Annotated in this window: 49 protein-coding genes, 1 pseudogene and 1 riboswitch (2 of these 51 cut by a window edge); of the genes and pseudogenes, 8 read left to right on the forward strand and 42 right to left on the reverse strand. The window is 42.3% G+C overall.

All coding sequences use genetic code 11. From position 1 onward, the window contains the following. The 6 genes from MNQ98_RS26120 to MNQ98_RS26145 form a co-directional block, all read right to left on the reverse strand. Positions 1-300, reverse strand: partial view of a TetR/AcrR family transcriptional regulator gene (locus MNQ98_RS26120; RefSeq protein WP_241930816.1) — the 5' portion only. It extends 270 nt beyond the left edge of the window; the window shows 300 of its 570 coding nt (coding positions 1-300); it begins with the start codon at positions 298-300; the stop codon falls past the left edge of the window. Positions 301-676: 376 nt separating this feature from the next. After that, a complete protein-coding gene (locus MNQ98_RS26125) occupies positions 677-1369 on the reverse strand; it encodes an S-layer homology domain-containing protein (protein WP_241930817.1) in 693 nt (230 codons plus the stop codon). A 74-nt stretch (positions 1370-1443) separates the two neighbouring features. Beyond that, complete coding sequence (locus MNQ98_RS26130) at positions 1444-2283, reverse strand: hypothetical protein (RefSeq protein WP_241930818.1); 840 nt, start codon at positions 2281-2283, stop codon at positions 1444-1446. Further along, complete coding sequence (locus tag MNQ98_RS26135; RefSeq protein WP_241930819.1) at positions 2220-5849, reverse strand: carbohydrate binding domain-containing protein; 3630 nt, start codon at positions 5847-5849, stop codon at positions 2220-2222. Before MNQ98_RS26135 ends, MNQ98_RS26130 begins: the two co-directional genes overlap by 64 nt. A 336-nt stretch (positions 5850-6185) precedes the next feature. Continuing rightward, complete coding sequence (locus tag MNQ98_RS26140; RefSeq protein ID WP_241930820.1) at positions 6186-7400, reverse strand: Zn-dependent hydrolase; 1215 nt, start codon at positions 7398-7400, stop codon at positions 6186-6188. Further along, a complete protein-coding gene (locus tag MNQ98_RS26145) occupies positions 7393-8103 on the reverse strand; it encodes an L-2-amino-thiazoline-4-carboxylic acid hydrolase (RefSeq protein ID WP_241930821.1) in 711 nt (236 codons plus the stop codon). The genes MNQ98_RS26140 and MNQ98_RS26145 overlap by 8 nt, the downstream gene beginning before the upstream one ends. 224 nt (positions 8104-8327) lie before the next feature. On the opposite strand from MNQ98_RS26145, the gene MNQ98_RS26150 reads away from it, so the two are divergent. Beyond that, a complete protein-coding gene (locus MNQ98_RS26150) occupies positions 8328-9800 on the forward strand; it encodes a sodium/proline symporter (RefSeq protein ID WP_241930822.1) in 1473 nt (490 codons plus the stop codon). A 102-nt stretch (positions 9801-9902) separates the two neighbouring features. Here MNQ98_RS26150 and MNQ98_RS26155 read toward each other — a convergent pair whose 3' ends face one another. The 14 genes from MNQ98_RS26155 to MNQ98_RS26220 all read right to left on the reverse strand — a co-directional run bounded on the left by MNQ98_RS26155 (position 9903) and on the right by MNQ98_RS26220 (position 25949). Then, positions 9903-10379 carry a DinB family protein gene (locus tag MNQ98_RS26155; protein WP_241930823.1) on the reverse strand — a complete coding sequence of 159 codons (477 nt, stop codon included), beginning with the start codon at positions 10377-10379 and terminating at the stop codon, positions 9903-9905. A gap of 183 nt (positions 10380-10562) precedes the next feature. Continuing rightward, complete coding sequence (locus MNQ98_RS26160) at positions 10563-12257, reverse strand: M3 family oligoendopeptidase (protein WP_241930824.1); 1695 nt, start codon at positions 12255-12257, stop codon at positions 10563-10565. A 102-nt stretch (positions 12258-12359) separates the two neighbouring features. Continuing rightward, positions 12360-13133 (reverse strand): sporulation protein, encoded by a 774-nt coding sequence (locus MNQ98_RS26165; RefSeq protein ID WP_241930825.1) that lies wholly within the window; start codon positions 13131-13133, stop codon positions 12360-12362. A 143-nt stretch (positions 13134-13276) separates the two neighbouring features. Beyond that, on the reverse strand, positions 13277-17086 hold the full coding sequence (locus tag MNQ98_RS26170) for a glycosyl hydrolase family 18 protein (protein WP_241930826.1): 3810 nt from the start codon (positions 17084-17086) through the stop codon (positions 13277-13279). A 422-nt stretch (positions 17087-17508) separates the two neighbouring features. Then, on the reverse strand, positions 17509-18075 hold the full coding sequence (locus MNQ98_RS26175; RefSeq protein WP_241930827.1) for an NADPH-dependent FMN reductase: 567 nt from the start codon (positions 18073-18075) through the stop codon (positions 17509-17511). Positions 18076-18088: 13 nt separating this feature from the next. Then, on the reverse strand, positions 18089-19147 hold the full coding sequence (locus MNQ98_RS26180) for an LLM class flavin-dependent oxidoreductase (protein ID WP_241930828.1): 1059 nt from the start codon (positions 19145-19147) through the stop codon (positions 18089-18091). A 17-nt stretch (positions 19148-19164) separates the two neighbouring features. After that, a complete protein-coding gene (locus MNQ98_RS26185; protein ID WP_241930829.1) occupies positions 19165-20106 on the reverse strand; it encodes a ring-cleaving dioxygenase in 942 nt (313 codons plus the stop codon). 50 nt (positions 20107-20156) lie between these two features. Further along, the gene (locus MNQ98_RS26190) at positions 20157-20600 is read right to left on the reverse strand and encodes a MarR family winged helix-turn-helix transcriptional regulator (RefSeq protein ID WP_241930830.1); all 444 of its coding nucleotides are present in this window, start codon (positions 20598-20600) and stop codon (positions 20157-20159) included. Positions 20601-20810: 210 nt separating this feature from the next. Then, entirely contained in the window at positions 20811-21704 is an 894-nt protein-coding gene (locus tag MNQ98_RS26195) for a DUF2268 domain-containing putative Zn-dependent protease (RefSeq protein ID WP_241930831.1), read from the reverse strand. Positions 21705-21816: 112 nt separating this feature from the next. Continuing rightward, a complete protein-coding gene (locus MNQ98_RS26200; protein WP_241930832.1) occupies positions 21817-22692 on the reverse strand; it encodes an SDR family oxidoreductase in 876 nt (291 codons plus the stop codon). Further along, entirely contained in the window at positions 22689-23174 is a 486-nt protein-coding gene (locus MNQ98_RS26205; RefSeq protein WP_241930833.1) for a hypothetical protein, read from the reverse strand. The genes MNQ98_RS26200 and MNQ98_RS26205 overlap by 4 nt, the downstream gene beginning before the upstream one ends. Positions 23175-23278: 104 nt before the next feature. After that, entirely contained in the window at positions 23279-23839 is a 561-nt protein-coding gene (locus MNQ98_RS26210; protein WP_241930834.1) for a MarR family winged helix-turn-helix transcriptional regulator, read from the reverse strand. A gap of 274 nt (positions 23840-24113) precedes the next feature. Beyond that, positions 24114-24773 carry a type A chloramphenicol O-acetyltransferase gene (gene catA / locus MNQ98_RS26215; RefSeq protein ID WP_241930835.1) on the reverse strand — a complete coding sequence of 220 codons (660 nt, stop codon included), beginning with the start codon at positions 24771-24773 and terminating at the stop codon, positions 24114-24116. Between the two features lie 258 nt (positions 24774-25031). Continuing rightward, positions 25032-25949: a DMT family transporter gene (locus MNQ98_RS26220; protein WP_241930836.1), complete on the reverse strand. Its 918-nt coding sequence runs from the start codon at positions 25947-25949 to the stop codon at positions 25032-25034. A 118-nt stretch (positions 25950-26067) separates the two neighbouring features. On the opposite strand from MNQ98_RS26220, the gene MNQ98_RS26225 reads away from it, so the two are divergent. Next, entirely contained in the window at positions 26068-27408 is a 1341-nt protein-coding gene (locus MNQ98_RS26225) for an aminotransferase-like domain-containing protein (RefSeq protein WP_241930837.1), read from the forward strand. Here MNQ98_RS26225 and MNQ98_RS26230 read toward each other — a convergent pair. Together MNQ98_RS26230 and MNQ98_RS26235 are read right to left on the reverse strand one after the other, a co-directional pair. Then, positions 27401-28813: a sensor histidine kinase gene (locus tag MNQ98_RS26230; RefSeq protein ID WP_241930838.1), complete on the reverse strand. Its 1413-nt coding sequence runs from the start codon at positions 28811-28813 to the stop codon at positions 27401-27403. The genes MNQ98_RS26225 and MNQ98_RS26230 overlap by 8 nt on opposite strands. Beyond that, a complete protein-coding gene (locus tag MNQ98_RS26235) occupies positions 28803-29525 on the reverse strand; it encodes a response regulator transcription factor (RefSeq protein WP_241930839.1) in 723 nt (240 codons plus the stop codon). Before MNQ98_RS26235 ends, MNQ98_RS26230 begins: the two co-directional genes overlap by 11 nt. 166 nt (positions 29526-29691) lie before the next feature. Between MNQ98_RS26235 and MNQ98_RS26240 the strand changes: the two genes are divergently transcribed. Next, a complete protein-coding gene (locus tag MNQ98_RS26240) occupies positions 29692-31971 on the forward strand; it encodes a Yip1 family protein (RefSeq protein ID WP_241930840.1) in 2280 nt (759 codons plus the stop codon). A 65-nt stretch (positions 31972-32036) separates the two neighbouring features. On the opposite strand, the gene MNQ98_RS26245 is transcribed toward MNQ98_RS26240, so the two are convergent. Next, positions 32037-32552, reverse strand: a complete 516-nt coding sequence (locus tag MNQ98_RS26245) for a DinB family protein (RefSeq protein WP_241930841.1) — start codon at positions 32550-32552, stop codon at positions 32037-32039. A 54-nt stretch (positions 32553-32606) separates the two neighbouring features. Then, a complete protein-coding gene (locus tag MNQ98_RS26250; RefSeq protein ID WP_241930842.1) occupies positions 32607-33023 on the reverse strand; it encodes an NUDIX hydrolase in 417 nt (138 codons plus the stop codon). A 462-nt stretch (positions 33024-33485) separates the two neighbouring features. Here MNQ98_RS26250 and MNQ98_RS26255 point away from each other — a divergent pair, with 462 nt between their 5' ends. Next, positions 33486-34982 carry an ATP-binding cassette domain-containing protein gene (locus MNQ98_RS26255; RefSeq protein ID WP_241930843.1) on the forward strand — a complete coding sequence of 499 codons (1497 nt, stop codon included), beginning with the start codon at positions 33486-33488 and terminating at the stop codon, positions 34980-34982. Positions 34983-35124: 142 nt separating this feature from the next. Here the strand turns inward: MNQ98_RS26255 and MNQ98_RS26260 are convergent, their stop codons facing one another. Next, positions 35125-35679, reverse strand: a complete 555-nt coding sequence (locus MNQ98_RS26260; RefSeq protein WP_241930844.1) for a helix-turn-helix domain-containing protein — start codon at positions 35677-35679, stop codon at positions 35125-35127. A gap of 114 nt (positions 35680-35793) precedes the next feature. Here MNQ98_RS26260 and MNQ98_RS26265 point away from each other — a divergent pair, with 114 nt between their 5' ends. Continuing rightward, on the forward strand, positions 35794-36378 hold the full coding sequence (locus tag MNQ98_RS26265; RefSeq protein ID WP_241930845.1) for a LysE family transporter: 585 nt from the start codon (positions 35794-35796) through the stop codon (positions 36376-36378). Between the two features lie 84 nt (positions 36379-36462). Here MNQ98_RS26265 and MNQ98_RS26270 read toward each other — a convergent pair. From MNQ98_RS26270 to MNQ98_RS26280, 3 genes and pseudogenes are all read right to left on the reverse strand, one after another. After that, positions 36463-37401, reverse strand: a pseudogene (locus MNQ98_RS26270) (alpha/beta hydrolase). A gap of 46 nt (positions 37402-37447) precedes the next feature. Beyond that, positions 37448-38527: an LLM class flavin-dependent oxidoreductase gene (locus tag MNQ98_RS26275; RefSeq protein WP_241930846.1), complete on the reverse strand. Its 1080-nt coding sequence runs from the start codon at positions 38525-38527 to the stop codon at positions 37448-37450. A 49-nt stretch (positions 38528-38576) separates the two neighbouring features. Beyond that, positions 38577-39746 (reverse strand): MFS transporter, encoded by a 1170-nt coding sequence (locus MNQ98_RS26280; RefSeq protein WP_241934047.1) that lies wholly within the window; start codon positions 39744-39746, stop codon positions 38577-38579. A 406-nt stretch (positions 39747-40152) separates the two neighbouring features. Between MNQ98_RS26280 and MNQ98_RS26285 the strand changes: the two genes are divergently transcribed. Then, the gene (locus MNQ98_RS26285) at positions 40153-40734 is read left to right on the forward strand and encodes a TetR/AcrR family transcriptional regulator (RefSeq protein ID WP_241930847.1); all 582 of its coding nucleotides are present in this window, start codon (positions 40153-40155) and stop codon (positions 40732-40734) included. Between the two features lie 392 nt (positions 40735-41126). On the opposite strand, the gene MNQ98_RS26290 is transcribed toward MNQ98_RS26285, so the two are convergent. From MNQ98_RS26290 to MNQ98_RS26345, 12 genes are all read right to left on the reverse strand, one after another. After that, complete coding sequence (locus tag MNQ98_RS26290; RefSeq protein ID WP_241930848.1) at positions 41127-41960, reverse strand: trypsin-like serine peptidase; 834 nt, start codon at positions 41958-41960, stop codon at positions 41127-41129. A 443-nt stretch (positions 41961-42403) separates the two neighbouring features. Next, positions 42404-43819 carry a sensor histidine kinase gene (locus tag MNQ98_RS26295; RefSeq protein WP_241930849.1) on the reverse strand — a complete coding sequence of 472 codons (1416 nt, stop codon included), beginning with the start codon at positions 43817-43819 and terminating at the stop codon, positions 42404-42406. Positions 43820-44192: 373 nt separating this feature from the next. After that, positions 44193-44555: a hypothetical protein gene (locus MNQ98_RS26300; protein WP_241930850.1), complete on the reverse strand. Its 363-nt coding sequence runs from the start codon at positions 44553-44555 to the stop codon at positions 44193-44195. 151 nt (positions 44556-44706) lie between these two features. Further along, positions 44707-44795: riboswitch (cyclic di-GMP riboswitch) on the reverse strand. A 12-nt stretch (positions 44796-44807) separates the two neighbouring features. Then, on the reverse strand, positions 44808-45566 hold the full coding sequence (locus tag MNQ98_RS26305; RefSeq protein WP_241930851.1) for an ABC transporter ATP-binding protein: 759 nt from the start codon (positions 45564-45566) through the stop codon (positions 44808-44810). A 4-nt stretch (positions 45567-45570) separates the two neighbouring features. Next, positions 45571-47889, reverse strand: coding sequence for an ABC transporter permease (locus MNQ98_RS26310; protein ID WP_241930852.1), 2319 nt, complete (start codon positions 47887-47889; stop codon positions 45571-45573). Beyond that, a complete protein-coding gene (locus tag MNQ98_RS26315; RefSeq protein ID WP_241930853.1) occupies positions 47874-49172 on the reverse strand; it encodes an MFS transporter in 1299 nt (432 codons plus the stop codon). The genes MNQ98_RS26310 and MNQ98_RS26315 overlap by 16 nt, the downstream gene beginning before the upstream one ends. After that, positions 49165-49812: a TetR/AcrR family transcriptional regulator gene (locus MNQ98_RS26320; protein WP_241930854.1), complete on the reverse strand. Its 648-nt coding sequence runs from the start codon at positions 49810-49812 to the stop codon at positions 49165-49167. The genes MNQ98_RS26315 and MNQ98_RS26320 overlap by 8 nt, the downstream gene beginning before the upstream one ends. A gap of 376 nt (positions 49813-50188) precedes the next feature. Then, complete coding sequence (locus tag MNQ98_RS26325) at positions 50189-50944, reverse strand: SDR family NAD(P)-dependent oxidoreductase (RefSeq protein ID WP_241930855.1); 756 nt, start codon at positions 50942-50944, stop codon at positions 50189-50191. Positions 50945-51002: 58 nt separating this feature from the next. Continuing rightward, complete coding sequence (locus MNQ98_RS26330; protein WP_241930856.1) at positions 51003-51788, reverse strand: MerR family transcriptional regulator; 786 nt, start codon at positions 51786-51788, stop codon at positions 51003-51005. Positions 51789-51862: 74 nt separating this feature from the next. After that, entirely contained in the window at positions 51863-52165 is a 303-nt protein-coding gene (locus MNQ98_RS26335) for a YfzA family protein (protein WP_241930857.1), read from the reverse strand. A 44-nt stretch (positions 52166-52209) separates the two neighbouring features. Next, positions 52210-52998, reverse strand: coding sequence for a helix-turn-helix domain-containing protein (locus MNQ98_RS26340; protein WP_241930858.1), 789 nt, complete (start codon positions 52996-52998; stop codon positions 52210-52212). 508 nt (positions 52999-53506) lie between these two features. Further along, positions 53507-54133, reverse strand: coding sequence for a nitroreductase family protein (locus MNQ98_RS26345; RefSeq protein WP_241930859.1), 627 nt, complete (start codon positions 54131-54133; stop codon positions 53507-53509). A 123-nt stretch (positions 54134-54256) separates the two neighbouring features. Here MNQ98_RS26345 and MNQ98_RS26350 point away from each other — a divergent pair, with 123 nt between their 5' ends. Together MNQ98_RS26350 and MNQ98_RS26355 are read left to right on the forward strand one after the other, a co-directional pair. Continuing rightward, positions 54257-54607 (forward strand): winged helix-turn-helix transcriptional regulator, encoded by a 351-nt coding sequence (locus MNQ98_RS26350; protein ID WP_241930860.1) that lies wholly within the window; start codon positions 54257-54259, stop codon positions 54605-54607. 23 nt (positions 54608-54630) lie between these two features. Then, positions 54631-54717: an IS3 family transposase gene (locus MNQ98_RS26355; protein ID WP_481856796.1), complete on the forward strand. Its 87-nt coding sequence runs from the start codon at positions 54631-54633 to the stop codon at positions 54715-54717. Between the two features lie 138 nt (positions 54718-54855). Here MNQ98_RS26355 and glmS read toward each other — a convergent pair whose 3' ends face one another. Together glmS and glmM are read right to left on the reverse strand one after the other, a co-directional pair. Further along, positions 54856-56688, reverse strand: coding sequence for a glutamine--fructose-6-phosphate transaminase (isomerizing) (gene glmS / locus MNQ98_RS26360; RefSeq protein WP_241930861.1), 1833 nt, complete (start codon positions 56686-56688; stop codon positions 54856-54858). A 662-nt stretch (positions 56689-57350) separates the two neighbouring features. Continuing rightward, a protein-coding gene (glmM, locus tag MNQ98_RS26365; protein WP_241930862.1) for a phosphoglucosamine mutase crosses the window boundary here: on the reverse strand, positions 57351-57671 show its 3' end. Its footprint extends 1020 nt past the window's final position; the window shows 321 of its 1341 coding nt (coding positions 1021-1341); the start codon falls outside the window, past its right edge; its stop codon occupies positions 57351-57353.

The following is a 57671-nucleotide window of genomic DNA, read 5'->3' on the forward strand; positions in this document are numbered from 1 at the left end:
CATAAACGACAAATTGTCATTTGACAGATAACGCTTTTTATAATCTATAAGAAAGGTTACCAAGATCTCATTCAGCGGTTTGGTCGACTTCTCCCTAAAGTAACGTTTCAGGAATTCAATTTCTTCTTCTATAGCTTCCTCATTCATCTTAAGGACCAGTTCATCCTTGTTCTTAAAATAGTGATATAGAGATTGCTTCTTGATGCCAGCCTCTTCCGCGATTTTGGCCAGCTTAGTGCCTTCATATCCATATAAAATGAAATGTTTCATCGCAATCCCTTTGATCACTTCATCATTCACAGCTCTCACCACCTCTATTTCAAAAATAAATCAACATCAAAAACTAATTCATTACAGCTTAACAGGGCATCGTTCATTTTGCAATTTTTTTGTTTAACTACGGTCAGACTAAACGATAAACATCCCATAAATATAAGATTATTCACGATATAATATAGACTGACTATAGTCAGGTAATTCATAACATGCACCTATAAATAAAACATCTATCGACGTACTTCAAAGAAGACAGACCACACTTAGCGGTTATTTTCTTGCGAGATAAGAATGCACTTTACTCGATGTTTATACTTTCTTAACTCTTTAAAAAAACTGAGCAGAATCAGGGTTTTCCCTGCTTCCGCTCAGTTATTACGCACCATTTACCGTTATTATGTTACAAGGATCCCATCGTGGCTTCGAGCATCAGCCACACGACCTTTGCCACCTGCTCGCGCGTTGCCATTCCTTGAGGATTAAATCGGTCTCCTTCCAATCCAGTAATCATAGCTGCCTTGTGAAGACGTTCTACTGCTTGTTTCGCATAAGGCCGAATATCCGCGCCGTCACTGAAGTGTATATCATCTTGCTCCGCCTTTATCTGAAGCTCAATACCGGCAGCGTCTGCGATCCGACTTGCCATCACAGCCATCTCTTCTCTCGTAATCTTCTGATGAGGTTCAAACCTGTTTCCACCAACGCCAGAGGCAATACCAAGATTTTGAGCGCTTGCTACAGCTATGTAATACCAGGCGCCCTCCTTCACATCAACAAAGTCAGCTTTTGATTGTCCCTGAATAAGATCAAAAGCTTCCATCATCAGCTTCAAGTACTCAGCACGGGTCACATGTTCACCGGGCGCAAACTGGTTCTTTGTTCTCCCTTCGAGAATTCCTCTCGCGGCCAGTTGATGAATGTACTTTTGGGACCAACGGTTTTCTTCAACATCATTAAAATTGACCTGTGCCTGTTTAATAATATATCGACCGGGCTGATGACTAGCCATATAAACTCTTTTCTTCACAGCATCGTATCTTGAAGACTTCACAGGCTTGAGCTTACCGTCCGGATCAAGTAAGTACATAATCATTATGTCCGGGGCTTCACCAGCTGCAAGTTCGAAAGGAATAACAATCTCAAGTGCCCTCTTATGTGTGAAATCAGTTATTTTTTATTGTTCTGATAAATATTAAACTCGTATATCGGCACACCCTTAAGATGTGAAAGATTGCTGTCCTCCCCTTGTATACGGCTCATCTCTAGCTGCAACACGGAGCCTGCGACTTTATTGATCGCATCCAATTTCACCGCCATATCGGCAATCTCGGAGGTCAATCTGACCTTTGCCACCTTGTTGTTCTTCGCCGTTTCCACAGCCGAGACTGGAAGCTGAATGTTCCACCTATTCAGTCCTTGAACCGCAGGCAGCTGGATAACAAGCTCATGAATGCCAGCAGCCGCTGCCTGCTCAGCAGCTTTCTTATATACATCATCCTTTATTTCCAGTGCAGCTATCCCATTTTGCAGTTTAACAATAGCCGCATTCACTTGAATTCGGCCTTGTTTCACATCCTGCACAGATGTCTCACTGCCTTTTGACGGTGTTTCTGGTTGTGCAGGAGGATTTCCAGGACCAGATGATCCCGGACCTCCACCATCGCCTCCGCTGCCCGTGCCTGTAATTGTCAGCTGGATTGAGTTCGACTCCACTACCGTACCGTTTAATCTTATGGCAGCCTGAATTGTGACAATCCCCGGTTTCAGTGCCTTTATCATTCCTTGTTTGATAGACACCGCTGCCTGATCGCTAATGGTATACGAAATCTCGGCCCCTGACAGCTCCTTGGTGCTGCGCCCTTTTTCCAACAATGCTCTTATGGATAACTGAGACTCCTCACCAACCTTGATGGAACTATCCGAAGCTGAAAGCTCAGCGCCTGTCATTTTAAGAATGAGTTCAGGAATGGAATATTTATAAAGAATCGTTCCATCTGCTGTATACATATAAAAATGCCCAAAGGTCGTCCTGTGCGAACCTTCTGGACTTCGGTGGCCAACACGGTCATTTCTTTTGTATCAGCATTCACTTTGAAGAAGTTCCCTCCAACAGTCGCATACACATTCCCGTCACTACCTGTTTCCATCGATCCGTCAATCCAGCGTCCAGCTGCGGCCGGAAATTCATCCTTACTGTAAATCACCTTTCGCTGCTCCGGATCAAATACGAACAACGCCCCGTTGGATAGTCCCCAAATGTTCCCGTCGGATCCAACATGAAGCGCGGTAATGGATTTTTTGCCGGGGACAGGAACCACTTCAAATACCTTCTCCTTTTTCTGCACATCCCACATAAACAGAACGGCTTCCGAAGCTGCAGATGTCCCTCCCTGCCCGCCATAAACGGAGCTTCCTCCGTACACAATCCCGTCTTTATATACGAGTGAGATAATACTTTGATCCGGTACGAGATTCCAATACACTTCCGGTGCCTTCCGCTCCGTAAGATCATATACCGCCAGCACCCCGCCAAGAAGGCTGTTCTTTGGAACGGTACCAACAAACAGCTTATTCAATTCCTCTGAACCAGCCATTCCAAACGGCCGATCCTGTAAGGTGTAGCCCGGAATTTGTTCGTTTTTCGACAGAGTGAACAAAAGGTTCGGATTCAGTTTATCGGAATTGTCACGATTCCATGACTTGCTCAGATCATATTCGTAAATTTTGGCATCGGGGTAAATACCAAAATACATTTTGTTATGAATGACAGTGGTCCCTTCACTCTGACTCAAACCATTAAGATACATGCTGTCTCCGGTTGTCGGCGTATAGACTCCCACGTTGCCGGCAAGATATCCAGTTGTATAGATTTTGCCGTCAGGACCTCTCTCAATATCGTGAATCTTCACAGGCTCCGCTGGCAGCAAGACATCCGTCAACTTCACTTTTCCGGTCTCCAGATTGTATTTGAACATTTTACCGCCGTTGCCGGACAATCCGACCAGACTGTAACCAGGGAAGCCTTCCTCTTCAAGTTCCACATAGCCGTATCCGATTGCAGCCCCCTCGATACTAGCGTCAAGAGAACGGTACGTGTCTGTACTCAGGTCGTACTCATACAGCATCCCGTTCAGTCCCGCATAATATAATTTGTTCGCTATCGGAGACTTCGGGGATACCCCGCGTGAATAGTTGATCAGCTCGAAGCCCTTCTCTCCAGTATCTCCATTCGTAATTTGAATCTGTTCTCCACTCTCAGCATCCAGCACAAACGTTTCAAAGCTGTTGTTCGCTTCCTTCCGTGCAAATAACTTTCCACCGACCAGATTGAGGTCATAGACCGAAATAATGTCCTTATATTTCTCCGGTAAAAGATCCCGCTTCACTCCAGTTGCAATGTCGTACTCCACAAGCCGCGCCTCATTGCCGACACCCGCGTAAATCTTATGATGCTCCGGATCATATACCGTGACACGCGTCCAACGTTCGCCCTGCGTCTTGAACGCCATTGTGCCGTAATCGGTGAACTTGTTCGTGGCAGGATCATACTCATAAACGCTGCCGGACGGGTAGTTTCCTCCATACATTTTTCCATCCTTTCCGCTATCCATCGGGTACAGAACGGCATCCTTGGTCGGCAGCGGATGACCCAGATTGATCATCTCGTCTGTATCCGGCAGATAACGGTATAACAGTCCCTTATTATAGGCTCCGAGATACACCGTTCCATCTGTTGATACTTTCACAGACCAGGCTCCCTCTGTGTTCTCCAGCGGCATGCTTTTGAGCACTTTCTCTGTTTTAATATCGATCACCGTAAATACGGATGGCGCCCCTTGTACGACCGTGTAAATCACATCGCGTCCATCGGCGTATTTTCCAATATCACCTCTCATGATGGTTGCCTTGCGGATTTGAACCCCCAGATTCTGTCCGACTTTAGAAATGGAGTTATCCGGACTTGGAACTTCCTTCTCTATATGATTGCCCTTAATGAATTTCACATCATCCACGTAATACGTATACGATTTTTTCGCGCTGCCAGCGAACATAACAGCCGCAAAGCTGGCTTCTGTCGGAACAATCGCCTCCACCTCATTCGTAAACCAAATTGAGATAGGCTCTGACTTAATACTGTAATGCTGTTTGCCCAGATACTTACCGCTGGAATCAAAGTAACGGACATACATATCAGCCGAGCCGTATTCGATAAAATTCCGGGCTTTCGCCGTATACGTAACCCCCGGTTCCACCGGAATCAGATCACTGATCACATTCAGATACGCATCCGGTGTGTTCTGAATTTTTAAGCTTTTATTCCCGGATGATGATTTCTCATCGGTTACGCTGTAAGACCCGCTATCTGTAGCTTCGTTGAATTTTTTCCAACCGGGCACGATGCCATTGGTTACGTCTTCTTCAAAACCTCCGTTCTGAACCGATTTCAGCAAGCTGACATCATCGATATAAACCTGAAAGCTTTTCTTGGAACCTGTGATGACCGATATCCTTGCTGTCTTCCCGCCAGGCTGCACTTTGAACGTGCCTTCAGCCAATCCCCATTTGCCGTCTGCCAACACGGGCAGCGCATTCACATACAGATGGAAGTTCGAGCCTGTAGGACCGGGAACAAGCTTTCCGCTCGCATCGTAAACATAGACGTAGAAGCCTTCCAGTTGACCGGCCTGCAAAAAAACGCTCGATGTCAATGTATAACTCTCTCCCTCTTTCACATTCATCAAATCACTCTCCACATAAACAGCAGGACCGACATTCGTCTGATTCTCTATGTACAAGCTGTTCTGTCCCTCAAAAGCAAGAGATTGACTTAGAAGGGCGTGCCCCCCTTTTACTGTCCAACCGGGAATGGTTGACTCAGCGCCTGACTGTTCAAACCCTCCATTTTTTAAAAAGAGCCCGGGGGCCGGCTGCTCTCCCGGATTCGGCTCCGGATCAGGATTTGGGGTTACTGCCCCTTCTTTTTCCACGCTAATATCGTCCCAGTAGCTGGTACCCGATGCATTTTTGCCCGATACCAGAACAACGGACGCAGACACCGCCTCAGCCGGTGCAGCCGCCTTAACCGTCAACTGCTGCCACTGTCCAACTGGCGTGCTTGTAAAGTTAGGATCGTGAACGGCGATTCCTCCTTCAGCAGCTGGTATAAGAGAACCATCCTGTTTATAAAACCGCATTTGCAGCTGAACGGAGCCGCTTTCTATATGAACGTAGGCTCCTGTTGTATATTCGGTCAGCGGAGTGACGTCTATTTTCTCGCTCTCTACACCAAAATTGGCCTTATCGTTATCCGTAATTTTTATGCTATATGAGCCTGAGTTGTAGACGGCATCGGTTACCGAAATCCCACCGTTCATACCTACGCCCAGCGTCTGTGTCCATCCAGGTACAACTCCGTCTGTGAGCGGCAATTCAAATCCTGGATTCTCCAGTGTTAAGGCACTTTCCGATATATCTTTGGCTGCTTCTGCAGGCTTTACTAAACCCAAGGATGATAAAAGCATACAAAAGCTAAGCATCAGAATGAACGCCTTTGCTCTTAATGACTTGTTCAATATTAATATCCTCCTCTACCGTTACAATCTCTAATCGGGGCCATGCTCGGAAGCAATTTGGACCTCAGAAAGCTTATATCATCCCTACCTCACCTTCTTTCCTTTCCAACTCTTTGTGTAAGCACTTACAATGAAGTACGAATAATATAGCATGTTTTCTAATTCAAATACAGGACTTATACATGTATTTATACAGATAAAACTAGCAATGATTGCCATGTTTTTAAGATTAGTGAATAACCTTAACCCATTCCTCCGTGCAGCGTTCTGACGTTCCGACCACAACAAAAATCTCCCCAAAGCTCATAGCTCAGGGAGACCAAATTAACAATATGATTATCGATCCAGTTTTACAATCGTTTTGTATAGAACCTTTGCTGCTTTTTCAATATCTTCTTCTGATGTAAATTCTTTAGGATTATGACTGATTCCATCTTTAGATCGGACAAAAATCATGCCAACAGGGAAGTTTGGCTTAAATTGCATGGCGTCATGGCCGGCCCCACTTGGCAATGATATAACCGTCTCACCTAATGCTTGAATACTTTCTTTAATCGCATTTTGAATATTTTCATCACACTGAACTGGCTCTACACGCTGTAACTCGTTCACATGCAGATGCAATTGACGTTCCTTGGCGATGGTTTCAGCATACTGTTTAATGTCATTTTCCAGTAGATTGCGCTTGTCTTCGTCTATATCTCTAATATCAACAGTCCATTCAACTTCACCAGGAATTACATTTACGCCATTGGGTTTAACGATTAATTTGCCAACAGTCGCCACCGAAGAATGATATTGCTTCGCCATTTTCTCAACTTCAGCAATGACTAAACTTGCTCCCACTAAAGCATCTTGGCGTTGGTTCATTGGGGTCGCGCCTGCATGTTCAGCCAGCCCTATTAACTGAAATTTCAGCCATAAAGGTCCTGCGATTCCCGTTACATTTCCAACTGCCGTATCACTGCGCTCCAGCACTTTTCCTTGTTCGATATGAATTTCTACATAACATTTAACATTGTCTAATTTAGCGCTGGAAAGAGGTCTTCTCTCTAAACCATAGTTGGCGATGGCTTGCTCAATCGTTACTCCGTCTTCATCCATTCTCAGCAAATCGGTTGTTGATAACGTCCCTGCAATCGCTCTGCTTCCAATCATGCCAAATCCAAATCGAGTTCCTTCCTCATCTTTAAAAGCAATGACTTTCACGGGATGTCTGAGAGCTATTCCTTGTTCCTTCAAAGAGTGAATGACTTCGATAGCTGTTAACACACCTAAGCTGCCATCAAACCTTCCACCGTCAGGTACGGTATCTATATGAGATCCTAATAAAATAACAGGTAGATCTTCCGAGCCTGCTTGACTTCCGATAAGGTTACCAACCGCGTCGTAATGAACGGTTAACCCCGCTACTTTCATATATTGCGCAACAAGTTCGTTCGCTCTTTTTTCATCATCCGTATAAGAAAAGCGATTGATTCCCCCATCAGCTGTTCTTCCTATTAAGGATAATTGTTCGATATGTTCGCTTAATCGTTGTATATTAATCATTTGACTCAGATTCCTTTAATTTGAATCTAAAATGACAGTTTCCTTCTTTTAACACATACTGATCATGTTCGACTTCAAATTTATTGTTGTATCCGCGCGCAACAGCGGGGTCAATCATTTCACAATATAAAATACCATATTCGTGCATGTCGTCATCCGCCCATTGCTGACCAAAAGGACATGCCGTAAAGTTCTGCTCGATTTCCTCAGGCTTAATATCGGACGTATAGGTGAATAAATCACTTCTACCCATATCATAATTGGACAAGTAGTTATAAATTGTATTTTCCTCCCCATTCGTACGAGCCCTTTGCGCGATTCCTCGGCCACGTTCTTCACCAAATGTGCGAACCCCTTCACGAATCGTATCCTTTCCTTCATCGCCAAATTCATCAACGACCGCTTTGCTCAGCTGCGCAAATAACTTAGCCATTAATGCATAGATTGTCAGGTCTTTATATTTGTTCTCAGTATGATGATAACTTGAAATATATTCGAATAATGTATGGTTTTCGCCATCAACCGTTGCTGTTTTAGCAATGTCTTCCGCATCTTTATATCCGAAACGTTCTACTGCTTGTTGCACAAGGTCTTGTCCTTGTTCACCGTATTTAGAAACAACTGCTCTTTCTACATGTGTAAAAAGTTTAGCTGTGATCGCGTACATCGATAATGGCGGGATGATGATTCTAGTTTCATTCATAGTAGACACTCCCATTTATATTTTCTTATAAGCATAAGGGAACATTGCATTATATTAATAATCATTATTATATAGCCTATACTTATTTAATTCAATTTAATTCATATGAGTTTACTGAGAATTATTTTTTTATTTATTATATTAATTTATTGACAGATCATCGTACGTAGCTTAAATTTATATAAATCATATAAGTTTACTACGAATTAAAAGAGGGGAATCGCATGAACGTTACAGGCAGCTTTGTGATTTATGCAGAAATCGTAATATATTTACTGGCTATGTTAGGAATCGGCGTTTATTTTAGTAGAAAAAAGTTAGATCAACATGATTATTTTTTAGGCGGAAATAAATTACCTGGTTGGGCATTGGCTTTTTCAGAAAGAGCAACAGGTGAATCTGCGTACATGTTTTTAGGCGCGGTTGGTTTTATTTATGTGACTGGTCTATCGGGTATTTGGATATTGTCTGGCATGTTTTTAGGGGTAGTTTTTTCCTGGCTATTTTTAGCGCGGAAATTTATGAATGAAAGAAAAAAATATAACGTCTTTACTTTGCCGGATTATTTAGCTGTTAAATTTCCAAACCACAGCAACATAATTCGGGTATTATCCGCTTTAATTATGGGGGCATTTTCCGTCTTTTATATTGCAGGCCAATTTTCAGGTACGGGTAAAACACTTTATTCAATTTCCGGTGTGGATATCACAATTGGAACTATAGTGATTGCATTAATTATCATTGCCTACTCGTGCATGGGAGGCTTTATGTCCGTTGTATGGACAGATACGGTACAAAGCTTTTTAATGGTGTTAACATTTATTATCGTTCCGATTGTGGCGTTTATCCATATTCAACATCATGATTTATCCATCTCTCATGCTTTGACTGAAATGGGGAATGGCGCTAATAACTGGTTTGGAGGATTAACAGGGTTGGCGTTAGGAGCCATGTTGATGACCAACTTTTCGTGGTTCTTTGGTTGGCTTGGCGGACAACCTCAATTAAGCTCTCGATTTATGGCGCTGACAAATGAAAAGGAACTGCGCACAGCGAAATGGGTCGCTTTTATCTGGACACTTATTGTTTATGTAGGCGCGTTTTTAGTAGGGATTTTCGGTTCCGTTCTTTATAAACAAGGCACAATAGATGATGCCGAAATGATATTGCCTTATATGGTTTCGGATTTATTGCCTCCTTGGGTAGCAGGAATTATTATATCCAGTATATTGGCTGCCATTATGTCTACAGCCTCCTCCCAACTATTGGTGGTAACTACATCAGTAAGTGAAGATATTATTCATAAATCAATGGGAATTAAGATGAAGAGCAGCACTTTAGTTAATTTATCTCGTCTCGTCGTTATTATAGCTGGGATATTAGGTCTTATCATTTCATTATGGTCTGATTCCATCATTTATGGTGTTGTAAGTTTTGCTTGGGCAGGCATAGGCAATACGTTTTCTGCTGTAATTTTATTAATTTTCTTCTGGAAAAAGACATCGGGTATTGGGGTAATCGCAACGATTATTACAGGTTTTCTCAGTGCGATACTGTGGTCGATTTCACCACTGGAAGCGATTGTTTCTGCGAAATTCAGCACTTTCTTCATCTGCCTCTTGGTTGGTATAATTGCAAGCTTAATATATCCCGATCGTAAATCAGTTGCTGTGCAAATTGAGCAAAGTGCTGTTTAAGTTCCCAGAACGCGGTGCGGCACATATAACGAAATACTTCACCAAGCACAAACGCCCTCGGCGTCCTTGAGAAGGACGCCGAGGGCGTTTGTAACAATGTAATTACGCCTGATTGTGCTGAATGACTTTCAACATGCTGGAGATGTTTCCAATATGCATAGCCTCATGAATCAGAGCGAAGTTGACCAATTCTCCTGCGGTTTCAAAGTGCATCTTGCCCAAGTCAATTGGCGCTTTCAGTTGTTCTTCAAGAGCACTTGGAGATATGCCCGCCAAGCTTTCAAGCTGACCGGAGAAATACTTGACAAGCTCTTCCTTTGTAGGAGGTGTTGTTGTCCATTCCGATGGTCTCGTTCCGGTTCCGAATAATCCACCATATGATTCCGGAATCTCAAAGTTAAACGGAACAGCTAGAGAAAGAAAGTAATTCAAGCTGGAGATAACGTGCCCCACATGCCAACGGATCGTATTATTGAACTGCGGAGGCTGAATATCAAATAGCTCCTCCGGAATAGCCTGAATCTGTTGAAGTGCCATGTTATGAACTAGTTTACCTGTGTTTAAAATATTTTGGGACATGATTAACTCCTCCATTTCGATATTGGTCTTACTTTAAGTAACCTAATTTCATTTTAACCTTTTTATCTGCAAACAACAAATTTACAGAAATGTAAGGACAATGAATAGAGCCGGGTGAAATCCAGGATATGATCCCAATTTCACTCGGCTCTTAATGTTATGATTCCACTTCTCTACTTATGATTAAAGTGCTTTGTCATCCACGCTGTTCAACCAATTTTCAATATCCCCAACAACGGAAGCTATACAGCCGTCTTCAAACGGAGATTTAAGACCGGCATATTTCACCAGTTCAACAAACGACTTGCTGCCACCGACCTGGCACAGCTTCAAATAATCAGCCCAAGCGGCTTCATAGTTCTCATGCAGGCGTACCCAGAACTGGAAGGCGCAAATTTGAGCCAGCGTATAGTCGATATAATAGAACGGTGATTTAAAAATATGACCTTGCTTATGCCAAAAGCCGCCATTTTCCAAATACATATTCCCAGCAAAATTACGATGCGGCAGGTACTTACGCTCGATTTCACGCCATGCTGCTTTACGTTCAGCCGGCGTAGCATCCGGGTTAGCGTACACGAAATGTTGGAACTCGTCGACGGACACGCCGTAAGGAATAAACTCCAAACCACCGGACAAATGGCTGAACTTGTACTTGTCGGTATCCTCTTTAAAGAACAGATCCATCCAAGGCCATGTGAAGAACTCCATACTCATGGAGTGGATTTCGCACGCTTCATATGTCGGGAAATTGTATTCCGGCACTTCGAATCCGCGGCTCTCATACACCTGGAATGCATGACCCGCTTCATGCGTCAGCACGTCAATATCTCCGGAGGTACCATTAAAGTTAGAGAAAATGAACGGTGCGCGGTAGTCCGGAATAAACGTACAATATCCACCGGCTTGCTTTCCTTTTTTGCTTACCAAATCCATAAGATCGTTCTCTATCATAAAGGTGAAGAATTCATTCATTTCCGGTGACAGTTCGCTGTACATTTTCTTACCGTTTTCCACGATCCATTCGGCATCACCCTTCGGCGTTGCATTTCCGGACTTAAAGCTGAAGCCCTCGTCGTAGAACAACAAATCGTCAACGCCAATACGGCTGCGCTGGCGCTCTTTCAGCTTAGAGGCCATCGGCACGAGATAATCTTGTACCTGCTGTCTGAAGTTCGCAACCATTTCAGCGTTATAATCGGTACGGGCCATGCGCGCATAACCCAACTCCACGAAATTGTTATAACCAAGCTTTTTGGCGATTTTCGTCCGTACTTTAACCAGCTCATCATAAATCCGGTCAAAATCATCTTCGTGCTCTGCCATGAATTGATAACGCGCATCAAAAGCACGCTGGCGTACTTCCCGATCTGTGGACAATTCATAAGGAGTCAGCTGGGAAAGCGTAAGCTCCTCACCATTGAAAGGGATCTTGGCTGATGCAATCAGCTGCGAGTACTCGGTCGACAGTTTATTTTCGAGCTGAAGGTCTTCAATCACTTCCGGACTGAACGTCTTCAGTGACAATTCAGCCAGGGCGAACAACTGCTGTCCCCATTTAGCCTCCAATTCAGTGCGGAACTTTGAGCCCATCAGCGCTCTGTAATAATCAGTTATGTATTCCTGAAACACCGGTTCGGCTTCATCTATAAAGTCCTGTTCTTCTTTATAGAACGAATCGGTAGTGTCGATCGAATGACGGATGCTCACCAGCGTGGCTTGGGTATCCATGTTATGGCGCAGCTCGTTAATCGCCGTCATCGCCTGATCCTGCTCTTCAAAAGTGGATGATTCATTAAACGTTTTCAGTAATTCTTTAAACCGCTGTTCAATTTCTTTAATGTCAGGACGCTTATACGGATATTCTGTAAACTTCATACGATAACCCTTCCCTTCTAGTTATAGAGTACATCTATTATACTAAAATTCATGAGAGTTAATACCATAAATTTCAATTCAATCACCTATTTTGCTCTTCTATTATATTTGTCTATCCAACAAATCTTTAAGGATTTCGGCAACATACGCTGGGCCTTTTTTCAGTTCACTCTTCTCCAAAATCATTCGGCATTGACTTTCATCCATATCGAACGAGCGTTCAAGCCAACCAGACAAGCCTCTTCCTCTACGGTCTATTTCCACCAGAACGGATAGACGGTCATATTCCAGATGCATAATCAGTTCCAGCTCTGTGATTCTTCTGGCATATTCAGGTCCCGGATAAAACTCTATTTCCTGAACAAAAGGAACCCCGCGGCCCAACCGGGGATGATGCTCGCAGGTTGCCATCTTGAACCGGAAGCCGAGCTCCGATACCGCATCCAGTACAACTGAAGTATAAGGATGCGGCGTAACTTCGATGAAATCCCGGTCTTTCGGATCGATCGCATATTCGATATCCAAACCTGTATGTACCCAAACTGGCTGCCTGGACAAGGTAAGCGGTGTTTCCAGCGGGAGTGGAAATTCGAAAGGAATTTCAAGCTTATCGCCCTGCTTCACTATGAGGCTGTCCGATAGTTTAACTTTGGCGATCGTGTAAGATTCGTAGAATTTTTTATCATTAATCTCTTTGGTGTATTCCGTCATCAGCTTCACATAGATTCGATCAACGTTTTGATCTACGTTCCCGCCCCTAATATGAATAACTCCTCTTATATCTTCCCCGGGATAATACGATGATTTTTCAAGATGCGTATTTACCTCAACCGCCCCAATTCCAACACTGGCCAACATTTTATTAAAAAATGACATGCTTGAACCCCCTCACTTATTTTGAAGATAGTGGAATATACGTTAACTTGGTTAGAAAGGTTTCTTGATTTATTCTCATCTCATAACAGAAAAAAGAGGAGGGTCCCAGGCCAACAGACCTTTGGGGACGCCCCCTCTTCAATTTAATTAGATAGTTGTAATGATCGCAGCATTCTCATCACGGTCACTGCAGTCTGAGCTTTCGTTATGTTGGACTGAGGGTCCAGACGGGTTTTGGATACCCCGTTCATAATCTGCTCTTGTACGATAAAGGCCAGTGACGATTTCGCATAAGAAGAAATAGTGGATTGATCAACAAAATGCCCTAGCACACCCGCTTTGGCTTCACCCGTTTTGCCTGCGTACTTCATTGCATTCGCAAGCATAACAGCGATCTCCTGACGGGTCACCAATCCGTTTGGATCAAATGTATCTTTCGTTTTCCCTTGGATTAAACCTAATTTTGATGCTGCTGCGATATCACCAGCATACTTGGACTTTACATCCACATCTTTAAACGCAGAACTGGTTGAATCCGGTATAATCCCCAAGCCCCTTACGATCATTGACACGACCTCAGCTCGGGTAGCGCTCTTGTTCACTCCGAAAATATTTGCACTTTCTCCAGAGGCAATCAGCTTCGCGGCTGCCAGATGAACATCCTTCTGTAACCAGCCCTTTGTAGCGTCTTGGAAGTTGTAGTTAGTTTTGATTAAAGCGTACATACCGCTGCCTTTTGTTTTCATTTCGACAGTTACCGTTCCATCCGCATTCACTTTAAATACCGTTGGAACAGGACGAAGCTCGTTGCTTCCCGGGATGAAGATCACACCGAAAGTGCGATTCACATCGATATCCTTCGCGTTTAATGTGAATATGCGGCTAATATAGTATTTTCCGATATCGGTAAGTGATTTGGCCGTTTGCCCAGAAGCGATCCCTTCAATCTTTAACTCAAACGGTTGAACCAGTTCCGGTATCCCCTTGGAACCGAGCTCTTTTTTCATCTGCTCCAAGACGCTTTGCTCCGGCGTTTGGAACGAAATTTTAATGTCTGCCGTTCCATGGATCGCATGAACCGGAATGCTGTATTCAGCATCCTTCATACGGATCGACAGTGCGGCTTTCTCTCCTTTTTTGGCAATTGCCGCTATGATCTGTTGAGGTAAGGTCAATTCCACCGGCTTTCCGCCATCGCTGTCAATAACAATGTTAAACGTGATTGAAGACGAATCATCAATCTTCTTAATGGCTGCTGCATCCGTTGGCAGCGTGACTACCGTTGTGTCGCCATTTTTGCTGACCTTTGTTCCTAATTCGTTTTTGTCTTTATCTGCTGGTGGAGGTGTTGTTGATGGCGAAGTAGTTGTTCCCCCCCCACCTCCTTCTCCTCCCCCAGATGTTGGTGGAGTCGCCGTATCTGATGAGGTTGTCACTTTCAATACGTCACTGTTTCTGGATACTCTTTGCACGGTCTCATTAGCCTTCTCAATCGCCAATATATGAATGGCATATTCGGTATCTGGCTTAAGACCGTTTATCGTATACTGCGGTTCTGCTGTATTTCCAACCCACTGCTTATTCACGTATACCTCATAGCCTGTTGCTCCCTCTGAAGCATTCCATTTCAACTGTAGTGATCTGGCCTGCTTGGAAGCAACCGAGATTTGAGAAGGAGCGGCTAATTGTGACGTATTCACGGTACCGTTAATTGGCAAATCATGTACTAATTGTGTATTGAGTGTCTTGTTACGGTCACCGCTGATATCCCAGCTCATAACTCCTGCAATATCCAACGATTTTACGAGTGAAGCGCTGTATAACATCGACTCCTTATCATTATAGGTAATAAAGACTTTGTTCTCACTGTTATACAGATAAGCTACTTTTGAAGCCTCGTTCCAATAACGGACATAGCCGTTTTTGTTCACATAATTTCTTTCGAGATCGGTGTAATCAAAAAGATTGGCTTCCCATGTATAGATTATTTCCGTGCCCCCAGCACAGGTCTGGTATTGCCCATTTGGCAGACAATCCCTATAGCCCTTCCCATAGAACGGAATCCCAAGTACTAACTTATGCTTAGGTACTCCACCGTTTAAATGGCCTAAAGCTCCACCCTGCACATTATTTCTAGGGGCATTCCTGCCTGGATGGTTTTTATCATAAAATAACGGCGCATTGTGATGACCAAGTGTATCTTTCAGTCCGCTGTAATCATAGGTCATAATGTTGATAAAATCGAGATAGTTTACAGAATTCGCAAAATCCGCATTCACAACAAAATTATCACCTTGTCCGGAAGCAATCGTCTGAAGATAATACTTACCGTCTTCCATGCCAGCCGCATCTAAAGCATCACGAACCGTTTTCATCAAAAGTGTAAAGTTTTCTTTATCTTCCGGTCGTCTGGAGTTGTCATCCACTCCACCTTCAACCGGGTATTCCCAGTCGATGTCTACTCCGTCCAATCGGTACTCCCTTAGAAATTTCACAACCGAATTGGCAAAAGCGTGACGTGTCTCTTCAGTAGCTGCTATGTTTGAAAAGTTCTTGGACCAGGTCCAGCCGCCAACCGAAATCATCATCTTTAGATGCGGATTTTGATTTCTAATGTTTGCGAATGTTTCAAAATTGTTTATATCGAACTCAGGATCGCCAATAACCATCTCACCATCAAATACATAATCTTTTTGCAATGGAATGTTCTCATTCTGGCAAGCTGCAGCACCTGTGCCAAACTTTTTCCAACATAAATCAGCAAAAGCATAATTGATATGCGTAATTTGAGATACGTCAATGTCAGTTGGTTTAAAGTTTCGCTTTTCAATTCCAGACCATGAAGTGTAATACGTAACATTGGTATAATCGCTACCTGGCACAACGGAGATTTCGCTGCTTGCCGGAGACTCCCACAGATTATTTTTAGCCACGACGGTGAATGAATAGGTTTGCCCTTCTGTAAGTCCATTTGCTACAAAGCGATTCGCATCGTTTGAACCTACAAGCTTACCAGCCTGGAAAATATCATAACTTGTTGCTCCAGGTACAGGTGCCCACCCCAGTGAAGCTGTTGTTCTCGTTGCTGTGATAACCTGTAAATCCTTAGGAGCGGAAAGCTCTCCCCAGGTAATCTTTACTTTATTGCTTTTTTTTGAAGCCGGATGCGGAGGGTTTTGTGCTCCAACTTCAAAGGTGTATGTTCTACCTGATTCCATACCCGCTTCAGGTGCATAAGTAATCGAGGTTACCGTATTACTCCATACACCGTTAATCCATTGGCCATCCACATAAAAATCGTATCCCGTTGCCTTCGAAACGCCCCCCCAGCCAAGTGTTATAGAGTTATACGTGACACCAGTCACTGTTAAATAACTTGGTGGCGTTAGAGGCGGATCCTTGTATTCGCTTACATCCTCTAACGTTGTAAACGTCACTACATTGCTTCTTTGTTCTGGCTTAAGATTAGCTACCTGTACTCCATCCGGACCGATAAAAAATGAATATTCGGTCAAAGGACTCAACCCGCCTACAGTTCGAGCCCCACTATTCCCCCAAGTAACCCACCCGTTAGTCTTGGCATTCCAAATCCAGTAATCATTGATGCCAGGAGCAGCGTCCCATTCCAAAGATACGGTGTTATGGGTTACTTCTACGACTCTAAGATTGGTAGCGCCGACATTCGATGCCTTAATTGAATCCTTTGCTGCTTCTGGTTTCTGTGGAGCCGCCTCTGGATTCTGCGGAAGTGCTTCCGGATCTTGAGGAGTCCCTTCTGGATTTTGTGGTTCCACCGGGGCAACCTCCTCAGGTGCAGGTGCTTCCGCAGGATTTTCAATAACATCTGTTTCAGCGTATGAGGTTGAAGCGTTAAACAATGTACCAAACGCCAATAGCATGCTCAGGAACAAAACCATCATGTTCGAATATTTCTTCCGGCCAGATCTATGCATATATTCACCTCTAAATACTGAATTTTGTAAATAAATTCGATAAAATGTTTATTAGTTGACCCCTATCTCTGATAAAATTTGTAAGCGGTTACCATATTGTGCGAAAGTATGTTCTTCCCAGCCTCCTTGTTAGTTTACTAGTCACTTTCTTGCTTGTACTTGTACGAACGCTACACCTCCTTTACAAAATAATGTTATGTATGTAAATTCAGTCATTTTTATAATGGAATGAAGTTCATCATATAGGAAGGGGGATTTTTCCATTCTAGAGGGATAAAAATGGATGATGCATAAATGAACACGACCTACTGTTTTGAAAATGAAAATAGGACTATCTTTTCTGCGCTTTAAATTGCAGAAAGATAGTCCCAAGTCCCCAAAACCTGTTATTAAACTTTCCGGCTATTCACCGGAAGCCCTCATTAGAAATCATATGCCACATCTTTTGCTTGTTTCATGCTTGCAACCGCGTTGACTTGTAATACGGTATCCTCTACTAGACGCTCAATACGGAACAGGATATCATCATTCACTATTTCCTTTCGATGAAAATCCTTTTCTTCTATGAATACATAACCAGGCACGATATACGCCTTCATATAAGATAAAATCGGCTTTAATTGCTGTTCCACCATTAAATAATGTTTTGCTGTCCCGGCAGTTACAAAGATACTCACAACCTTGTCCCGAAATGCATTGATCGGCAATAAATCAAAAATATTTTTTAGCGCTGCTGGAATAGAAGCTTGAAAGGTTGGTGTCCCGATGATAAGGGCGTCCGCCGCCATGATCGTTTCGGTCACGTATTTTGTATCCCCTTCATATTCCCAATAATTTCGGCCATCGCTAAAAACCATATGATAATCGGCCAAATCAAGCAATGTTATGTCAGCGTCCGGATACTTTTCACGGGTTACCTTCAAAGTATAATTCATTGCTGTTCTTGTTTTAGAGCCTACATTTGAGCCGGCAATGCCTACAATTTTCATGTAATATCCTCCTTTACTTTTTAGCTGTATGCTTTTTAATGGCTGGCATAATCTCTGTTGCTATGAGCTCAATGTTCTTCACGATTTTCTCAAACGGTAAACCACCAAAGTCGATTTGTGCCATGAATCGTTGATGTCCATACAGTTCATATTGGTAAAGCATTTTTTCAATAATTTGCTGCGGGCTGCCGATCATTAGCGCATCGCGATGATCTGTCGCCTGGGCAAATTGCTGTTTTGGATATCCGCTCCCCTTTAATGCCATCATCCCAGAATCGATGTGAGGGTAGTATTCTCGAAGTGCATCCTGCGAGGTTTCTGCTGTATAGAACAAACTGGTTGTCGCTATTGGTAATGTTGAAGAATCAAAGCCGCTTTTCTGTGCTGCTTCCCGATATGCATCAACAGCAATTTTAAAGTTAACAGCCGGACCACCCAGCGTTGTTAACATCATTGGAACACCGGCATAACCTGCTTTAATTGCACTTGCTGGTGGCCCCCCTACTGCACGCCAAATCGGCATTTGTTCATTTTGCGGCTGCGGAATAATGGTTGCATTTTTGAGTGGTGCCCGGAATTGTCCTTCCCACGTTACGGTCTCTTCAGCATTTAGCTTCAATAATAGATCCATCTTTTCTTCAAACAATTCTTCATAATCACGTACATCATAACCGAGCAAACTGTAAGCACCGACACGAGAGCCACGACCAGCAACAATTTCAGCACGGCCTTTTGAGATCAGATCGAGTGTTGCAAAATCTTCGTATACGCGCACAGGATCCGACGTGCTTAACACAGTTGCCGAGCTTGCAATTTTAATGTTCTTAGTTGCTTGAGCAATCGCGCCTAAAATTACCGTATGTGCTTGTGTTGTAAAATGTGCCTGATGGCTCTCACCTACTGCAAATACATCCAGGCCTGCTTCTTCTGCCAGCTTGCTTGTCTCAATGATTTCATGAATACGCTGCTCGGCGCTAATACGAGTTCCGGTCGTCGGATCTACCAAATGCTCACCGATCGAATATAAACCAAATTCCATTCCTTTATTTGTATCGATACGATATTTTTCCATTTTATAATCTCTCCTTCTTATTCTAATGGTGTTAATCCAGCTTCAATCTCAGCACGTCTTCCTTCTAAAAATGGTGGTAAATCAAGTTTTTCACCTAAATCTTCAACCTTAGAATCTGCTGTAAATCCCGGCCCATCTGTCGCAATTTCGAATAAAATGCCATTGGATTCACGGAAGTATAAACTTTTGAAGTAAAAGCGATCAATAACACCCGTTGATTGGAAGCCCCGTTTTTTTACAACTTCATTCCAGTAAGCGATCTCCTCTTCGTTTTTCACACGAATCGCCAAATGATGAATGCTTCCTCGACCCGGCTTTTCGCTTGGTCCATCTTGCTGCTTCACCACAATTTCACCGAGCACTTGCCCTTTAACTGACTGGTAAATCGCTTCTTGCTCTGAACGCAAGACTTCGATATATCCGAACATATCTGTTAGTGTTTTAGCCAATTTGTCTACATTCCGTACGGTCATTTCTACCGTTCCCATCCCTAAAATGCGATGTTCTTGTTCGACTAATGATTGTTCCCATGCCGCCCAATCCTTCGGCACTTCCGCACCATTGTTGTTAATGAGAATAAGGCGCAGCCCTTCCGAGTCTTCAAATGGCAATGCTTCTCTGCCTGCATACGTGGTGATATCACCATGTTTTACATTTAGTTGTTCAAAGCGCCCTTTCCAATAGTTCAGACTTTCGGATGATGGGACAAGCAGGCCAATCTGTGTAATCGCATTGGTACCACGAACAGTTCTGCCTGCAGCTGGCATTTCAAAAAAAGATAGCTCTGTGCCCGCGCTTCCGGTTAAATCCCCATAAAATAAATGGTACATGAAAGGATTATCTTGATTGACGGTCTTCTTCACTCTGCGTAAGCCCAATATCTTTTGATAAAATTCATTATTCAATTGAGCATTTTTTGTCAGCATGGATATATGATGGTGTCCTGGAATTTGGTACACGGTAGTTCCTCCTTTTTAACTTGACTAATCAAGTGATAGTGTAAAAAAATTTACTGGGGTGGTATTTGTTTTTTTTGGCTATGCTTATGCACACGTGTCATTAGTGTATACAGTGTTTTCTTTTCTTCTTCATTTAATATGTCGTCAAAAAATGATGATTGGAAACCTAGTTGTGCCGGCATGGCTTCTTCCAATATCTCCGTCCCTTTTTCGGTTAAGGAAATTGTTTTGGTTTTCCACTCTTGCTTTCGCGCAATGTAACCTTCTTTCTCAAGACGGGCAAGCATGCGAGAAATTCCACCTTGTGTGACGGTTACTTTTTCAGCAAGCTCGATCTGTGTTAATGGCTGATATACATGTATTTGCGCAAGCACATCAAATTGTGCTGTTGTTAAATCAAATCGCTTTAAAAACTCATTCGACATTTGGTTACTCTGGTTGGTGAAACGAATTAAACGTAACCAGATTAACGAACCAATCGTATTCTTATCCACTTCATTTCCCCTTCTCATCGTTAACCTTGATATCACTTTACTACTCAATTGATAAAAATGCAAGGGGGGATTCCGAAGATTAGTATATACGCCTCCTCCTAGATTCTCGTGCTAAACCACGGAGGCGGTACAGAATGATAAAAAACCGGGCAAATATCAGGATATGATCCTGGATCTGCTCGGCTTTATTACCCATTCCGAGATCAATGTTTATAGAACACCAGATCCCTTAATTATGTCTTCTGCACTCAGCAAAGTAGCTTCTTGAATTGAAACCTTATTTCTTTTCATAAAAGATTGAACAACGTGATAACCGACAGCATATCCCGCTCCTGAGGATAGTCCTACGGGCGGATAACCTTCTTTCTTGGCGAATTCATCCCCGAACATATAACTGCTGACTTCCGCAAATCCTTTAACATCCAGACCTTCCCGTATGACGTTAATGGAATATTCCAGTTCTTCCTGATCAATAGAAGTCACCCATGGACCTAAATATTCTTCCCCATACAAAGCAGTTGCAAAAGAATCAGCAAGTCCCTCAATAATGATATATTCGCCTACAGAAACATTCCCATGATCCCAATCTAAATAGGAAAAGCGCAAATTATGATGAAACTCATGTGCAATCAGTGAGGGCATTCTCGGAATATTATATTCGTTTGGATGAATGGTTATCGTGACATAACCCGGAATACCGCCAAAACCGCAATATCCATTTTCATTCTGGAGCTTTATAGGATCGGCAATATACAACCCGAATATTAAATCCTCCGCCTTTACGGCTAAGCCTGATGCTGATGAAAATGCAATACAATCTGCTATCGTTTTCTTCGCGATTTCAAGTGCGTTGATTCCTTTTAAATCCCTTAAAGCTTTTTCAGCGACATCGTTATTATGAATGTCTAAGTATCCCATCATTTGAGTGGCCATCAAAACATCATATCCGTTGGGCTCCTTAGCCTTCATCGGGACATTTATTGTCCTCCACATAACTTCCAGAGGCTTCATCATTGTGTACCTAAAGAAGTCCTCTCTTTTCTCATTCGGTAAAGAAAGCATGGTTTCGTACTGGGTTATCGTATCTTCTATAATAATATTCATCGTAAAATCCCTCCTACGACCACCTTAAGCTATGACGTAGCGTAAAGGTCAACAGCTTTCAGGAAATGAAAAAGAGCATCTTCCTTTATGGAAGACGCTCTGCAGCTTATCATTAGTTACTCTGCCGGAAACTTTCTACATACTCATGCAAAAAAGCATCAAGCGTGCGAGGCTCTCTGCCTAGCAAACGCCTTACAGTATCCATAGGCTTTTCTGGCACCGTCATAGCCATGGCTTGAATTTCTACAACATGGTTCGCGATCCAAGGAGGCATGTTCCCGTGCTCAGTAAGATTGCGAAGTAATTCTTGGGGGTCCACGTTGATGTAACGGATCGGTCGATGAAGCAGAGTGGATAATTCACTCGCGATCTGGGGATAGCTGAAAATCTCCGAACCAGTAAGCGTATATATTCGGCCTGCTACCTCGCGGTTGGTCAGAACCTCTGCGGCAACGTCTGCGATATCGCGACAGTCAATGAAATTACAAGGTGAATCGCCCATGGAACCGAAGAAAATATCTTGTGTTGCGATCGTTGGTGCAAGGTGCAGTAAGTTTTGCATAAACGCATATGGGCGCAACACGGTATGAGTGAGACCCGATTCGGACAGGATCTTCTCGATTTCGTGATGCCAGCCCGCTACCGCCACTGGAGAGCTCTCCTCAAAGGCAGGACTGGATATTTTTACGATGTGTTCGATTCCAGCTTCGGCGGCAATCTGTATGATCGAAGTCTCCAATTCGATTTGTCTTGGACTATTGGACATTGCAAGAAAGAGCTGGCTAGCTCCTGTAAACGCACGGCGCAACGATTCGGGGTCAGAAGCATCAGCCGATACAACTTCGATAATTGACTGGCCTTTCTCTCCAATCTGAACACACAACTTCTCAGGCTCTCTGCTTATCGCCCGGGCGGGCACGCCAAGATCAACCAAACGTTTCAAAAGCGCACTTCCGATCATACCTGTTGCTCCAATAATAACTATCATTTTTTATCTTCTCCTTTTGATGAAAAATTTGTTGTGACGTTAAGACGCCAACGCCATGTCATTATCGTGCTTGCTATTAATCCAGATAGCGGGAAATCGCTCCAGACACGATTGACCCATGCCAAGTGATTGTTCGGAATAATAATTTCCATTAGACCAGATATCACCCATGCAGCGAATAGACCAAACGCTACCACTACCAAGTGAGGTGCGCCAATGATCCACCGCTTATGCCCCCCTCTGCTGCGCAACCAAAGACCAAGCATCCAAGCCACCAAGGCCGACGCTCCGCCGATTGTGGTCAATGCTCCTATTTGAAGGTCTCTGTTGGCAGTGATCAATCCCCCGATACCTGCCATAATGGCTGGAGCAGCATAGGCCATTACAACTTCACGCCAGAGTACAAACGTCTTTGCATTGGAACCACCAGCCTTAATGCGGTAATCACCATCTGTCTGATCTAGATATTTCATCTTGTTCATTTAGTTACTCCTTTCTTTTTAATCGTTCAGCAGTTGATTTATTGATATATAATTAGGAACCTAACTATATAAGAGTGAAAATGGGCTAGCTTAACTAGCCCGTTCTACTCCTTGCTGATGTTTTCCTTTTCGCCTGGATCATCCGTAAGTGCTGAGATGCCTTGTGTAATCCGACCTAACAGGTCGAGAAATACGCTGCGCTCCTCGATACTGAGCAAGCCCACCATTGCTTCCAGCCTTTCGAAATGCTCAGGCGCCATATCACGGAGCTTCTTCGCCCCTTTCTCCGTCAAAATGACCGATCTCTGACGGCCATCTTCTGAACTTGACCGTCGGGATACTAGACCATCTCGCTCAAGAGTGTCAATAAGACCCGTCACTGTAGCGCGAGTAACACCTAGATGTTCCGCTAATTGCGAGGGCAACTCTTCTCCGTCGTTATCTTCCAGGTCTGCCAATAAACGATATCGCCCTGTTGATAAACCGAATCTGGAGAAATGAACCTCTGCAGCATGTCCAAGCTTGGCTCCCGTCGCCATTAGCCTAGACGCAACAAGAACAGCCTGTGCGTCTATGTCTAGGTTATAGAGATCAATCTGACGTTTAGATTGTTCAAGCGAGGGAATAGCGCCAATGTCTTTTGTTACTTTATTATTGTTGTTCATGCATATAGTATGGCTCCTAATTATTTTTGTGTCAATATATTTCCTCAAATTCATTAACACCCAAGCCTACCCATATAACGTTGATGGAAAGCATTTCATCGTATCTTCTATAATAATATTCATCGTAAAATCCCTCCTACGACCACCTTAAGCTATGACGCAGCGTAATGGTCAACAGCTTATCAAGAAATGAAAAAGAGCATCTCCCTTTATGGAAGACGCTCTTTTCATCTCCGACTACCTCGTCCGATCTCACATCAGCTATACGTTCTGCTCATGATAGCTGTAGCCATTCATCGTAGTTGTTCGCTAATTGTTGTAGTTCATTAATGAATTGACTTGCATGATATCCATCACACACTGCATGATGTACCTGTAATGAAACAGGTAATAATGTTCGGCCGTCTTGGCAGAAATATTTACCGCCAGTCACAATGGGCAACAGATATTTACCATCGTTAAAGACGTTAATATTAAAGCCTGTGAAATTAACCCAAGGGATACTGGAAATCGGAAAAGAATTCATAGGGACATTATTTTTTGCTACGATCCCTTTCACATCACCATATTGTTTCAAATCTTTCTCGTAGTTGTTATAAAAGATCTGAAAATCATCGAAAAACTCAGTCCAAATGCTCGAAAATGATTTATCATCATTATGAAATATCGTAAAATCCGGTATCATACGATCCCAATATCCTAATTCATTTTCCTCATTAAAGCATGTTCTAAATTCCACATGAGCATTGACTACCTTTGTAATCATATAAATAAAAGTTGGATATAATTTGATATCTTGCGCACGAAGCGTCACTAGTAACGATGTAATATCAATATTAGCTGTGATGCTAAAAGTACACCTAACTTGATTTAAATAATGTTCAAAGTAAGGTTTTCTGTTCCAACTTTCCATATCAATTAAATTAAAATTCATAAGTTTAACCTCCTAAAATTCATCGTTTCTCATTTTAGGAGGTTATTTCCTCTGATTTCACCAACACTCTCTCTCACCCCAGTGCATTCATTCATTTTTTTTCAATGTAACACTTATTCAACCCTTGTTCAACTAACCTATAAGGCTTGATACCATTAATGATCTTTCCTAACCCATTTTCTAAATATATTATTAGAAAAAACAATAGCTAAAAGAATAATGAATATACCTAGAATGATAATATATAATATCTGTGAATTATTTATATCGATTTGTAAGTCCTCTGCCAAAGTAATTCGTACCAACGACCCCTATAATAATGACAACGGCACCAGCAAGATGGTATAGGTGAAATTCTTCCTTCAAGAAAATAACCCCGGCCAAGATTGTAATGAGCGTAGCAAAATTACTGAACACACTCATTTTTGTCGCCTCTATTTTTGATAAAACATAATTCGAAAGATACGAAGTTACGAGTGATGATAAAACACCTAAAAATAATATGGCTAAGACAAAATCGATATGCATAAAGGGTTGGAAAAATTGTTTTGTTGTACCCTTCATCACATGATTGCCAATCGCCATGGTGTTAAACACCAAAAATCCGAATAAAGTCATGCTATAGGTTAATGTCATTAATGAATATTGCTGCGTTAACTTTCTTGCAAAAACGTTATATAGCGCAGCAGCTACAGCCGATAGTAGAATTAACCCACTGCCGATCAAATTCGTTATCTGAGCTCCTACTCCATTCATAAAGAGCAAATAGATTACACCCATTACCGATAAACTAATGAAGACTAACTGTCCGCGTGTTGCTTTCTCCTTTAATACGATTCTTGCAAACACTAACGTAAAAATAGGAACCGTAGCTTGAATAATCCCAGCTTCAGAAGAAGATGTACGAACTAATCCAAACACTTGTAAGGCAAAAAAAGCAATAGGATATAACAACGCTAAAGGAAAAATCCGGAGTAAAACTCTCCAATCTATCCTTAATTTATTTTTGCTAATTCCTATAAAAATGGTGGCACCGATCAATGCAATCGTAAATCGATGCGCAAGTGTGTCCATTGGGCTCGCAACGGTTAGAGTCACTTTGACAAACATAAATGAAAGCCCAATAATGAATGCATATACAATTGCCGCGATATACGCTTTATTATTTTCTGCCATATGATTCACTCCCTGTATTTTCTGTCCGGCCGATAAAGCTATCGTAATGAAAAATAACATTTTGCACGATATAAAAAATACACATCTGTACCAGTACAGATGTGTAAGGAGCTATAATATGCTTAAGTATGAACTGATATACGACGAACTACGTCATCAAATTCAGACGGGCGACCTACATTCTGGTGCAAAACTGCCCTCTGTTCGAAATTTATCACAACACTTTTCTTGTAGTAAAAGTACAATACTAGCCGCTTTAAAGAAACTTGAAGACCAACACCTCATATATGCGATTCCTAAGAGCGGCTATTATGTCGTAGACCATCAAATGCCTCAGGAACCATCCACTACAGATTTCATAGATTTTGCAACATCATCACCAACATGGCACCATTTTCCTTACAAAGATTTTCAGCATTGCATCAACAAAGCTATCGATACGTATCAAGAAGATTTATTTCGATATGGTACACTGAACGGTTTGCCTTCATTAATTACAGAAACCAAAAAATTGTTAGAAACATATCAGGTATTTACACATACAGATCATATTTTCATTACTTCAGGCGTGCAGCAAGCACTATCCTTACTGAGCATCATGCCGTTTCCAAATCATCGCACAACCATTCTTGTAGAACAACCTAGCTATCACTTATATATGGACTTTATAAAAACGTATAGACTACAAGCTGTTGGCATTCGGCGTACAACACAAGGCATTGATTTAGATGAATTAGAACAAATTTTTCGTCAAGGCGACATTAAGTTTTTTTACACCATGCCACGATTCCATAACCCACTAGGTACTTCTTATAGCAAAAAGGAGAAAGAATCCATTCTGCAACTAGCCAATAAATATGATGTGTACATCGTAGAAGATGATTACTTAGCGGATTTTGAACAAAATAAAAAACTGGATCCGCTATTTTCGAATGATATAAACGAACGTGTTATTTACTTAAAAAGTCTTTCTAAAATTATGTTTCCTGGCTTACGCATTGGGTTCGCAATATTACCTAATGCGTTAAAAAATACTTTCCAACAGTATAAAAACACGACCGATATTGATAGCTCGATGATTTCACAAGCAGCCCTAGAGCTTTATTTGAAAAGTGGCATGTTTGAACACTATCAAGCACAAGTACGTGAGGCCTATACGGTTCGTGCCAAAATCCTTCAGCAATCTCTAAGAACACATATGCCAATGTATGAAACACCATCAGAAATTTGCATGCATAGTCATATCGTTTTGCCAAAACAAGTCAACATGAACTCGCTTCTTCGTCATTTATCACAACAGCATATTTTACTAGATACCATTGATCGAAATTATTTAGACGGATTTTATCGTGAAAGAATATTAAAGTTAAATGTTACGAATATCGAAGAGCATAAAATTGAGACCGGTATTAAAGAAATTGCCAAGGCCTTGAACAATTTAAAAAACTATTTTATTTAGAGATTATCTTTGGCAACGTCAATTCAAACCGCGTTGTTCCTCCGTCCGTGTCCAATACGAGCCAGCCTCCGTGTTTTTCCACGATATGCCTCGCGATCGTCAGGCCAAGGCCCGTCCCGCCGTCGCTTTTTCTCGCCGCATCGCCACGGACGAACGCGTCAAATACCCGATCCCACAGATGGTCGGGAATACCGACGCCATTATCGGCCACTTCGATTCGCACCTCCGTGTCTCGCTCAGTGAGCGTCAACCGCACAAGCGTCCCCGGCGGATTGTATTTCAGCGCATTTGCCAAGAGGTTGGAGACGGCGCGATACAGCAGCTTCCTATTAAACGGAACGATCACATCCTGTGAAGGAATATCGCATTCAAACACAAAATGCTTCTCCTCGAACAAGTCATAATAATCAACCGCCATCTCGCGGACGAATTCAGCAAGGTCACAAGCTTTTTTGACGATCGGATAGTCTGGGCTTTCTAGCTTGGACAGTTCAAACACGTCGTCGATCAACTCGGTGACAAGCCCTGTCTTATCATGAATAAGCTTTACAGTCCGCTGCTTCTTCTCTTCGTCTTCAATCATGCCGAGCTGCAGTGCTTTGGCATAGCCCTGAATCGTCGTAATCGGCGTCTTCAGATCATGCGAAATATGAACGAGCATCCGCTGCTTGCTTTCCTCCAGCAGTTTTTTCTCCGCTTCCGCCTTGTCCAGTTTCTCCGCCATAGCATTAAAGCTTTCCTGGATTTGCGCCAGTTCGTAATTCGCCTCGAAATGAAGTCTCTCGTAATATTGACCGCCCGCAACATTGCGGATACCTGTCGCAATCGCGCTTAACGGATTCGTTATTCTAACCGTGGTCAGACGGCTGTACACATACACATTGATTCCAAATAGTATGATGAACAGCAGTCCCGTCTCCATCAAGGCTCTCCAGAAAAATTTTTGGTTGTCAGCCGTCCCCTCGTCGAGAGCAATCTCTAATTTAATATTCGTTTTCGGTAGCTTAATGAGAGCATACTGGAGCTGCCCGTCATCCGTGTGGAACGGGGCGATGGAAGTGTAATAAAGTTTTTCCTTCACATCATAAAATAACGCGTTCAGCTCTTTTTCCGTATACGAAGCCGGCTTGTCCAGCTTACTGCCCTTTACTTCAATTACCCGCAGACTTTCATCGAGAATTTCCACCCAGCCATGGAACGCTTCAATCGTCTCCGTTGGCATGTCGGCTGTATTCGGCCGGATGATCTCGCTAGCTTGTAGTCGGGACAGTTCCTGAGCAGACAACCACTCATTCGTTCGCTCTACAAAAAACAGCAGCAGTAACAACACACTTACGCCAACCGTCAGCGAAAAGAAAATGTAGTTTCGGAGGAGCATGCCGAACAATTTCGATTTACGGCGCATGCAGCTCCTCCTTCTTGGCAAACCGGTATCCAAGCCCCCGAACTGTTTTCACATAAACAGGCATGCGGGGCGAATCTTCAATTTTGTCTCGCAACCGGCTAATTTGTACCATAATCGTGTTGTCGTCGGCAAAATACGGGTCCGACCATACGTTTTCGAAAATTTGCTTTTTCGTATAGATACGCCCCGGCTTGCTCATGAACAGCTTCAACAGCTTATATTCAATGGCAGTGAGCGCAATCGGCTCGCCTCGTTTATACAACATGCATGCTTCGTGATCGAGCGTCAGATCGCCAAGCTGTGTTTCGGCCATCTCCGCCTCCGCCCGTGTTAGAGCGGGATCGTTGAATTCGTACGTTCTCCGCAGCTGCGCCTGGATGCGCGCCACCACTTCTAACGGACTGAACGGCTTTGTTATGAAATCGTCCGCCCCTAGGCCGAGCCCGGTGATTTTGTCGGTTTCCTGATTTTTCGCCGACACGACAATGACCGGTAGCTTCGAATGCTTGCGAATCCATTGAAGCAGCTGGAAGCCGTCTAGATGCGGCATCATGATGTCGATGACGGCCAAATCGATCGAAGTCCGAGAGAACAGCTCTACCGCCGTCTGACCGTCGTTCGCTTCGAGCACGTCGAACTCTTTTTCCAGAAACAGCTTAAGCAAATCTACAATATCCGGTTCGTCATCGACTAGCAAAATCGTCTTACGCATCGTACTCCCTCCCTGTTATACGTATTGTTCGAGTCATGTTGACAATCTCCTGCAATGTAAGGTTAATTTAAGAGAAGTGAAAGTCAGTGGAAAGAAACATTCCCTATAATAGGAAATGTGTAATGCTTTTGAGCAACACGAATTCATGAAAGAAAGAGGTCGTTACATGGCAAAAACAGAATTGACTCCGAATAAACCGGTCAAAAAAAGATTTGCTTGGTTCACGAATCCGATTAAGCGTATTGCACCCCTTACCCCGGGTTGGAAAGGAGCTTTCATTGCGCTGACCTTCATTACTTTATGTATTTATTTCGTGCAAGGATATCTTCTTCTCGGGACGCGGGGCGCCTTCGATTATTTGACCGGGACCATACTATTCCTGTTGGCGATCGTACTCATAACTGGCATTATTACCGGGATGCTTCACTGGGCGAAAAAAATGCCTTCGCGTTACGCTTGGCTGGCGCTTGCCTCGTTTTGTTTGCTGTTCATCAGCTTCATTGGCCCGATGCAGCTAATGTTTCTGGTGACTTTATCGGTCATTATCGCTTTTTCCTTATTTGGTTCACTCCTATTCCGATGGATAACCGGAGCATATCGTGAGGCGAAGACGATCTCGAAAGTGATGGCTGGAGTTGTCGCAGCTGTGACGTTCGGCTACATCTGCATCGGCGGGTATTGGCTGCTAGACAACAGCAATACAGATTTGGCAAAGCCGTACCGGCTGCAAGCAATGAAACCGGCAGACCGTTACCCAACAACGATGGCGAATCCAGCAGAACAAGGATCGCTTAAAATCAAAACATTGACATATGGCAGCACGAATAGCTATCGAAAGGAGTTTAATGCGGAAGGATCGCTTGTAACGAAGCAAGTGGACGGATCGGATTTTGTAAAAAAATGGTCGTCGATCCGTACAAGCACGTTTGGCTTTGGACCGGACGCGATGCCGCTAAATGGGTTAGTCTGGTATCCCGATGGCGAAGGCCCATTCCCACTTGTCGTCACCGTTCACGGCAATCATCCCGCGACCGACTATTCGGATCCGGGTTATGAATATTTGGGCAAGCTGCTGGCGAGCCGCGGGTATATATTCGTATCGATCGACGAAAATTTCCTCAATTCTTCCCCGTATGACGACTTATTTATGCTGAACGTGTTGGAGAAGGAAAATCCGGCCCGGGGATGGCTAATGCTGGAGCATCTGAAGGTATGGAACGAATGGAACACAACGAAAGGCAATCCATTTTACGGCAAAGCGGACATGAGCCGGATCGCGCTGATCGGTCACTCCCGCGGCGGCGAAGCGGTAACGGTGGCTGCGGCATACAACAAGCTGCCGGCTTCCCCAGAGAACGGCAACATCAAGTTCGACTATAATTTCGGCATCCGTTCCGTCATTTCGATTGCAGGTACCGATGGGCAATACAAGCCTGCGGGACAGCCGACGGTGTTGGAGGATTTAAACTATTTGGCCCTACAGGGAGCACATGACATGGACGTCAGCTCGTTCGACGGAGCGAGCCAATACAGCCGAATCGGCTTTACGAACGACAGTGATTATTTTAAAGCGTCGGTGTATATGTACGGGGCGAACCACGGGCAATTCAATACCGTATGGGGGAGTACCGACGGTGTTGGACTAGGCAACAAGCTGTATAATACGGCCCAACTTATCCCGCAGGAAGAACAGCTGCAAGCGGCGAAAGTGCTAATCTCATCCTTCCTGGATGCGACGCTGAAAGGGAGTAACGAATACCGTACCGTTTTCCAGGACCTTGGCTACGCCCGGGAGTGGCTGCCTGACACCATGTACATCGGCAATTATATGGATTCGCATACGAAACTCATCAGCAGCTTCGACGAAGACATCGATCTTGGTACGACAACCTTGGCTGGAGGGCGGCTGATCGGGGAAGGATTAAAGGAGTGGAAGGAAGAAAAAGTTAAGATGAAATTCGCGACTGAGCAGTACAGCGCAGTTCGCCTCGGATGGGATCGTGCGACAGCTTCCGGCATTCCTGGCTACACAATTATTTTGCCGGATGACGGGGTCAATGTGACCAATCATAGCTCGATTGTTTTTGCTATGGCCGATGTGAATGACGAGAAAGAAGCTTCCGGCACGGATGCCCTCGTCGACTTAACTGTAAAAGCCGAGGACAAGAACGGCAATACAGCCGCTTTACCACTAAGCAGCGAAGCTAGCTTGCTGCCGATGTTCGAAGGAAACATTGTCAAATGGCCGTTTACCTCATCCTTGCCGACGAAGGAGCCGATATTTCAAAACTTCGCCTTCAGGCTGGACGATCTGAAAAAGGTCAACCCGAATTTTCTGCCGGAGGAGATGAGAAAAATCAGCTTCGTGTTCGATAAGACAGAGAAAGGAACGATACTGGTCCGAGACATTGGCATCCGCAACGATGAAACCGTGACCGGCCCCTAAATCGGAACGAAATCAAAAGCACGGTCCAATATCATTCCATCGCTATCTTCACCTACCCTTAAACGTCAGATAAAATCTGGCGTTTTTTGTTGTTTATCATCGGCTGATGGGCCGTAGAGACCCGGCACCGGTATATCAAGAAGCCGCAGATATACCCCCAGCTGTGCACGGTGGTGGATCATGTGGCTTATTCCGAAGGTTCGAAGCGCAAGGGCCCGCGGCTGACGATGGATAATCATCTCACCATGTCGCAGTGTCCAATCCTCACGGAGATACTCCTCATCACTATCGGTTAACAGCTTGCTGAGCTCACCCGCTCTCGTATCAAATTCCTCGAGAATCACTTTGCGGCTCTCCAGTGCCGCCCGACTTGGCGGCGCCGCTGCTAGATCAAACTCAGGGCAACGAAGGATTGCCTCCTGCCAGATGAACAAGTTGACGATATGTGTGGCCAGCTCACCGAGACTCATCGATCTCTCATGCGGCTTCCACGTCAAGTGCTCCTCAGGAATGCTCTCCAATATGCAACGCGTACCGGCAAACTCCTGCATAACGTCCCCGACCATCAGCTCTTTAACCATTTCCCGCTCCTCTCTCGTACCAAAAAAATGACGAATAAAATGTGAATCTTCTTATTAACATTCACCCTGAAAAACATACGGTGCAGCTGCTTTTAATAAGCTTTCTACTCCACCTGGATGATAAGGCATTAAGTTATTAGCAGTATCTTTATCCACCCATTTGATCTCGACGATTTCGTTCTCATCTTCAATCGTAATTTGCCCCTCTATAATTTTTGCTGCAAATGTAATCATTAAACCGTGATGCCCATGTCTTGTAAAAAACGCTTCATTAACGGCAATAATACTCCCTACTTCGACTACTAAACCAGTTTCTTCTTTTGTTTCGCGAATAATTGCCTGTTCTAAGGTTTCTCCTATATCAACTGCCCCACCTGGTAGTGACCAAGTTGAATGCCGATTATTAACCATTAATACTTTTTCTGTTATTTCATCATAAATAAACGCATATACAACATCTACTCTTTTCATATATAACACCTCTTGATATTGATCTAATTAGACTATAACACTATTGCGATCTTCAACTAAAGCAACCGAAATGCATGAAAAAAGCCAAGAAAATCATTTTGGAGTTGCTCGGCTTGTGTAATCCCGAATTGACAGAAGAATTGTAAAATGCTAGATTGAAGTTAATATTTTTTGAACGGAGGGTGAATCATTTGAGCAATTGTTTATTTATTAAAAAAGCAAATAACTTAATAAATAAACAAGAAGCTGAATTCACCTACAATCATATTTAATAAATTTATATATGGTGTTTTATTCCATATATAGTATGTTTTTATTTCTATTTTTGAAATAGATTTCGAACGAGATGCTTCTGTTTATAAACAGAAGCATCTTTTTTTGTTGAAAAAAATTTGGGGTGATGTATATGAACAAATAATAATAAAACCTCTAAAACAATTTGAAACGAAATGAGGTAGCAAAATGATTGAAATCAAAAACATAACAATCCACACAACAAAAGACAGTCGGACACTAATACAAGATTTTAATTTAAGTATTCAAAGTGGAGATAAATTAGCATTCATCGGTGAAGAAGGAAATGGAAAAAGCACATTGTTAAAATTAATATACGATGAGCAATTAATCGCAGATTACTGCACCTACGAAGGAAAAATTATTAAAAATGATTATTCATTGGGATTTCTTTCACAGGAACTAACAGATGAAGAAAAGCAAATGACCATTACCGACTATTTTATAGAAAATAATTGGAATAAGGATTTATTAAAAGCGATGAATGACTTTGGTATTGAATCATTGGTTTCAGAACAAAAGATAGGCGTTCTTTCAGGTGGTGAACGGTTTAAATACCGCTTTTTACAGCTGCTAGCTTTAGACCCCGATGTCCTTCTGTTAGATGAACCAACGAATGATTTAGATATTCAAACGATGGAATGGTTAGAAGTATTTATTCAGCAGACGGCTAGACCGATCTTATTGGTATCACATGATGAAACATTTATTAGTAATACAGCCAACGGCATTATTCATATGGAACAAACACAACGCAAACAAGTACCAAGATATACGATTTCGAGAGAGCCATATGAAACATATCTCTCCAATCGAGCGAACCATTTGAATAAACAAGAGCAGGTAGCGAAAAAACAAGCCTCTGATCATAAAAAACAAATGAACAAATGGAATGACGTATGGCAAAAGGCGGAACATCAACATCAGAATGTGTCTCGGTCAGATCCAAGATTGCAAAAGAAAATAAAGTCATTAAAAAATCAAAAGAAACGCATTGAAAGAGCGACTGAAGCATTCCAAGATGCGCCGAGTGTGGAAGAAGCAAGCGAATTTCAATTCGATTCAACAATTCATGTGCATAACAGTAAAAAAATACTCGACTTTTCATTAGAAACACTACAAGTAGCAAACAAAAAGTTATCGCAAAATATCCATTTATCCATTACTGGGCCAGAAAAAGTAACGATTATTGGAGAAAATGGCGTTGGGAAAACGACGTTGTTAAAAAAAGTGAAAGATGAGTTAATCCAACATTCTTCATTAAAGATAGGCTACATGCCACAAAACTATGAAGACCTATTGGATTTATCAAAAACACCGATTGAGTTTTTAGACACAACAGGGAATAAGGAAGCGATCACGAAGGCTTTTACGCATTTAGGTAGTATGAAATTTACGTCTGATGAAATGCATCATTCAATGGAAAACCTAAGCGGAGGGCAAAAAGCGAAGTTGCTTATATTAAAAATGATATTAGATCAGTGTGAAGTACTTATTTTAGATGAACCAACAAGGAACTTCAGTCCATTAACGACGCCTGTTCTATGCAGTGCACTAACGGCTTTTGAGGGTGTTATTATTAGTATTTCACATGATCGCCGGTATTTAAATGAAGTAGCAACAACTATTTATGAACTAACTTCTGAAGGTTTAACAAAAATATGATAGGATCATATTCCATCTTCTCAAAGTATTATCTATTAAAATTTAACCTAAAAAACATCCGTTCGCTTATAATCAAAATAAGCAAACGGATGTTTTTGTTGTAATTTTCAAACAACTTTATTATTCAGCGATAAACCCTTTTTTAGCTTGGATAATATATCGTCATACTTAATCGGGTTAAGGTTTCTCCAGAATTATAATATGTGTGAGGTCTATCAGCTCTAAATCTGATTGAATCACCACTTTTTAATTTATATTCACATTCACTGACACGAATAGTTACTTCTCCATCAAATACAGTGATAAATTCCTCAGTTCCCTCTCTATGGGAATCAGAACTTAATAGCCCTTCATTTTCAATTTCAACAGAGTAAATTTCAAAGCGTCTATCCTCTTGGAAGGGAAAGTAGGGAAATACTCTATACCTTCCATTGTCCTCAGACAATACTTGAATTTCATTTTTTAAAACAACTTTAGTATCAGGCTGCGGATTATTTATTAGGGAAGTAAAGGAGATCTTTAATCCATTAGCTATTTTCCAAATCGTTGTGAGACTTGGACTTGACTCTCCTCTTTCAATTTGCCCTATCATCGTTTTGCTTACTCCACTTAATTGAGAGACCTTTTCCAAACTTAATTTTTCCTTCTCTCTGAGAGCTTTTAAATTTCTTGCAAGAATAAGATGAATTTCCTCCATAAACTCACTCCCATAATATGTACAATATAACGACCGGTATGTATAATAAAAAGCACGACGTTATATCGTCTATTTCGAACATTATAACATACACACTAAAAAGGAGCTCCCAAAATGCCTATATTTTCATTTTTGTTATTTGTCTTTATTACCAGTTTTACTCCAGGTCCCAACAATATCATGGCCATGGCGTTTGCGAATAAACATGGATTAAAAAAAACAATTGTATTTAGTTTAGGCGTAGGTGTCGGATTTTTTGTTATCACATTATTGTGTAGTTTTTTCAATATCATACTTACAAGTGTTATGCCAATAATTGAATTTCCTTTGACCCTTTTCGGTGTAGGTTATATGTTATATTTGGCTTATAAAATACTTACCAGTAAAGATATTGGCGGCGGACATGATGAAAATAGTAGAAACTTTTTCTTAATAGGAATCTTGTTACAATTTGTTAATCCGAAAGGTATTCTGTTTGGGATTACAGTAGTAGCAACCTACATTCTCCCCTATTACACTTCATATTTCAGCTACCTTCTATTCTCATTGTTTTTAGGAATGGTTGGTGTAATGAGTACATTTAGTTGGAGTCTATTTGGTTCGATTTTTCAAAAGTTCTTATTACAATACAGACAACAGTTTAATATTATTATGGCCGTTCTATTGGTATATAGCGCTTTTTCAATTCTATTCCAATGAAAAACCCCCTTCACATGTATCTGATAAGTCAGATCCTGCAAAGGAGGTATTAATACTGAACTTACAGACAGCCCCTAGAATCGATTAAGGGTTAAGCGCTCTCGCCATCGCATCCACATAGCTTTGGCTGGCGCGCTGGCTCACTTCCGCTTCGGGAACGAATACTTCAAAGCAGTGGAAAGTACCGGGATACAGATGAAACTCGACGTCTACGCCCGCTTCCGCAAGGCGCGTCACATATTCGATCGTCTCATCTCGGAATAGATCAAGCTGGCCTACGCATGTATAGGTTGGCGGCAGCCCCGCCAAGCTTTCCGCTCTCGACGGCACCGCATATGGGGATACCTCGATATCGTTAGCACCCTCGCCCAAGTACATGCTCCAGGCCGACAAATTGTTCGTCCGGTTCCAAGTTGCGTTGTCGGCCGTAATTTCATGGCTCGATGCCGTCATATTGCGGTTGTCGATCATCGGATACAGCGGCATTTGGAAGATGATGGCTGGCCCGCCTTTGTCGCGAACCATTAAAGCAAGCGCTGCGGTCAGACCGCCGCCCCCGCTTGCACCGGCAATCGCGACGCGATCCACATCGATACCCAGCAACTCAGCTTCGTCCGTCATTCATATCAAGCCGGCATAACAGTCATCGATGGCAGCTGGATAGGAGTGCTCGGGAGCAAGTCGATAATCGACCGATACGACAACGCAATTAGCCGCCTGTACGAAGCGTTCGCACAAAGTATCGTCCATATCGGGATGTCCCATGACATAGCCTCCCCCGTGAATCCACAGCATGGCCGGAAGCTTCGCGTCAGTTCGCTGGGCGGGCTCGTAGATTTTAACCAGCATCTCGCCTACTGCGCCCGGAATCATCTGGCTTGTCGTACGTACGTGCTCTGACTTCTCAATCGGAGGATTTGACAACAAACTCCTGCTCCACTCTAAATTTCCCTCCAGTTGAAAACCTGGAAATAGTGCTAATGTCGACCGCAATTCCGGCAATACCCGACTTTCAAAATCCATGTCAATTCCTCCTATAATTAAATATGCTCGCGAATCAATTGTGGTTTTATGAATCAAGATTGAATGATGATCCTTGTTTCGTCTCAGCTTCCCATTTAGAAATTTCCTCTCGAACCCGGGGCGCTACCTCTGTTCCTAACAGCTCAATAGCTCTCATCACTTGGTCATGCGGCATCGTACTTAACGGTACATACAGCATAAAGCGTGTAACGCCTACATTTTTGCGAAGGTGAATGATCTTCTGAGCAACCGTCTCCGGATCGCCGACATACAGTGCACCTTCAAAGCTGCGCGCGGCATCATAGCTAGAACGATCATAATGTGCCCAGCCCCGCTCCTTGCCCAATCTATTCATACCTGCCATGGTAGAAGGAAAAAATGTATCGGCAGCTCGTTCCGTATTCTCTCCAACAAATCCTATCGAGTGTGATCCAACCTTAAGCCGTGATTCATCATGACCAGCGTGCGCAGCTGCTTTCTTATAAAGCTGCACGAGCGGTGCAAAATTCATCGGTTTCCCACCAATTATCGCTAGCATTAGAGGCAATCCTAACAAACCTGCACGGACAGCAGACTCCTGTCTACCCCCGCTGCCAACCCATATCGGTAAAGAATCCTGAACGGGCCGTGGATACACGCCCAAATTATTAATCGCTGGCCGATGCCCGCCCTTCCAGGTTACTTTTTCGGACCCCCGTATTTTTAGGAGCAATTCCAAATGTTCTTCAAACAGCTCATCATAATCATTTAAGTCATAGCCAAACAATGGAAAGGATTCGATAAAGGAACCCCTGCCCGCCATAATCTCCGCACGTCCATTTGAAATACCATCGAGCGCAGAAAAATCCTGAAAAACGCGCACCGGATCAGCTGAAGAAAGCACCGTCACTGCACTAGTCAGCCGAATCCGTTTCGTCTGTGAGGCAGCCGCAGACAACACCATTGCTGGTGAAGATGCCGCATAATCTTCCCGATGATGCTCCCCTACACCAAACACATCAAGTCCCACCTGATCGGCAAGCACAATTTCCTCTACCACTTCACGCAATCGCTGTGCGTGGCTTATCACTTCACCAGTCTGAACATCCGGCTTTGTTTCTACAAACGAAGTAATACCTATTTCCACGTGAAATCTCTCCTATTTCAAATTTTTCTCCGTAAACATACAAGCAATCTTATTTTAATGCGGAGGCCGTAGCGCGCCTGGTCATTGCCCAAAATAGAAGAGCTAAAACACTAACAGAAGCCCCGAGCAAAGATACTCCGTCCCAGCCATAATGTGCATATATATGGGTCGAAGCAATTGAACCGCTAGCACTGCCGATGGAATAGAAAATCATGTATCCGGCAGTAAGCCGGCTACGTGCCTCCGTACGCAATGGAAGGATCATAGTTTGATTCGTGACATGTACGGCCTGCACTGCCAAGTCAAGAAGAACAATACCAATGACCAATGCGAACAGCGACTGTTCTGTATAGCTGATGAACAACCATGAAATCAACAATAGGATCAAAGCAATGCCCGTCGTTCTCTGTCCGTAACCTCGATCAGCCAGCTTCCCTGCTCGTGCTGCAGCTAACGCTCCTGCTACTCCTACAAGACCAAATGCTCCAATTGCACTGTGAGAAAGAGATAATGGCGGCGCGCTAAGGGGCAGTACGAGTGAAGTCCACAAAATGCTGAAATCAGCAAAAATCAGCAGCGCCAGAACAGAGCGGATGCGTAACATCCGTTCTTGTCTAAACAGCATAAGCACCGATCCAAGCAACTGAGGATAGGACACTGACTTTACCTCGCGCTGGGCATTGGGCAACACCCTAAAAAACATCCAAACCATAAAAAGCATCAGCGCAGCAGAGACTAGATATACGGAACGCCAACCCGCAAGATCCGTTAATATCCCTGCAATGGACCGCGCAAGAAGTATGCCGATTACAATCCCGCTTGTTACAATGCCAACGACACGTCCTCGTTCGGCAGGGGCGGCCATCGTTGCCGCGAACGCTACAAGAGTCTGAGTCACAACTGCAAGCAGTCCCACCAAAGCCTTACCTGCGAATAGTACCGTGCTGGTAGAAGCAGTTCCAACTATAACCAAAGCTATTATGGATAATAACATTTGGCCGATAATCAAGCGGCGCTGGTTAATCAAATCTCCAAGCGGTACCAGCAGCAGCAATCCCAATCCATAAAAGATCTGAGTGATGGTAATAACAATGCCAATAATGGAATGGTCAATACCAAACTCACTCGACAGTTGATCGAGTAACGGCTGTGCGAAGTAGATATTGGCGACTGACATCCCGCAAGCAGCCGCAAATAATAGTGTCACATAGCGAGACATGGAAGCACGATGATCTGAATTAGACGTAATCGGCTGCGCCTGTGACGAATCCGCCTTTCTATCGGCATTGACTGCTACTTCTTCTATAACCTCCTCCATTTTGTGTACACCTTACCTCCATTCATTTAATTGTCGAGTACAATACTGTACCGATCGGTATGTTATAATTCCCAGTAAATATATCTCACGGTTACTCTTAATGTCAACAATTATATTTGATTTCACTGGTTATAATTTAATATGCATCTTCTCTTATTAGGATAAACTAACCTACATTTGACAAAGTAAAACGCTAATTATAAAATTATAATATACTGTTCGGTACGTAAATAGAGCAGTTGGTAGTCACCTACAATCGGAATCATTGAGTAATGAAAAAAATCAAGAATAACGAGAGGTATTCATAATGGCAAGAACCCGCGAATTTGACGAAGAAAAAGTATTAGATGCAGCTATGCAACTATTTTGGGAGAAGGGATATGAGGCTACTTCATTAAGCGATTTAACTTCCAGAATGGGCATTCAACGCCCCAGTATATACTCTGCCTTTGGAGACAAAAAAGAATTGTTCGAAGCCGCACTACGCAAATACACAATGTCCCGCGCTTCCGATGTGCGAACTAGACTTCAAAACCATTCATCGGTAAAAGAAGCATTTTCTACTTTTTTTGAAGGTGTGGTTGCTGAGGAATATTCAGAAGATCGAAGTCGGGGCTGCTTTTGCATCAATACCATGGTCGAACTTGCGCCTCATGATGAGAAATTTGAAATTCTGACAAGGGAACATCAAATGTACCTATCTGTCATATTTCAAGAAACCATTGAACGAGGTATACAATCAGGTGAGCTCGAGGCCAATACAGACGCTAAGGCTTTATCACAGGCGCTAATCGTATCGTTGATCGGACTAACCGTAATGATGAAGTCTCGTCCACAGCGATCATTTGTTGATAATGCGATTAAAGCGACACTTACATTGCTTAAGTAATTCGGACTGAGTCTCGTTTTACTGTGCTGATTTAATGTATGAAAAAAACCGAGCAAATCTCGGGAAATAATCCTGAGGTTTCTCGGCTTCGTTAGAACTTATTTGCCTCTTTTGTTTTAGATGAAGTCATTAAAGGAGATTTTGAAATAAGAATTTCAATCCAATTGCGGAGTTAATTGATTATGACAAAATCGGTATGCTAGGTCACTCTTTTGTCTTAATCGAGTTCACTTAAACAACGTTTGATTGCTCAAACGATTTTTAGCCTTTATAGCTAACTTATTTTTTTGCTGTAAACAGATGAAACGCCTAACATTTCGCTTGAAGAACGCGGTTTTTTCACCTGATCCTTCTCCAAAAAGTTGTTAGGCGTTGTCAAACAAATACGCTGATCAAGGATCCTCAGTACGAGCGTGCTTCACGAGTCTTGTTAGGTCTGAGCCACCGGAGCACCAGTTCTCGGTTCCGGAAGCGAAAATAGTGCCTTCTGCTGAAGCTACGGCTACTACTTGGGGATCATTGGACCAGAACCCAAACATCGGACCGCCGGATTGGCCTGGTTTCATGTCAGCGGAGGTGGTCATAGCCCGTCCCGTACCGTAATCCCACTCGTCTTCATCAAGATTCTTATTCTTCTGAAAAATAGGAGATAGACCGGATGCTATATCAGTTGGGTACCCAATGTTAAACCAAAAATTCTCGTCGTCCCAGCTGCTGTCATATGTGCGCACACCCATGAACCCGAAACGGTCACCAATGCGCTGGTCGGTCACTATCACAGCGTAATCTTCATCAACATTAGTTGCACCGACATCGCCGGGACCATGGATTTTCGTAAAGTAATGTACCTTCACCCCCTGTGCAGTTGCCGCCACTGTTCCACCTGCACGATGCACCTCGATAGTTACACTTAAAGCATTCCAGTCCAATACGTGACTGGCAGTAAGGACATGGCGAGGCCCGATAATTACACCTGAACCCACAAAAGGGCCACTTAGGATCCTGCATACACATCCCCAAGGGTATTTGAGATCGTTGTAGGTGCGCCGATCGTCATCACCCCAAATGACAAGCGGATCGACAGGAATACCTCGGTGCTGTAAACGAGGCTGAGTCGAACGTTGTACGGACATCGGCTTTACGGTAGACCCGACCCAGGCGGGTCGGTGTCCCGGTATAAGGTCTATTCGGTCAACTTCACCCCGTTTGATAGGCCGTATTTCCATGCGTCGACTAACCGAGAGATCCGACCAAAGCTTACGCAGATGCTCCGGTACCTCTTCAGTGGCTTCAAGGGTTTTGCCACGGTCGCGAAATTCGCTCCAAGTGAGTGGTCGGTCGACCTTTGGTAGACAGCCCTTATCTTCAGTAATATTTTCATCTGAAATCATATGAAACCTCCTCTTTTAGTTGATGGTCTTGAGTAAACAAGACGTCAAGCAAAGTCCACTCAACTAAAAACCTTAAATTAATCTTCCCCCCATCCAAGCAAATATTCACAGTATTTGATATCAAATGTAAACAGTCTCCAAGACAAAACACAAATAGCCCCAGTCGAGTAGACCCGGAGCTGCCTTCACACTTGATTCCGGAGCCGAATTGGGAACGGTTTTATAAAAGAACCAGTTGGACGTTATGTAGTTGGTATGAGCACAAGTATTCCTTTTCATCAACATTCTCTAAACCATATAGTGAATGTAGATCCGATGTCTTTTGAGCTTGTTACCTCTACAGAAGCATGATGTTCATCAATAATAAATTTGGCAATAGATAAACCAAGACCAGTTCCCTCGATCTTACCTCGAGAATGATCCGCCCTGTAAAAACGATCAAAAATGCAGGGAATTTCAGATTTATCTAATCCAATCCCTGTATCTTTAATGCTTATCCCAACCATATTATTGTTTGTTGTAAAAGATAATTCGACTGAACCCTCTAGGGTATATTTAAAGGCATTGTCTATAAATATTAGTAGCAATTGTTGTACATAGTCACTGTTACCTAAGATATATACATTATTTAACACAGAGATATCATTGTGAAGCCATTTGACTTTTTTAGGCATTACATCAACTTGCCGAATAACTTTTTCCACAATAGGTTTAAACTCTATTTCTTGAAGTTCTATCTTTAACCTAGAGTCCGATCTGGCAAGAAACAGTAAATCGTTAACCAATTTTCTCATGCGCTCAGCTTCATCGACGATATCATGAATGCATTCAATCGAATCCTCCAATTCTGAATCACCGATTGACTTATTCAACCACACTTTCTGTAAGAGTTGTGCATTTCCTAAAATAGACGTTAATGGTGTACGAAGCTCGTGAGATGCGTCCGCCACAAATCGTTGTTGATTAATATACATATAATTAATTTTTTCAAAATTGATCTCTATGCTTTCAAGCATAAAATTAATAGCTGTAACCAATGTTCCAACTTCATCTTTAGACCTTTTATAGAATACTCTGTTTTTTAATTCACCTGTATTTCTTATTTTCTCCAGGTCCTCGATCATCGATTGTAATGGTTTAAGGGTAACTTTTGATAGCACCCTTCCCGATACAACTGCCAATAATACGACACTCAAAGTAAGTATATACAGAGCATAACGTAGTATTTTAAAAAAATTTTCAAATTGGCTTACATTAACAGCTGATTGTACTACCCCTACAATATCACCATTAAAAGTTAACGGAGCAGAATAGATCAAGACAGGCGATTCTAACAAAGATACAGTATCAAAATAAGCCGTAGTTACTTTTTTGCCCTCTACTGGCAACTCTAAGTACCCTAAGTTACTAGACTTAATAATAGCACCGTTAAAAAAATTTGTAATTTGAAAAAACATTCCCTTTTGGAGACTAGCCCGTTCATCAATACTAATCAATAAGTTCCAATCTCTTCTCGATATCTCTAACTCATACGAAATGGATTTTCGAACCAATCCAGCCTCATAGGCCAAATTTTTTTTTATATCCTTATATATATATTGATGCAGGAAGAAATACAGTGCCATCCCAAAAACAATTAACATAACCATTAATATCAAAGAGTGGACCAATGATAATTTTGTTTTTAATGTCATTTGTTTCAACGCCCTTGGTTTTATATGCAAGTTAAGATATCACACAAACCTTAAACACATATTAAAATATGGTAAATTAAGCAATATACGGCTTAGCCTGAGCGTTGTGAAGCCGAAAAACACAGTTGTTTCAAAAAACATTAGGTATAAAAATTTTAAAAGGTGCAGGAATTGCCTCTGCATTTTCCTACCACTCCCTACACTACTCTTCATTTCTTGGCAGATAAAAAAGCCGAGCAAATCTCGGGAAATAATCCTGAGATTGCTCGACTTTGATGCGAGTTTATTTTCTTTTCAGCACCACTCTAGCTTTGAAATAAAGCTGGATCAGAAATATCGCTTGAACTTTTATGCAAGAAATAAACCAAACTTCTTAATCTTGTTCTAAGTGCGGCAAAGGAAATGGAGAATAAACGATTGTATCACCATCTTCATCTAGCTTTAGTATAATGACAAAGTCGGCACCATTACTACTATCTCCTCGAGGCATTGGAAAGATCATTGGAGGACAACGCAATTCTGTATACGGTGAATATTTTTTGAAATCATCCATCGCAAAATTTAGAATTTCATCTATTTTGTCGTATAAAATATTTAAACCTCCTATAATAAAGTCACAATATTGTTTAGACTGCTGGTACTTTTCAGCTAGTTTTTGTTTGTATTCCTCAACGGTTAAAAAACAAACTTCCCAATCCAAAGGAAATATTCCTAAATGATAAGTATGTATTTTCATGTTTTCATTCCTCATTTCTAATGGATTCTAACTTCAAAATTATCACTTTCCAACTAATGGAGCAGAGAAAGAAATTATATGCCTTTAAGTTTTCTAATCATTGATAAAACTAAGACCTGCCATTTGTTAAGGGCAGGTCTTGTTCTCGATGCTCTGCGGCCAGGCTATCATAACGCTTATAACGCCTTAGATCCTACGGCCTTGCGTCCCTGCCTTTTGACAGGTTTGCCCTTATCATCTTCCAACAACAAATCATATTCCTATTTCCAACATTTTCACGGTTACTTTCTCGACCCTACCATCCATATCCGTCCCGTCAAACTTCGGAAGCTTCAGTTCGCTCACGATGTTTCCGTCGCGCATAAACATAATGCGCTCCGTCTGCGCCGCAACCTTGGCGTCGTGAGTTACAAACATAACCGCAGTACCTTCCGCGTTGATTTCGGAGAATATGTCCATAATCTCCTGCGCAGATTTTGAGTTGAGCGCACCTGTAGGCTCATCACCGAAGATGATTTGCGGGCTGTTCATAAGCGCACGGCAAATTCCCGCACGCTGAAGCTGACCTCCCGACACCTGTGTAATGTTGCGCTTTTCCAGTTCCGCAATACCAACCTTTTTCATAAGCACTCTTGCCTTTTCGGTAATCTTCGCAGCGTTTTTTCTGTTATCCCGCATTGAAGGAAGAATGATGTTGTCGAGAATATTCAGATTTTTTAGCATAGTCGGCTGCTGAAAAACAAATCCCATCTTTGTTCTCCGTATATCTGCAAGCTCATTCTCAGAGGCCGCCGATAAATCCTTGCCGTCAAAAACGACCTTTCCGCTATTAACGCCATCCGTTCCGCTCAGCGCAAACATCAGCGTCGATTTTCCCGAGCCCGAAGGTCCCATAACCGCAACGAACTCACCCTCGTTTATTTCTACGGACACGCCGCCCAGAACATTGCGCTTCTCATCGCCTTCGCCGAAAGATTTTACTATATGGTCACCGATAATAATCTTCTTCATATGCCTACTCCTTTATGTTCTCGGAAATTTTAATTTGTCCTGCGCCCGATGTGCCGATTATTGTTGCGATAAGTACCGAGCATATCATCATCAGCGGACTAAGCAGATACGCCGAAAGCGGATTGACCGCAAAATGAAACGTCGACGCTCCAAACGAGGAGATCACCGCGCCCGCAAGCATCTCTCCGAGAGTGTTCGCCAGAAGCGTGCCGAGAACAATTCCGACAATCAGAACGAATACCGAACGCGAAACATACTGCGCCTTTATATCCGAGTTTGTAAAACCGAACGCTTTCATGACGGCAATAGAATATCTGTCTTTTGCGACAAGCATTTTCATAAACAACAGTGTAACCAATACCGTTATAATCAGCGCGACGGCAATTGCAGAATAGGAGGCCTTTCCGACGGAGCTTATTGTCGAGCCGTATGTCTGTACAATATATTCATCAATGTCCGAAACCTTTGCATAATCAAACCTGTCCGCATATTCCGAAACCTTACTGTCGATAAGAGACTGATCTGAAAGCTCCGCACAGATCACGTACCACATAATGTCCGCCGAATTGTCGGTGAAAACAGCCTTTGCCGTTTTACCTCCGTTGGTAATGTCGGAATAAATGCCGCTTACCGTGAGATTTTTTTCCTTCCCCTCAATCACCAGTGTAATGATTTCGCCGACCTTTTTGCTCAGCTCATCCGCGTTCATAGCCGAAAGCGCTATTTCGTCTTCTGCGGCGGGGGCTCTTCCCTCGGAATATTCTACAGGGAATATTGAATGGTCGCCGAGCTCAATTTTTAACCTTTCCTCCGAGCCGTCCTCCGTCTTTGCCTTGAATGTTTTTGTTGTAAGCATGCCATACTTTGAAATGGCATTGTCGCTGCTCATCGTTTTTAATATTTCAGCGGCTTTTTCAGAAATATTGTCAGTCTGCTGAATGTCTATGCGCATATCGCTGTTACCTATCCCCATATATTTGATGAAGCTTTTTGAGGAGATCGTGTTGTACAGGTTCTGCGGAACAATAATGATAAATGCCGAAATCACCAGCACCGCAAGCATTGTGGCGTAAAGTTTTTTCCTTGCGAGAACATCTTTGACACCGAGAAAAATATTCGTGTTAAACAGCCTGTTTCCGCTCAGGTTAAAACGCTTTGCACCCGCGTTTTTTTCGTGTGAAGTGCCAAAGCGGATTGCTTCGGCGGCAGATATTTTCCGAAAGCGTCTCAGCACTCCGCTTACATAGGCAATTATTGCAAGGAATACAAGCAGTATGCCGATTATGCCGAACAACAAGGCAAAAGAAGAATTTTCGCTTTCACCCATATAAAGCCGGATATTTTCTAGAAGCATGCCTCTGAACACAAATGAAAGTGCAAATCCGAGAGTACAACCAGCTGCCGCAATCACCGCGTATTTTGCAAGATAAATCTTTTTTATGTCGGAAACACGTAGCCCTATTGCTTTCATAACACCTATTTCGCGGTAGTCGTCTTCGATTTTCGCAAGGAGCGTAAAGCGTATGCACATAAATGCGATTGCAACGACAAGCGCACTTACAAGAAGTATGACCGCAATCATCAGCCCATCGGAGATGGCATTGAGCATTTTGAAAAGCGGATATGTAATTGTCGGTCCGTTTGCTTCAAGTCCTGCGGAGGTGTAAGCAGTTTCGAATGCGCCAATTTCAGACAAGTCCTTTAATCTGAACTCAATCAGATATTCCGTGCTTCCGAAATTCTTTATTGCCGCATAATCATTTTCGCTCACAAGAAACCTCTTTGACGAGGCAAGCAACGAATTCATCTGTGAATCGCGTAGAAATCCCGCAACGGTAAATTTCTTTCCGTCTATCACAACCTTATCACCGACTTTTGCAGTGCCGTCCTTCATATAACCTACCGGAACATAAATCTCCCCATCGGATACATTTATAACGTTTCCGTCAAGATCAAGGAGATAATCAAATTTTTCGCTCTGTGTGCTGAAGCCGTTGTCCTGAACATTGGCCGCAAGCGAGTTTCCGTCAATTACAATCTTCGCACCGTCAACATTGAGAAATTCAAGCACCTGAAATTCATCGACATTGCTGTTCTCCTCCGCGAAATCCGCAAGCCGTACAGTATCAATATCACCCGAATGCATCTGCATAAAATGCGGAGTTTTTGCCTGCTTCATGAGTGTATCTATCGAACCCGAAAGATTTACGACAAGTATCGCCGAAAGAGAAACAAGCATAGCCGCGGCAGCGACAAAAATCGTTGTTGTCAGCGTAATTATTTTGCTTTTTAAAATATCATTGCGGATTATTCTGTAATACATAAGTCACCTCTGTTTTCTAGCTTTTTAACTGATTTTGCGTTATACAGAATTACCGAAGTCACACATAACAGCATCCCAGCGATTATAATGAGAAATCCCGTTCCTCTGCCGCTGCCCGTGCCGATGATCTTTCCCACACTGTCAGCAAGCACTCCGCCGTCAACTAATAAAGGAGTAAACACATAGTCCGCCAGCACACCCGAAAGCGCATAAGCGGCAACAAATCCAAGCTGAGAAATGATTCCTATCAGTGACCATGCTCTGCCCTGAACGGAATTATCAATGTTGGTGCGAACAAGAAAATCAAGACTTATATTTGCAAAAGGCATCATCGCAAAAAAGAGGAATCCTGAAACACTGATCCAAATAATATGTTCACGAAATCCGAACGCCGCCATAAACATTCCTTCACAAAACAGCGCAATCGAAAGAATTTTCACATAACCCTTTTTTATTGGAAGAAATCCTATTATTACACTTGATACGAGCATCCCCGAAGCGACAATAGTTTCAATCGTTCCAATTACGGAACTGTCCGTGAAAGCAAGCAGCATAGGTATGGAAAGTGTCTCAATAAATCCGAGGAAAAATGTCAGCACTGATGTTATGATCATAAGAACAAGCACACCTCTGTTATTAGAAACTGCCCGCCAACCCTCTTTGAATTCGTGGATAAACGATTTAGCCTGTTCGCATGTCTTGGAAGCAAGACCGCTGCGTACAACAAGAGTACTAGTAACGGTGACAAAAAAAGTGCAAATGTCGATTATAAGCAATAGCTTTATATCCGAAACAGTTAGCAAAAATCCTGCAATAATCGGCGAAATCAGAAATTTTGCCGAGCCCGCCAATTGGACAAGACCGCTTGCCTTAGTGTACTGCTCCTCGGTAAGCAAATCCGTAACCGTCGCTTTGTATGCGGGATCAAGCAGCGATGAAAACACCGAGCTTATTGTAACTCCCACGCAAATCTGCCATAGCTGTGCTTCTCCGCGAAGCATACAAATTAGGATGAATACAAGTCCTATCGCGGAAAGACTGTCGCCTAACACCATTAACAGTCTGCGGTCATAGCGATCTGCAAGTACTCCCGCATAGGAGCTTAAGAGAAGCGACGGCATAAACGCAAGCAAGGTTACAAGTGCCATTGCCGATGCCTTTCCTGTCTGCTGGAAAACAAAAATCCCTAGCCCGAACGATGTAAGCCCGCTTCCTATTGCTGAAGTAAGCTGTCCCGACCACAATAGAAGAAATTTTCTGAAGGATTTTCCCGATTTATTCATAGCTGCTTCCGTCTCCTCCACCAAACATCTGCATAGTGTCCATAAGACTTCCACTTTCTGCACCGAGCAGCCTTTCTACGTTGCAAACAAAGGCCAGCATTCGTGAACCGCGCTCCTCGTTCGTCATTGTAACCATATCATCATCAAAAACGGTATTCGCATATATCACAACCATTTCCATGCATTCATACGGAAACGGTGTGCTGAATAGTCCCTGCCCAATGCCCTCGCGGATGATTCCCGTCAGTATCGGCGGAACGCCATTGATTATAACCTTTTGAATTTTTTGATGCATAAGCGCGTTCTGCGGCTTGTGAATGTGGTCCATAATTACCTCACTGCTTCCGCCGCTTATGTTCATTGCCATTACAGCGCGGATCACGCGCTCGATCACGGGTATGCTTTTATCTGCGGCAACTTCCTGCGCCGCACCTAAAATACGGACACTATACCGCTCAATCAGCGCGTCCATAATATCCTCCTTCGACTTGAAGTGATAATACAGCGTTCCCCGCGCAATTCCGACCTTTTCGAGAATATCATTTGTACTTGTGCCATCAAAGCCCTTCTGACCGAAAAGCTCATCCGCCGCGTCAAGTATTTCGTTCCTGCGTTCCTCCGCTTCTTTTACAACTCTCATTTTTACATCTCCTTATCATAAACCGACCGACTGTCTGTCGGTAATATAATAACATACTATTTTAAGTTGTCAAGAGATGCCAAATCTCGTCACAAACTGACCTTGAAATTACTCTCACCAGAAGTTTTCGACTCCAATGTTTATTAAGGCATGAAAAAAGTGAACCGACATGTATCTATGCTCAATTACACGGTAAGCTGATTTTCTGTGCTGCGATTATTAACAAATATGAACCAAGCAAATTTGAAAATCCCTATAAAAAAACTACCCGCTAGAAGAAATAGCGGGTAGTCAGTATACAACTTTGTTTTAATTCAGCAGATAACTAACTATCTCAATAATTACTTTCTTATCATAATCGTTCAAACTTCAATAATTACAGATGACTTCCACCAGTTACATCCATATTATGCCCAGTAATAAAACTCGCTTTTTCACTCGCTAGAAACGAAACAACATTTGCAATTTCTTCTGGTTGACCCTCTCTTTTTAAAGCACTCATATTCTTTGCATTTTCTTGACCTTCTTCTGTATGCAGCCAGTTAGCAGTTGAATCCGTATCAATGATTCCAGGCATTACGGAATTAATCGTAATTCCTTTTTCACCTAATTCCTTTGCCAGTGTAAACGTCATTGTATTAATTGCGCCTTTTGTCATGCTGTATACCATCATATGAGGAAATGCGATACGTGTCACACCTGATGATAGGTTTATTATCCTGCCATTGGATTCTAAAAGTCCGATTAGAGATTGTGTAATAAAATATGGTGCTTTAACATTTGCATTGAATAGCCGATCGAACTCATCATAGTCCACTTCTCCAAATCCATTTGATGCAGCATGTCCAGCATTATGAACGATTGTATGCAGTGATACATTATTATCTTGGATTATCAATTTTTTAGTTTTCTCAATAAACTCTTTAATTCTTTCACTGGAATTGAAGTCACCTTGAATTAACTGTGCTTGTCTGCCAATTGATTCAATTTCCTCTTTGACCTGATTGGCTTTTTCAATATTTTGATTATAATGTAATAATAAATTGAACCCATCATTTGCAAGTTGGATTGCAATTGCCTTTCCTATCCCTCTAGAAGCTCCTGTTACCAATGCGTAATTATTGTTCTTCATGTGTTAACTCCTCCTTTAAAGAGAGTCTAAAGGTTAACCTAAGGGTAAGGTCAATTACTTAACACTTAGAAGGAAAAATAAATTCCGAAAGGCGCTTGGAGGAATATAGATAATCATCCGAGGTTAATATACGTTCATAAATATATGGTTCGGATAATTTTAATTCGTTATTTTTCATTATTTCATTTATCCTTAATACCGACTCTTCTTGATAAGGGTCAATTTCACAGAAAAACTTTTGCGTTTGAAAACCAAAATATCTTGTCACTCCCGATTGATTCAATTCCTGGTTTTCTAATGGTAGGGCGATACTAACAGGATGAATTTTATTATCTGTCATTTTATATTTGATGATTTTTTCATTTTTTTTAACATTAAGTTCATTAATCAATTCCTCTGAATTATTCAGCGCTACACATATATTTTCATTTGGTAATAATTCATATTCATATACGATCAATGATTCTAGATACTCTTCATTGACTTCATTATTTAAAATCGCAATCGGATGATTCAGCTCTTTCAATTTATTTATTGCTTGATTTGCCTCTTTTATCTTATTCATTTCCAGTTGAAGCTTTTCTTCTATCAAGTTATTTATTTCATCATCTGATAACTTTCTATGAATGATTTTACTGATGTCATTCAAGGTAAATCCTGCTTGTTTCAACAAATTTATTCGTTTAGCAGTTAGTAACTGATTCTTATCATAATATCGGTAATCATTATCTGGATGAATAAACACAGGGTTCAAAATATTATGTTCATCATAAATATACAAAGCTTTTCGTGATAAGCCAGTTAACTTGCTAAAATCTTTTATCAGAAGTAAATTATTATTCACTAATAAAACACCTACTATCAATTCTATTTAAACTTATAATACACATTACAGGATTTAAATTTAGTGTATCCTTTTTATAAACATTTTAACTTATTTTTAATGCTGGAAAAGATGTCTGTTACTGCTTTTGCGAGTATAGCAATGACGCAGACCACCGTGCACAGGTTGAAAAATGGGAAGCTATAAGGAGTGATCCATTCAGTAAAGAGCTCCGATTGTAAGATCCTACCCCATAAGTTACCGGAATCGTTTATGTTCGGTTCCAATGATGTGCCATCAACGGCGATAAAGATTAATTGCACAATGAGAAAAACACCAAGGGTAATAACCCAACTTCTTATTCGATTCGGATGATCTTTTTTTCGTTTGTCTGTCATTTGACCAGTTCTCCTTCACTTTTTTGTTCATATTACGATGGTTATTAAATTCCATCCACCTTTTTCCTTACCTTTTTCCTTAGTTTAAAACTAATGCGATTAGTATATTCCTCATTTTTAGCCAGAAGTTTATATCCATCCAGTATGGTTGAAGTGCGACTTAAAACGAAAATACCGACTGCTATCAAAGCGATACAAATCGGATAATATTGTATGAAAAATCCTGAAGTAATCCCCTTTCTTTCGAATAGAATGGGTAAGAAACCTGCAATTAATAAACAAGTCCCAACTAACATGAGAGCAGCATATCTTTTCTTCATTTTTTCATATCTCACTTTCAGCTCTTTAAGGTATTTTTCGTCAAACAGCAAAGGTTCCTGCTTCAGTATTTTATATTGATCTTCTTCTAAATAATTTGCTGATGCAGTTATTCCAACTCCTACTGTAGCAATAATAATAGTTGGAAGTGCATACATTGAAGGATCCTGGTTAAAAAAGAAATAAGGTATAAAAGATAAAGCAACAACAAAAAGTCCTAAAGCAATATATTTACTGACTTTACTTTTGTTCAACAAATACCCTTCAGCCATTTCTTTGCTTACATAATACCCTTCATCATTTTCCTGACTTGGCTCAGCGGTATCTCTCAGCAAATAGTCGATAGACACCTCAAAAACATTTCCAATCATCAAAATTTTCTCCGTTTCGGGATACCCCTGACCATTTTCCCATTTACTGACTGCCTGTCTTGTCGTGTTTAATTTTTCAGCCAAAGCTTCTTGAGAAAGCCCTTTTTCTTTTCTTAATTTAAAAAGTTTCTCGCCAAAAGTCATTAACTTCAATCCCTTTCGTTTTGTTAGCTATATTGTATGAAAACATTGCTATTCTTTCTATCTCGCGGCGAATGCACTTTGTCAACTTATGGTTGCATTTTTGTTATTACTCCATAATATCGCCCGATTACAGACGACTTTATTGTTTACAGAAACATCTTTATTGTATATTGTAACTTAACTTGTTGATAAGGAATGATGTTTACGTTCTACCTCAATAATGTTAGGCCTTCGGTAATATATCATGGTTGATATTCTAACCCCACTGCCAGTCCCACGACCTTCTCTAATCCACTTATCGACTTTAGATGTTCTTTTTCTTTTAGACACAAAAATACCCCTTTAGATAATCATATCCAAAGGGGTAAAACGGTGCATCTTTTTTATAAACGGTACGACATTATTTTAAATTGTCAGGTGATAAAAAACTCTGGAACTAATTTTGTTGATATTATTGGATTCGACGCGGCACACAAATCTAGTTAATATAATGGCCATTTTAAGAACACTAAATTATTATGTTTCTATACATTACCTTATTTACATTATGTCTTACGGTATTATGACCGGCTTTAGTACCTTTACCAATAGCTATAAGCATAACATCTAAATACCTTTCAGAAATATTTAAGATTGCTTTTAATTTCTTAGAATCATAGCCTGACATAGTAATTGTTTGAAAACCTGCTTCATTTGCTAATAAAATTAATGACATTGAAGCAAGACTTACATCTCTAGTTAATTCTAGCTTTAGATCTTCATTTGATTTATTTTCATAATAATTTATTGCAGCATTCGCTAGATAATCTCTTAGCGATTCATCAAAAAAACCTGCTTGAAAGCCTTCTTCATGTATCTTAATAATATTATCTTTATCAAATGCTTGATAATCACCCAACATAACAATTAAAGTTGAAGCTTCTACCACTTGTTGTTGATTAAAAGCTATAGGTAGCAATAAATTTCTTAAGTCTGGATCATCAATAATTAAGTATCGAGTTGCTTGAATATTATTTCCGTTGGGTGACTTACTTGCACTTTTAATTAATGAGGTTAGAATTTCTGAACTTATTTTATAACTTGAATCATAATGTCTAACTGAACGTCTTTTTTCCAAAATATTTTTTACACTCATTATATCAACTCCGAAATTTTTATTTATTGCAGCTTTAATTATAGTAAGCAATAATAAATGAGTAAATAACGTACAATAATGTGGTATAGCCACTTTTAAGTGCCTATTCAGGAGGGCCAGCACATGGTTAACTATAATACGGGAATCAACATTTTTATGAACATTGCAGGTGGAAAATGGAAATGTTTAATACTCTTTTTCTTGAGCCAAAAATCAGTAAGGACAAAAGAGTTTTACGAATTAATACCTGGAATTACCCAAAAAGTCTTAACAGATCAATTGAAACAATTAGAAAGAGATGGACTTGTACGAAGAGAAATATTTAAAGAGGTACCACCAAAAGTAGAATACAGCTTAACTGATTTAGGAAGATCATTTGTACCAGTATTAAACACAATGTGTGAATGGGGTAATAAGTATGCGAGTATAAAAGGTATAGATAAAGATCAACAAATTTATTGTGATCATAATTAAACCTAAATACATATTTTTGTTACATCGAATATTACAACAGTGATCGATATCAATGGACATTAAAAAAGATGACCCCTGATGAATACAGGGACCATCTATTAACAGCATAGTCTAGGCTCTTTCTTTTAAGTGTCCACGAATAGGGTCACAGTTCACATAATATCCCAAGAGACCATTCTTATCAAACTTTTTCACAAATTATCGAACTTTATTTTAAACCTACAATAAATCACACAAGCACGTCTTACCTACTCCACCGTCACGCTCTTCGCCAGATTACGCGGTTTATCCACGTCATGACCCAGCGCAAGAGATGCGTAGTATGCCAGCAGCTGCAGTGGTACTACGGACAATGCCGCTGTAAGGATCGGCAGTGTCTTCGGAATTGCAAAGGCTTGATCCACGGACTTCAGCAGGTTTACTACATGCTCTTCATGTGTGATAACCATAACATCAGCACCGCGCGCCTTCACTTCCTTGATGTTGCTCACGGTTTTCTCAAGAACATCCTCCTGAGTCGCTAGGGCGATCACAGGGATACCGTCCTCAATGAGAGCAAGCGTACCGTGTTTCAATTCACCTGCAGCGTACGCTTCAGAGTGAATGTAGGAGATTTCTTTCAGCTTGAGCGAGCCTTCCTGAGCGACAGCAAAGTCTTGACCGCGACCGATGAAGAACAAATGCTCATGCTTCGAAATTTGCTCTGCGTAATTTTTAATGGCTTCGGTATTCGCCAGCATGGACTCAACCTGCTCTGGCAGAGCTTCCATAGCGGCCAGAATTCCAGCTGAAGCTTCCTCGGTAATAGTACCGCGAACTTGAGCCAAATACAGACCGAATAGATAAAACGCAATCAGCTGTGATGTATAGGCTTTGGTTGACGCCACGGCAATTTCCGGACCAGCCAACGTTCCAAGCACATCATCCGCTTCACGGGCAATCGAGCTTCCCACTACGTTTGTGATCGCCAATACGTGAGCACCATTACTTTTAGCTTCACGCAGTCCAGCCAGTGTGTCCGCTGTCTCGCCGGATTGGCTGACCACGATGACAAGAGTCTCCGGTGTAACGATAGGGGAACGGTAGCGGTATTCAGATGCCACGTCATTTTCAACAGGGATCCGAACCAATGATTCGATGACACTACGTCCGATAAGGCCGGCATGATACGCGGTACCGCATGCAACGATCTGAATATTACGAATATTCGCAATCTGATCCTTGCTCAGCTTCAGATCGGACAATACAACCTTACGGCCGCTTTCATCAACGCGTCCCAGCATCGTATCACGGTATGCTCTAGGCTGTTCATGGATCTCCTTCAGCATGAAGTGATCGAAACCGCCTTTTTCTGCAGTAACGGCATCCCAATCGACACGAATCATTTCCCGAGAAATAAAGTTCCCCTTAATTGTCATCAGTTCGACAGCATCTGCTGTAAGCAATGCCATCTCCCCGTCATTCAAAATGTAAACATTGCGCGTATATTTCAAAATCGCCGGAATATCAGAACCAATGAAGTTCTCTCCATCACCAAGACCGATAATCAGCGGGCTGGCTTGACGCACAGCGACCAATTTATCAGGCTCATACTCAGTCAGCACACCAAGAGCAAATGCGCCTCTCATGAAGGAGATAGCCTTCTGTACCGCTTTAACAATATCTCCATCATACTCGCGTGCAACCAGATGGGAAATAACCTCTGTATCCGTCTCAGACACAAAATGGTGTCCCTGCTCCATCAGCTCTTCCTTCAGCTCCAGATAGTTCTCCACAATCCCGTTGTGAACTACCGAGAACTTCTGGCTCTCATCCGTATGCGGATGGGAGTTCACGTCCGAAGGTTTCCCGTGCGTTGCCCAGCGGGTATGCCCAATCCCGGCTGTACCGACAAGTGGAGCGTCCTCCAGCTTGGATTCCAGATTGGCAAGACGTCCCTGCGCTTTTGTGACACGAAGACCTTTGTCTGTAAACACGGCGATTCCCGCTGAATCGTACCCGCGATACTCCAGCTTTTTCAATCCATCGATCAACACCGACTGAGTCTTCTGATTTCCAATATATCCGACAATACCACACATAGTAATATTCCTCCGTTCGATTTTCCATATAGGATCGTGTGGAAAAGAACGCGGCACACTTGTGCGGCATATCAAAAGAAGAATGAATTATTCAATTTTCAACGTTCCAATAACATCAGATAATTATATATTCCGATTGAATCGTCATGAATGCACTCTTCTTCCGCCGCGTTGACCGCGTTCATCGCACACTCATGTTTTAAGTTAGTATGATGATAGCACCCGCCGGTACGTTGTATGAACGGTCGCCCACTCATTTTCCGATCCGGCTTACGGTTGGTGCAGATTACCGGGAGGTCCCCGCCGAACAATTCGAACACCTCCACCTCGTCAGCTTGCTCTGCCGATGGCCCAATCTATGAAAAAGAAAATCAGTTAGCCCGTAATCAAGGCAACTTCTCTTTCACAGCATAGCCGTTCCCGCGCAGTCTCAAGCTCTGGCGCTTGTGTAACTTCGTAACCTCACGATCCTCGCTCTCTATCTTTGAATAACATTTCTTTATTATATTCATGCGGCACAGGTTTGGCAACTGGGCCACACTTCCACTCCCGGACGCCTTAACAATAATAAACCTCGCAACAAAGCCGGTGAAACCATTTTTTTAGTCCCACCGGCCCAAGCAAGGCCTAGCCCCATATCCTCTAAAAACACACCCTGCGGCTTACGCCAGCTCCCGCTTTACTACATCAGCAATCTGTGTCACAAAGCGATCAAGCTCATCCTTATCCGGACCTTCGGCCATAACTCGGATCAAAGACTCTGTTCCTGAAGGACGAACCAATACACGGCCATTGTCACCAAGCAACTGCTCAACTTCCGTAATAGCTGCCTCGATCTGAGCATTCCCCTCATACTTGCTCTTGTCGCCTACGCGAACATTTACAAGCACCTGCGGATATTTTCGCATACTGGACTTCAGCTCACTTAGACGTTTTCCAGAAGATACGATCGTGTCCACAAGCTGAATACCCGTCAAAATACC

It is taken from the genome of Paenibacillus sp. N3/727, from assembly GCF_022637315.1.
In the GTDB taxonomy this organism is placed as follows: domain Bacteria; phylum Bacillota; class Bacilli; order Paenibacillales; family Paenibacillaceae; genus Paenibacillus_AQ; species Paenibacillus_AQ uliginis.

Bases quoted from the DNA above. Each gene is read 5' to 3' on its own strand.
- MNQ98_RS26125 (WP_241930817.1), bottom strand. From the start codon at position 1,369: ATGATTATGTACTTACTTGATCCGGACGGTAAGCTCAAGCCTGTGAAG.
- MNQ98_RS26130 (WP_241930818.1), bottom strand. From the start codon at position 2,283: ATGTATACAGCAGATGGAACGATTCTTTATAAATATTCCATTCCTGAA.
- MNQ98_RS26140 (WP_241930820.1), bottom strand. From the start codon at position 7,400: ATGATTAATATACAACGATTAAGCGAACATATCGAACAATTATCCTTA.
- MNQ98_RS26145 (WP_241930821.1), bottom strand. From the start codon at position 8,103: ATGAATGAAACTAGAATCATCATCCCGCCATTATCGATGTACGCGATC.
- MNQ98_RS26150 (WP_241930822.1), top strand. From the start codon at position 8,328: ATGAACGTTACAGGCAGCTTTGTGATTTATGCAGAAATCGTAATATAT.
- MNQ98_RS26155 (WP_241930823.1), bottom strand. From the start codon at position 10,379: ATGTCCCAAAATATTTTAAACACAGGTAAACTAGTTCATAACATGGCA.
- MNQ98_RS26160 (WP_241930824.1), bottom strand. From the start codon at position 12,257: ATGAAGTTTACAGAATATCCGTATAAGCGTCCTGACATTAAAGAAATT.
- MNQ98_RS26165 (WP_241930825.1), bottom strand. From the start codon at position 13,133: ATGTCATTTTTTAATAAAATGTTGGCCAGTGTTGGAATTGGGGCGGTT.
- MNQ98_RS26170 (WP_241930826.1), bottom strand. From the start codon at position 17,086: ATGCATAGATCTGGCCGGAAGAAATATTCGAACATGATGGTTTTGTTC.
- MNQ98_RS26175 (WP_241930827.1), bottom strand. From the start codon at position 18,075: ATGAAAATTGTAGGCATTGCCGGCTCAAATGTAGGCTCTAAAACAAGA.
- MNQ98_RS26180 (WP_241930828.1), bottom strand. From the start codon at position 19,147: ATGGAAAAATATCGTATCGATACAAATAAAGGAATGGAATTTGGTTTA.
- MNQ98_RS26195 (WP_241930831.1), bottom strand. From the start codon at position 21,704: ATGAATATTATTATAGAAGATACGATAACCCAGTACGAAACCATGCTT.
- MNQ98_RS26200 (WP_241930832.1), bottom strand. From the start codon at position 22,692: ATGATAGTTATTATTGGAGCAACAGGTATGATCGGAAGTGCGCTTTTG.
- MNQ98_RS26205 (WP_241930833.1), bottom strand. From the start codon at position 23,174: ATGAACAAGATGAAATATCTAGATCAGACAGATGGTGATTACCGCATT.
- MNQ98_RS26210 (WP_241930834.1), bottom strand. From the start codon at position 23,839: ATGAACAACAATAATAAAGTAACAAAAGACATTGGCGCTATTCCCTCG.
- catA (WP_241930835.1), bottom strand. From the start codon at position 24,773: ATGAATTTTAATTTAATTGATATGGAAAGTTGGAACAGAAAACCTTAC.
- MNQ98_RS26220 (WP_241930836.1), bottom strand. From the start codon at position 25,949: ATGGCAGAAAATAATAAAGCGTATATCGCGGCAATTGTATATGCATTC.
- MNQ98_RS26225 (WP_241930837.1), top strand. From the start codon at position 26,068: ATGCTTAAGTATGAACTGATATACGACGAACTACGTCATCAAATTCAG.
- MNQ98_RS26230 (WP_241930838.1), bottom strand. From the start codon at position 28,813: ATGCGCCGTAAATCGAAATTGTTCGGCATGCTCCTCCGAAACTACATT.
- MNQ98_RS26235 (WP_241930839.1), bottom strand. From the start codon at position 29,525: ATGCGTAAGACGATTTTGCTAGTCGATGACGAACCGGATATTGTAGAT.
- MNQ98_RS26240 (WP_241930840.1), top strand. From the start codon at position 29,692: ATGGCAAAAACAGAATTGACTCCGAATAAACCGGTCAAAAAAAGATTT.
- MNQ98_RS26245 (WP_241930841.1), bottom strand. From the start codon at position 32,552: ATGGTTAAAGAGCTGATGGTCGGGGACGTTATGCAGGAGTTTGCCGGT.
- MNQ98_RS26250 (WP_241930842.1), bottom strand. From the start codon at position 33,023: ATGAAAAGAGTAGATGTTGTATATGCGTTTATTTATGATGAAATAACA.
- MNQ98_RS26255 (WP_241930843.1), top strand. From the start codon at position 33,486: ATGATTGAAATCAAAAACATAACAATCCACACAACAAAAGACAGTCGG.
- MNQ98_RS26260 (WP_241930844.1), bottom strand. From the start codon at position 35,679: ATGGAGGAAATTCATCTTATTCTTGCAAGAAATTTAAAAGCTCTCAGA.
- MNQ98_RS26265 (WP_241930845.1), top strand. From the start codon at position 35,794: ATGCCTATATTTTCATTTTTGTTATTTGTCTTTATTACCAGTTTTACT.
- MNQ98_RS26280 (WP_241934047.1), bottom strand. From the start codon at position 39,746: ATGTCTCGCTATGTGACACTATTATTTGCGGCTGCTTGCGGGATGTCA.
- MNQ98_RS26285 (WP_241930847.1), top strand. From the start codon at position 40,153: ATGGCAAGAACCCGCGAATTTGACGAAGAAAAAGTATTAGATGCAGCT.
- MNQ98_RS26290 (WP_241930848.1), bottom strand. From the start codon at position 41,960: ATGGAAATACGGCCTATCAAACGGGGTGAAGTTGACCGAATAGACCTT.
- MNQ98_RS26295 (WP_241930849.1), bottom strand. From the start codon at position 43,819: ATGACATTAAAAACAAAATTATCATTGGTCCACTCTTTGATATTAATG.
- MNQ98_RS26300 (WP_241930850.1), bottom strand. From the start codon at position 44,555: ATGAAAATACATACTTATCATTTAGGAATATTTCCTTTGGATTGGGAA.
- MNQ98_RS26305 (WP_241930851.1), bottom strand. From the start codon at position 45,566: ATGAAGAAGATTATTATCGGTGACCATATAGTAAAATCTTTCGGCGAA.
- MNQ98_RS26310 (WP_241930852.1), bottom strand. From the start codon at position 47,889: ATGTATTACAGAATAATCCGCAATGATATTTTAAAAAGCAAAATAATT.
- MNQ98_RS26315 (WP_241930853.1), bottom strand. From the start codon at position 49,172: ATGAATAAATCGGGAAAATCCTTCAGAAAATTTCTTCTATTGTGGTCG.
- MNQ98_RS26320 (WP_241930854.1), bottom strand. From the start codon at position 49,812: ATGAGAGTTGTAAAAGAAGCGGAGGAACGCAGGAACGAAATACTTGAC.
- MNQ98_RS26325 (WP_241930855.1), bottom strand. From the start codon at position 50,944: ATGAAGAACAATAATTACGCATTGGTAACAGGAGCTTCTAGAGGGATA.
- MNQ98_RS26335 (WP_241930857.1), bottom strand. From the start codon at position 52,165: ATGACAGACAAACGAAAAAAAGATCATCCGAATCGAATAAGAAGTTGG.
- MNQ98_RS26340 (WP_241930858.1), bottom strand. From the start codon at position 52,998: ATGACTTTTGGCGAGAAACTTTTTAAATTAAGAAAAGAAAAAGGGCTT.
- MNQ98_RS26345 (WP_241930859.1), bottom strand. From the start codon at position 54,133: ATGAGTGTAAAAAATATTTTGGAAAAAAGACGTTCAGTTAGACATTAT.
- MNQ98_RS26350 (WP_241930860.1), top strand. From the start codon at position 54,257: ATGGTTAACTATAATACGGGAATCAACATTTTTATGAACATTGCAGGT.
- glmS (WP_241930861.1), bottom strand. From the start codon at position 56,688: ATGTGTGGTATTGTCGGATATATTGGAAATCAGAAGACTCAGTCGGTG.